At 71.1% G+C, this 55,581-nt stretch carries 50 protein-coding genes and 4 pseudogenes (2 of these 54 cut by a window edge); 23 read left to right on the forward strand and 31 right to left on the reverse strand.

Annotated features, from left to right (window positions below; translation table 11 throughout):
* The 3 genes in view from AC2XR2_RS08970 to AC2XR2_RS08980 are tightly spaced (at most 57 nt apart) and all read left to right on the forward strand, a layout consistent with a single transcriptional unit that may run on beyond the window.
* On the forward strand, nucleotides 1-1,054 hold the 3' portion of the coding sequence (locus tag AC2XR2_RS08970; protein WP_449350067.1) for a tetratricopeptide repeat protein. 401 nt of this gene lie to the left of the window's left edge; the window shows 1,054 of its 1,455 coding nt (coding positions 402-1,455); the start codon falls outside the window, past its left edge; the stop codon is at nucleotides 1,052-1,054.
* Nucleotides 1,051-2,781 (forward strand): urease accessory protein UreH domain-containing protein, encoded by a 1,731-nt coding sequence (locus AC2XR2_RS08975; protein ID WP_491514739.1) that lies wholly within the window; start codon nucleotides 1,051-1,053, stop codon nucleotides 2,779-2,781. The genes AC2XR2_RS08970 and AC2XR2_RS08975 overlap by 4 nt, the downstream gene beginning before the upstream one ends.
* A 57-nt stretch (nucleotides 2,782-2,838) precedes the next feature.
* Nucleotides 2,839-4,419, forward strand: coding sequence for a serine/threonine-protein kinase (locus tag AC2XR2_RS08980; protein ID WP_449350065.1), 1,581 nt, complete (start codon nucleotides 2,839-2,841; stop codon nucleotides 4,417-4,419).
* A 7-nt stretch (nucleotides 4,420-4,426) separates the two neighbouring features.
* Here AC2XR2_RS08980 and AC2XR2_RS08985 read toward each other — a convergent pair whose 3' ends face one another.
* Nucleotides 4,427-5,221 carry an SGNH/GDSL hydrolase family protein gene (locus tag AC2XR2_RS08985; RefSeq protein ID WP_449350064.1) on the reverse strand — a complete coding sequence of 265 codons (795 nt, stop codon included), beginning with the start codon at nucleotides 5,219-5,221 and terminating at the stop codon, nucleotides 4,427-4,429.
* Nucleotides 5,222-5,498: 277 nt separating this feature from the next.
* Here AC2XR2_RS08985 and AC2XR2_RS08990 point away from each other — a divergent pair, with 277 nt between their 5' ends.
* The 7 genes from AC2XR2_RS08990 (at nucleotide 5,499) to AC2XR2_RS09020 (ending at nucleotide 15,187) form a co-directional block, all read left to right on the forward strand.
* Entirely contained in the window at nucleotides 5,499-6,707 is a 1,209-nt protein-coding gene (locus AC2XR2_RS08990) for a S8 family peptidase (protein ID WP_491514740.1), read from the forward strand.
* Nucleotides 6,708-6,869: 162 nt separating this feature from the next.
* The gene (locus tag AC2XR2_RS08995; protein ID WP_491514741.1) at nucleotides 6,870-7,265 is read left to right on the forward strand and encodes a hypothetical protein; all 396 of its coding nucleotides are present in this window, start codon (nucleotides 6,870-6,872) and stop codon (nucleotides 7,263-7,265) included.
* Between the two features lies 1 nt (nucleotide 7,266).
* A complete protein-coding gene (locus AC2XR2_RS09000) occupies nucleotides 7,267-8,388 on the forward strand; it encodes a GNAT family N-acetyltransferase (protein WP_491514742.1) in 1,122 nt (373 codons plus the stop codon).
* 366 nt (nucleotides 8,389-8,754) lie between these two features.
* Nucleotides 8,755-9,576, forward strand: coding sequence for a glycosyltransferase family 2 protein (locus AC2XR2_RS09005; RefSeq protein WP_123759749.1), 822 nt, complete (start codon nucleotides 8,755-8,757; stop codon nucleotides 9,574-9,576).
* Nucleotides 9,573-10,571 (forward strand): glycosyltransferase family 2 protein, encoded by a 999-nt coding sequence (locus tag AC2XR2_RS09010; RefSeq protein ID WP_491514743.1) that lies wholly within the window; start codon nucleotides 9,573-9,575, stop codon nucleotides 10,569-10,571. The genes AC2XR2_RS09005 and AC2XR2_RS09010 overlap by 4 nt, the downstream gene beginning before the upstream one ends.
* Nucleotides 10,564-11,364, forward strand: a complete 801-nt coding sequence (locus tag AC2XR2_RS09015; RefSeq protein ID WP_491514744.1) for a polysaccharide deacetylase family protein — start codon at nucleotides 10,564-10,566, stop codon at nucleotides 11,362-11,364. Before AC2XR2_RS09010 ends, AC2XR2_RS09015 begins: the two co-directional genes overlap by 8 nt.
* A complete protein-coding gene (locus tag AC2XR2_RS09020) occupies nucleotides 11,357-15,187 on the forward strand; it encodes a lipopolysaccharide biosynthesis protein (protein WP_491514745.1) in 3,831 nt (1,276 codons plus the stop codon). Before AC2XR2_RS09015 ends, AC2XR2_RS09020 begins: the two co-directional genes overlap by 8 nt.
* A gap of 33 nt (nucleotides 15,188-15,220) precedes the next feature.
* Here AC2XR2_RS09020 and AC2XR2_RS09025 read toward each other — a convergent pair whose 3' ends face one another.
* Complete coding sequence (locus AC2XR2_RS09025; protein WP_491514746.1) at nucleotides 15,221-16,642, reverse strand: GH39 family glycosyl hydrolase; 1,422 nt, start codon at nucleotides 16,640-16,642, stop codon at nucleotides 15,221-15,223.
* Nucleotides 16,643-16,800: 158 nt separating this feature from the next.
* Here AC2XR2_RS09025 and AC2XR2_RS09030 point away from each other — a divergent pair, with 158 nt between their 5' ends.
* Together AC2XR2_RS09030 and AC2XR2_RS09035 are read left to right on the forward strand one after the other, a co-directional pair.
* Nucleotides 16,801-17,895, forward strand: a complete 1,095-nt coding sequence (locus AC2XR2_RS09030; RefSeq protein ID WP_491514747.1) for a DUF5925 domain-containing protein — start codon at nucleotides 16,801-16,803, stop codon at nucleotides 17,893-17,895.
* A gap of 15 nt (nucleotides 17,896-17,910) precedes the next feature.
* Entirely contained in the window at nucleotides 17,911-18,696 is a 786-nt protein-coding gene (locus AC2XR2_RS09035) for a DUF72 domain-containing protein (protein ID WP_491514748.1), read from the forward strand.
* On the opposite strand, the gene AC2XR2_RS09040 is transcribed toward AC2XR2_RS09035, so the two are convergent.
* Nucleotides 18,681-19,052: a GntR family transcriptional regulator gene (locus AC2XR2_RS09040; protein WP_491514749.1), complete on the reverse strand. Its 372-nt coding sequence runs from the start codon at nucleotides 19,050-19,052 to the stop codon at nucleotides 18,681-18,683. The two genes, AC2XR2_RS09035 and AC2XR2_RS09040, sit on opposite strands and share 16 nt — an antisense overlap.
* Before the next feature lie 71 nt (nucleotides 19,053-19,123).
* Here AC2XR2_RS09040 and AC2XR2_RS09045 point away from each other — a divergent pair, with 71 nt between their 5' ends.
* Together AC2XR2_RS09045 and AC2XR2_RS09050 are read left to right on the forward strand one after the other, a co-directional pair.
* On the forward strand, nucleotides 19,124-20,053 hold the full coding sequence (locus AC2XR2_RS09045; RefSeq protein WP_491514750.1) for a GNAT family N-acetyltransferase: 930 nt from the start codon (nucleotides 19,124-19,126) through the stop codon (nucleotides 20,051-20,053).
* Nucleotides 20,034-20,585, forward strand: a complete 552-nt coding sequence (locus AC2XR2_RS09050; RefSeq protein ID WP_491514751.1) for a ribonuclease FAU-1 family protein — start codon at nucleotides 20,034-20,036, stop codon at nucleotides 20,583-20,585. The genes AC2XR2_RS09045 and AC2XR2_RS09050 overlap by 20 nt, the downstream gene beginning before the upstream one ends.
* On the opposite strand, the gene AC2XR2_RS09055 is transcribed toward AC2XR2_RS09050, so the two are convergent.
* Nucleotides 20,582-21,181, reverse strand: coding sequence for a class I SAM-dependent methyltransferase (locus AC2XR2_RS09055; protein WP_491514752.1), 600 nt, complete (start codon nucleotides 21,179-21,181; stop codon nucleotides 20,582-20,584). The two genes, AC2XR2_RS09050 and AC2XR2_RS09055, sit on opposite strands and share 4 nt — an antisense overlap.
* A gap of 140 nt (nucleotides 21,182-21,321) precedes the next feature.
* On the opposite strand from AC2XR2_RS09055, the gene AC2XR2_RS09060 reads away from it, so the two are divergent.
* Nucleotides 21,322-21,456: a hypothetical protein gene (locus AC2XR2_RS09060; protein WP_123759758.1), complete on the forward strand. Its 135-nt coding sequence runs from the start codon at nucleotides 21,322-21,324 to the stop codon at nucleotides 21,454-21,456.
* A 21-nt stretch (nucleotides 21,457-21,477) separates the two neighbouring features.
* On the opposite strand, the gene AC2XR2_RS09065 is transcribed toward AC2XR2_RS09060, so the two are convergent.
* Nucleotides 21,478-21,927 carry a GNAT family N-acetyltransferase gene (locus AC2XR2_RS09065; protein ID WP_491514753.1) on the reverse strand — a complete coding sequence of 150 codons (450 nt, stop codon included), beginning with the start codon at nucleotides 21,925-21,927 and terminating at the stop codon, nucleotides 21,478-21,480.
* 152 nt (nucleotides 21,928-22,079) lie between these two features.
* On the opposite strand from AC2XR2_RS09065, the gene AC2XR2_RS09070 reads away from it, so the two are divergent.
* Nucleotides 22,080-23,072 carry a lytic polysaccharide monooxygenase auxiliary activity family 9 protein gene (locus AC2XR2_RS09070; protein WP_491518423.1) on the forward strand — a complete coding sequence of 331 codons (993 nt, stop codon included), beginning with the start codon at nucleotides 22,080-22,082 and terminating at the stop codon, nucleotides 23,070-23,072.
* A 56-nt stretch (nucleotides 23,073-23,128) separates the two neighbouring features.
* Here AC2XR2_RS09070 and AC2XR2_RS09075 read toward each other — a convergent pair whose 3' ends face one another.
* Nucleotides 23,129-23,992: an esterase/lipase family protein gene (locus tag AC2XR2_RS09075; protein ID WP_381299382.1), complete on the reverse strand. Its 864-nt coding sequence runs from the start codon at nucleotides 23,990-23,992 to the stop codon at nucleotides 23,129-23,131.
* A gap of 172 nt (nucleotides 23,993-24,164) precedes the next feature.
* A complete protein-coding gene (locus tag AC2XR2_RS09080) occupies nucleotides 24,165-24,611 on the reverse strand; it encodes a MarR family winged helix-turn-helix transcriptional regulator (protein ID WP_491514754.1) in 447 nt (148 codons plus the stop codon).
* 84 nt (nucleotides 24,612-24,695) lie between these two features.
* On the opposite strand from AC2XR2_RS09080, the gene AC2XR2_RS09085 reads away from it, so the two are divergent.
* A complete protein-coding gene (locus AC2XR2_RS09085) occupies nucleotides 24,696-25,070 on the forward strand; it encodes a cupin domain-containing protein (protein WP_330267928.1) in 375 nt (124 codons plus the stop codon).
* Between the two features lie 30 nt (nucleotides 25,071-25,100).
* Here AC2XR2_RS09085 and AC2XR2_RS09090 read toward each other — a convergent pair whose 3' ends face one another.
* The 14 genes from AC2XR2_RS09090 to AC2XR2_RS09155 form a co-directional block, all read right to left on the reverse strand.
* Nucleotides 25,101-26,069: a DNA polymerase Y family protein gene (locus AC2XR2_RS09090; protein WP_381299380.1), complete on the reverse strand. Its 969-nt coding sequence runs from the start codon at nucleotides 26,067-26,069 to the stop codon at nucleotides 25,101-25,103.
* Nucleotides 26,066-29,668, reverse strand: a complete 3,603-nt coding sequence (locus AC2XR2_RS09095; RefSeq protein ID WP_491514755.1) for a DNA polymerase III subunit alpha — start codon at nucleotides 29,666-29,668, stop codon at nucleotides 26,066-26,068. The genes AC2XR2_RS09090 and AC2XR2_RS09095 overlap by 4 nt, the downstream gene beginning before the upstream one ends.
* Before the next feature lie 118 nt (nucleotides 29,669-29,786).
* Nucleotides 29,787-29,978, reverse strand: coding sequence for a hypothetical protein (locus AC2XR2_RS09100; RefSeq protein WP_491514756.1), 192 nt, complete (start codon nucleotides 29,976-29,978; stop codon nucleotides 29,787-29,789).
* Between the two features lie 34 nt (nucleotides 29,979-30,012).
* The gene (locus AC2XR2_RS09105) at nucleotides 30,013-31,134 is read right to left on the reverse strand and encodes a phage tail family protein (RefSeq protein ID WP_491514757.1); all 1,122 of its coding nucleotides are present in this window, start codon (nucleotides 31,132-31,134) and stop codon (nucleotides 30,013-30,015) included.
* On the reverse strand, nucleotides 31,134-32,135 hold the full coding sequence (locus AC2XR2_RS09110) for a hypothetical protein (protein ID WP_491514758.1): 1,002 nt from the start codon (nucleotides 32,133-32,135) through the stop codon (nucleotides 31,134-31,136). The genes AC2XR2_RS09105 and AC2XR2_RS09110 overlap by 1 nt, the downstream gene beginning before the upstream one ends.
* Nucleotides 32,136-32,160: 25 nt before the next feature.
* Nucleotides 32,161-33,258 (reverse strand): hypothetical protein, encoded by a 1,098-nt coding sequence (locus tag AC2XR2_RS09115; protein ID WP_491514759.1) that lies wholly within the window; start codon nucleotides 33,256-33,258, stop codon nucleotides 32,161-32,163.
* A 37-nt stretch (nucleotides 33,259-33,295) separates the two neighbouring features.
* Nucleotides 33,296-34,156 (reverse strand): phage distal tail protein, encoded by an 861-nt coding sequence (locus AC2XR2_RS09120; RefSeq protein WP_491514760.1) that lies wholly within the window; start codon nucleotides 34,154-34,156, stop codon nucleotides 33,296-33,298.
* Nucleotides 34,153-35,352, reverse strand: coding sequence for a phage tail protein (locus AC2XR2_RS09125; protein WP_491514761.1), 1,200 nt, complete (start codon nucleotides 35,350-35,352; stop codon nucleotides 34,153-34,155). The genes AC2XR2_RS09120 and AC2XR2_RS09125 overlap by 4 nt, the downstream gene beginning before the upstream one ends.
* Before the next feature lie 30 nt (nucleotides 35,353-35,382).
* Nucleotides 35,383-36,075, reverse strand: coding sequence for a hypothetical protein (locus tag AC2XR2_RS09130; protein ID WP_491514762.1), 693 nt, complete (start codon nucleotides 36,073-36,075; stop codon nucleotides 35,383-35,385).
* A 435-nt stretch (nucleotides 36,076-36,510) separates the two neighbouring features.
* Nucleotides 36,511-36,801, reverse strand: coding sequence for a hypothetical protein (locus tag AC2XR2_RS09135; protein ID WP_330267918.1), 291 nt, complete (start codon nucleotides 36,799-36,801; stop codon nucleotides 36,511-36,513).
* 37 nt (nucleotides 36,802-36,838) lie between these two features.
* A complete protein-coding gene (locus AC2XR2_RS09140) occupies nucleotides 36,839-37,414 on the reverse strand; it encodes a phage tail tube protein (RefSeq protein ID WP_280852410.1) in 576 nt (191 codons plus the stop codon).
* Nucleotides 37,415-37,490: 76 nt separating this feature from the next.
* Complete coding sequence (locus AC2XR2_RS09145; protein WP_491514763.1) at nucleotides 37,491-37,898, reverse strand: phage tail termination protein; 408 nt, start codon at nucleotides 37,896-37,898, stop codon at nucleotides 37,491-37,493.
* A complete protein-coding gene (locus AC2XR2_RS09150; RefSeq protein WP_330267916.1) occupies nucleotides 37,891-38,046 on the reverse strand; it encodes a hypothetical protein in 156 nt (51 codons plus the stop codon). Before AC2XR2_RS09150 ends, AC2XR2_RS09145 begins: the two co-directional genes overlap by 8 nt.
* Nucleotides 38,047-38,216: 170 nt before the next feature.
* Complete coding sequence (locus AC2XR2_RS09155; RefSeq protein WP_449350043.1) at nucleotides 38,217-39,146, reverse strand: slipin family protein; 930 nt, start codon at nucleotides 39,144-39,146, stop codon at nucleotides 38,217-38,219.
* An 89-nt stretch (nucleotides 39,147-39,235) separates the two neighbouring features.
* Here AC2XR2_RS09155 and AC2XR2_RS09160 point away from each other — a divergent pair, with 89 nt between their 5' ends.
* The gene (locus AC2XR2_RS09160) at nucleotides 39,236-40,120 is read left to right on the forward strand and encodes an alpha/beta fold hydrolase (protein WP_491514764.1); all 885 of its coding nucleotides are present in this window, start codon (nucleotides 39,236-39,238) and stop codon (nucleotides 40,118-40,120) included.
* A gap of 68 nt (nucleotides 40,121-40,188) precedes the next feature.
* On the opposite strand, the gene AC2XR2_RS09165 is transcribed toward AC2XR2_RS09160, so the two are convergent.
* From AC2XR2_RS09165 to AC2XR2_RS09195, 7 genes and pseudogenes are all read right to left on the reverse strand, one after another.
* On the reverse strand, nucleotides 40,189-41,091 hold the full coding sequence (locus AC2XR2_RS09165) for a S1 family peptidase (RefSeq protein WP_381299368.1): 903 nt from the start codon (nucleotides 41,089-41,091) through the stop codon (nucleotides 40,189-40,191).
* Nucleotides 41,092-41,321: 230 nt separating this feature from the next.
* Nucleotides 41,322-41,514 (reverse strand): annotated as a pseudogene (locus tag AC2XR2_RS09170) (DUF1684 domain-containing protein); the annotation flags it as partial.
* Between the two features lie 26 nt (nucleotides 41,515-41,540).
* Nucleotides 41,541-42,833 carry an NtaA/DmoA family FMN-dependent monooxygenase gene (locus AC2XR2_RS09175; RefSeq protein ID WP_491514765.1) on the reverse strand — a complete coding sequence of 431 codons (1,293 nt, stop codon included), beginning with the start codon at nucleotides 42,831-42,833 and terminating at the stop codon, nucleotides 41,541-41,543.
* Complete coding sequence (locus tag AC2XR2_RS09180; RefSeq protein WP_491514766.1) at nucleotides 42,830-43,921, reverse strand: LLM class flavin-dependent oxidoreductase; 1,092 nt, start codon at nucleotides 43,919-43,921, stop codon at nucleotides 42,830-42,832. Before AC2XR2_RS09180 ends, AC2XR2_RS09175 begins: the two co-directional genes overlap by 4 nt.
* Nucleotides 43,922-43,926: 5 nt before the next feature.
* A pseudogene (locus tag AC2XR2_RS09185) lies at nucleotides 43,927-44,076 on the reverse strand (ectoine/hydroxyectoine ABC transporter ATP-binding protein EhuA); the annotation flags it as partial.
* Nucleotides 44,077-44,163: 87 nt separating this feature from the next.
* Nucleotides 44,164-45,942 (reverse strand): FAD/NAD(P)-binding protein, encoded by a 1,779-nt coding sequence (locus AC2XR2_RS09190; RefSeq protein ID WP_491514767.1) that lies wholly within the window; start codon nucleotides 45,940-45,942, stop codon nucleotides 44,164-44,166.
* Between the two features lie 62 nt (nucleotides 45,943-46,004).
* Nucleotides 46,005-46,370: pseudogene (locus tag AC2XR2_RS09195) on the reverse strand (ABC transporter permease subunit); the annotation flags it as partial.
* Between the two features lie 382 nt (nucleotides 46,371-46,752).
* On the opposite strand from AC2XR2_RS09195, the gene AC2XR2_RS09200 reads away from it, so the two are divergent.
* Together AC2XR2_RS09200 and AC2XR2_RS09205 are read left to right on the forward strand one after the other, a co-directional pair.
* Complete coding sequence (locus AC2XR2_RS09200; RefSeq protein ID WP_491514768.1) at nucleotides 46,753-46,878, forward strand: hypothetical protein; 126 nt, start codon at nucleotides 46,753-46,755, stop codon at nucleotides 46,876-46,878.
* Nucleotides 46,879-47,146: 268 nt separating this feature from the next.
* Nucleotides 47,147-47,587 (forward strand): cell division protein SepF, encoded by a 441-nt coding sequence (locus tag AC2XR2_RS09205; protein WP_020139399.1) that lies wholly within the window; start codon nucleotides 47,147-47,149, stop codon nucleotides 47,585-47,587.
* 35 nt (nucleotides 47,588-47,622) lie between these two features.
* Here the strand turns inward: AC2XR2_RS09205 and AC2XR2_RS09210 are convergent, their stop codons facing one another.
* Both AC2XR2_RS09210 and AC2XR2_RS09215 read right to left on the reverse strand, forming a co-directional pair.
* Nucleotides 47,623-48,795, reverse strand: a complete 1,173-nt coding sequence (locus AC2XR2_RS09210) for an acyl-CoA dehydrogenase family protein (RefSeq protein WP_491514769.1) — start codon at nucleotides 48,793-48,795, stop codon at nucleotides 47,623-47,625.
* A gap of 137 nt (nucleotides 48,796-48,932) precedes the next feature.
* On the reverse strand, nucleotides 48,933-50,534 hold the full coding sequence (locus tag AC2XR2_RS09215; protein WP_449350039.1) for an MFS transporter: 1,602 nt from the start codon (nucleotides 50,532-50,534) through the stop codon (nucleotides 48,933-48,935).
* Nucleotides 50,535-50,796: 262 nt separating this feature from the next.
* Here AC2XR2_RS09215 and AC2XR2_RS09220 point away from each other — a divergent pair, with 262 nt between their 5' ends.
* Nucleotides 50,797-52,530: a hypothetical protein gene (locus AC2XR2_RS09220; protein WP_491514770.1), complete on the forward strand. Its 1,734-nt coding sequence runs from the start codon at nucleotides 50,797-50,799 to the stop codon at nucleotides 52,528-52,530.
* Nucleotides 52,531-52,767: 237 nt separating this feature from the next.
* Complete coding sequence (locus AC2XR2_RS09225; protein WP_381299360.1) at nucleotides 52,768-53,799, forward strand: phosphatase PAP2 family protein; 1,032 nt, start codon at nucleotides 52,768-52,770, stop codon at nucleotides 53,797-53,799.
* A 101-nt stretch (nucleotides 53,800-53,900) separates the two neighbouring features.
* Here AC2XR2_RS09225 and AC2XR2_RS09230 read toward each other — a convergent pair whose 3' ends face one another.
* Nucleotides 53,901-54,116: an I78 family peptidase inhibitor gene (locus tag AC2XR2_RS09230; protein ID WP_330267904.1), complete on the reverse strand. Its 216-nt coding sequence runs from the start codon at nucleotides 54,114-54,116 to the stop codon at nucleotides 53,901-53,903.
* A gap of 389 nt (nucleotides 54,117-54,505) precedes the next feature.
* On the opposite strand from AC2XR2_RS09230, the pseudogene ctaD reads away from it, so the two are divergent.
* Nucleotides 54,506-55,581 (forward strand): annotated as a pseudogene (ctaD, locus tag AC2XR2_RS09235) (aa3-type cytochrome oxidase subunit I) (its annotated part continues 475 nt past the right edge of the window); the annotation flags it as partial.

Consider the following 55,581-nt stretch of genomic DNA (forward strand, 5'->3'; position numbering starts at 1 on the left):
CTCGCGGTATCCGCAGGCCGAGCAAGCCCTCAAGAAATCACTGGGGTTGAAGGCGGACAACGAGCAGGGCCTCGCCGGTCTCGGCGCGCTGGCCGCCGCCCGGCACGACTTCAAGGGCGCCCTCGCCTACGCCGACCGGACCCTCAAGCAGAACCCCTACGACGAGCGCGCCCTGTCCTCCCGGATCGACGCCCTCGTCGAACTCGGCCGCTACGACGAGGCGTCGAAGGCCGCCGACCTCGCGGACGAACGGCGGCCCGGCATCCCGGTGTTCACCCGCTACGCGTACGTCCACGAGCTGCGCGGCGACGTCGGTACCGCTCGCGGTGTCCTGGAGCAGGCGCTGTCCACCGCGACCACCCCCGGCGACATCGCCTACGTGGCCACCGCGCTGGGCCAACTCGCCTGGAACCAGGGCGACTACGCCACGGCCCTGACCGACTACGCCCGCGCTCTCGCCGCCGACGACACCTACCTCCCCGCCCTGGAGGGCAGGGCGCGCGCCCAGGCCGCGAGCGGTGACCGGGCCGCCGCGATCAAGGGCATGGAGGCCGTCGTGGCGCGGTATCCGCTGCCCGGGCCGCTCGTCGAACTCGGTGAGCTGTACGAGGACCGGGGCGGCGACGGGGACAGGGCCAGGGCGAGCGACCAGTACGCGCTCGTCGACGCCTGGATCGCCCTCGCCCGGGCCAACGGCGTCAACGCCGACCTCGACACCGCGCTGGCCGCCGCCGACCACGGCGACAAGGCCTCCGCCCTGCGCGCCGCCCGCGCCGAGTGGGCCCGCCGGCACACCGTGCACACCGCGGACGCGCTGGCGTGGGCCCTGCACGTCAACGGCCGGGACGAGGAGGCCCTGCCGTACGCCCGGCAGGCCACCGCCACCGGCTACCGCAACGCCTCCTTCCGCTACCACCGCGGGATCATCGAGCTCGCCACGGGTGACGAGAAGGCGGCCAGGACCCACCTCACCTCCGCCCTGAAGCTGAACCCCGGCTTCTCCCCGCTCGGTGCCCGCGAGGCCCGCAAGGCACTGAAGGAGATGGCCCGTTGAAGCTCCGCCGTCTGTTCGTGTCCCTCCCGGCCGTCCTGACGGCGGCTTGTGCGCTCGCGCTGCTCCCTTCCGGCAGCGCGAGCGCCCACCCTCTCGGCAACTTCACCGTCAACCGCTACGACGGTCTCGTGGCCGCCCCCGGTCAGCTCCGGGTCGACCATGTCGAGGACCTCGCCGAGATCCCGGCCACCCAGGTCAAACCGGACCTCGAGAGGCTCGGCACGGCCGCGTGGGCCGCTCAGCGCTGCCGTACGGCTGCGGAGGGCGCCAAGGTCACCGTCGACGGCCGTACGGTCGCCCTCACCGTGAAGAGCAGCCACGCGCGCGTGCGTCCCGGGCAGGCCGGCCTGAACACCCTGCGCGTGGAGTGCGGGCTGACCGCCCCGCTGCCGAAGGACGCCCCTGTCTCCCTCGGCTTCCACAGCGCGGGCAGCGACTCCGGCCCCGGCTGGCGGGAGATCACCGCGCGCGGCGACCGGACGACGCTGACGGGGTCGGACGTGCCCACCACGTCGATCTCGAAGGAACTGACCACGTATCCGCAGGAGTTGCTGTCCTCCCCCGCCGACACCGTCACCGCCTCCGTGCGCGTACGGCCCGGTGGACCGGCCCTCGCCGAGGAGCGGACGGACGCCCCCGCCGCCTCCGTGCTGCCCCGCGGCGCCGACCGCTGGACCCGCGCCCTGGACTCCCTGGTCGCCCGTCACGACCTCACCGTCGGTTTCGCGGCGCTCGCCCTGCTCATCGCCGTCTTCCTCGGTGCGATGCACGCGCTCGCCCCGGGCCACGGCAAGACCCTGATGGCGGCGGTGGCCGCGGCCCGCGGCGGCCGGGCCCGGATGAAGGACGTCCTGCCGCTGGCCGCGTCCGTGACGGTGACCCACACCCTGGGCGTGGTCGCGCTGGGCCTGCTGGTCGCGGCCGGTTCGACGGCGGCCCCGTCGGTGATCGCCTGGCTGGGCATCGCGAGCGGCCTCATGGTGACCGCGGCGGGCGTGACCCTGCTGCGCCGGGCCCTGCGCAACCGCCACCACGGGCATCCGCACCCGCACAGCCATGGGCCCGACCACGACCACCCGCACCCGCACCCGCACCCGCACGGACCGAGCGACCACACCCACGAGGACGAAGAGGCCGAGGAACGCCCCCTCGTGCTGGTCGCCGCCCACGCGGAACCGGCCCCCGCCAAGGCCCGCGCCCACGCGCACACGCCGGCCCACACCCACGACCACGGCCACCATCACGACCACGGACACAGCCACACCCACGACCACGAGCACCATCACGACCACGGTCACACCCACGAGCACGACCACCCGCACCCCCACAACCACTCCCTCGAACACACCCACGGCGGCTTCACCCACACCCATGCCGTCGCCCCCACCGTCCGCGGCACGATCCTGCTCGGTTTCGCCGGCGGGCTCGTGCCCAGTCCCTCCGCCGTCGTCGTGCTCGTCGGCGCGGCGGCGCTCGGGCAGGCCTGGTTCGGGCTGCTGCTCGTGGTGGCGTACGGCGTCGGACTCGCCCTGACCCTGACCGCGGCCGGATTCGCCGTCGTCAGGCTGGGTAGCGGAGTAACCCGGGTGCTGGACCGGCGCCCCCGCCTGGCGGCGAGCCCGCTGACCGCGCTGGTGCGCAGGACGGCACCGCTGATGTCCGCGTTCGTCGTCGTGGCCCTTGGGGCGGGTTTGGTGCTCAAGGGGGCGGCATCCGCACTCGGCTGAGCTACGTTTGTGAAGAAATCATGCGAAGTCGAGCGGAGTACGAAGTGGGGGACGGCCGTGTCCGAAGAACCGGGCGGTGACCGTGTGATCGCGGGCCGCTATCGCCTGCTGTCCCCGCTCGGCGAGGGCGGCATGGGAACCGTGTGGCGCGCCCGCGACGAGGTGCTGCACCGCGAGGTCGCCGTCAAGGAGGTACGCGCGCCGCACGGGCTGGCGGCCTCCGAGGTCGAGCGGTTGTACGCCCGCCTGGAGCGCGAGGCGTGGGCGGCGGCCCGGGTCGCCAACCGCAATGTGGTGACGGTGTACGACGTGGCCACCGAGGACGGCCGCCCGTGGATCGTGATGGAGCTGGTGCGCGGTGTCTCGCTCGCCGAACTCCTGGACGCGGAGGGCCCGCTCAGCCCGCAGCGGACCGCGCACATCGGCGCCGAGGTGCTCTCCGCGCTGCGTGCCGCGCACGAGGCCGGGGTCCTGCACCGGGACGTGAAGCCGGCCAACGTGCTGCTGTCGAACGACGGCCGGGTGGTGCTCACCGACTTCGGTATCGCCCAGGTCGAGGGCAGTTCGGCGCTGACGATGACCGGCGAGGTCATCGGCTCGCCCGAGTTCCTCGCCCCGGAGCGGGCGCTGGGCCGCACCCCGGGCCCGGAGTCCGACCTGTGGTCGCTGGGCGTGCTGCTGTACGCCGCCGTGGAGGGGAACTCCCCCTTCCGGCAGAACACCCCGCTGAGCACCCTGCGCGCGATCGTGGACGAGGAGCTGCCGCCGCCGTACCGGGCCGGTCCGCTCACCCCGGTCATCGAGGGTCTGCTGGTCAAGGATCCGGCCCAGCGGCTGCCGGCCGAGCGGGCCGAGCAGGAGCTGCGGATCATCGCGGCCGGGGGCACGCCCCGGGCGGACGCCGTGCAGGCGGGGCCGTACGCCCCGACGGTGGCGGCGCCCTTTCCGCAGGAGCCGCCGACGGCCCCGTACCGGCCCGCGCCCACCCCGACCTCCACTCCCACCACCACGGCCACGGCCCCCGAGCGCAACCGTCGCGCGGGGGTGGTCCTGGTCGCGGGTGTGCTGGCGCTCGCGCTGGCGATCGCGGGGCTGACGTACGCGCTGCTGAACCGTGACAACGGCGACAAGGACGGGGAGACCGCCAAGGACACCGCTCCGGCGGTGAGTTCGCCCGCGTCGACCACCCCGGACGAGACGGCTGAGGAGAGCCCGACCCCGAGCGAGAGCGAGAGCACCACCAGCGCGCCCCCGCCGCAGTCGGTGAGCGTCTCCCTGAGCGGTGCGAACACCGACTACACGGGCGCCTGCCCGCCGGACAGGTCGGCGGCCCCCAGCTTCACGGCCACCCTGACGGTCGGCCGCGTCCCGGCGACGGTGACGTACCGCTGGGTGTCGAAGAACGGCTCGGTGAACGGGAACTGGAAGACGCTGACGTTCTCCGCCGGGGGCGGGAAGACCCAGCAGGACCGTCGGTTCGTCACCACGCAGGACGACAGCGGGACGTTCGAGGACACCATCAGCGTGGAGGTCCGCGACCCGGTCGAGAAGACGTCCAACTCGGTCCCCTTCTCCCTCACTTGCGTGACGGAGACCCCGTCCGGCAGCGACGAGGCCTCCTCCACCGCTTCCCCGTGAGGGGTGATCAGGCCGCGCTGTTCAGGACCGGGAGGTAGCCGCCGGACTGGCCGGCCGCGGTCGGGTGGTAGGACTCGCCGATGTTGAGCAGGTTGAGGCTGTGCAGCCAGGCGCTGCCGGAGCAGAGCTCGTGGCCGGTGAAGGGGGAGCGGACGTCACCCCAGGCGAAGCCGTGGTTCGCGGCCCGCTTGGCGATGGCGGTGTCGAGGTAGTCGGCGGCGTCGTTGATCGCCTTCCGCTTGGTCTCGGAGAGGCCGAGGCAGGTGGTGCCGAGCTTGTAGAAGCGGGGGTAGCCGAGGACGACCACGTGGGCGTTGGGGGCCCGGGACGTGATCGCCGAGTAGACGTTGTCCAGTTGGCCCGGGAGCGTGGCGTCGACGTACGCCTTCGCGGTGTTGATCCGGGCCAGGCAGGAGCTGTCGGACTGGAGCACACAGGTCGTCATGACGTCGGAGAAGCCGGCGTCGTTGCCGCCGATGCTGATCGAGACGAGGGCGGTGGCGGCGTTGAGCGGGGTCAGCTGACTCGCCAGAACATCACCCGTACGGGCGCCCGAGCAGGCCGTGAAAGCGAACGACGAGGGTGAGTGCGCGGCCGCCCAGAGGTAGGGGTAGGCCTTCGTGCTGCGCTTGCAGTCACCGCTCGAACTGAGGTAACTGCCCGCGCCCACGCCCGAGGAATAGGAGTCCCCGAGGGCCACGTAGGGGCCTTCGGCGGCGTGGGCGGTGCCTGTCCCGGTGAGGACTGCGGCGAGGGCGAGGAGGAGTGAGCCGACGTATGCGGCAAATCGGGAACGTCTCATGGAACCTCCCTTTAGCAGGATCTCTGCCACATCTGTCGTAGCAAGCAGGTGCAACGACGGGAAGTGTCCATGCCAAAAACGGCTTTGATTTCGTGGACATGACAGCTTTGTTGACTCCTCCTCAACTCCCTTGTTCTGCCCGTGTAGATGACCCAGCCTTTACCTCAGCCGGGAGCGGAACGCGACGCTCCCCGCCGTGTGCGCTTTCCCGCGCGCACCCCCCACGGACCCACGCCCGACCCAGGCGCGGGTCGCCCATGAGGAGGACTCCCTCGTAATGGCACAACTGCGTAGCAAGAAGTTCCGGTTCGCCGCGATAACCACCCTGGCGACCACCGCCCTCGTCGGCGGACTCACCGCCCTGCCCGCCGAGGCCGCCCCGGCCGAGGGCACGGTCCTCGCCGCCGGCTCCCCCACGGCCGTCAAGGACAGCTACATCGTCACGCTCAAGAGGAACGCGGGCTTCAAGGCCTCGTCCAGCGAGGGCAAGGGGCTCGTCAAGGAGTACGGCGGGACCGTCGGGAAGACCTTCGGCTCCGCGCTCAACGGCTACACCGCCACGCTCTCCGCGACCGAGGCGAAGAGACTCGCCGCCGACCCGTCGGTGGCCGCCGTGGAGCAGAACCAGACCGTCCACCTGGCCGACACCACCCAGTCCAGCGCCCCCTGGGGCCTGGACCGCATCGACCAGGCCGCGCTCCCGCTCTCCGGCACCTACACCTACCCGGACACCGCGGGCAGCGGCGTCACGGCGTACGTCATCGACACCGGAGTCCGCATCACCCACACCCAGATCAGCGGACGCGCCTCCTACGGCTACGACGCGGTCGACGGCGACACCACCGCCGCCGACGGCAACGGCCACGGCACCCATGTCGCCACCACCATCGCGGGCTCCACCTACGGCGTCGCCAAGAAGGCGAAGATCGTGGCGGTGCGCGTGCTCGACAACGCCGGCTCCGGCACCACCGCCGGCGTCATCGCCGGCATCGACTGGGTGACGAACAACCACTCCGGTCCCTCGGTCGCCAACCTCTCGCTCGGCGGCGGTGCGTCCACCACCCTGGACACCGCCGTCCGCAACTCCATCGCGAGCGGTGTCACCTACGCCGTCGCGGCGGGCAACAGCAGCGCCAACGCCTCCTCGTACTCCCCGGCGCGCGTCACCGAGGCGATCACCGTCGGTGCCACCACCAGCACCGACGCCCGGGCCGGCTACTCCAACTACGGCTCGGTGCTCGACATCTTCGCCCCCGGCTCCTCCATCACGGCGGGCTGGTACACCAGCGACACCGCCACCAACACCATCTCCGGTACGTCGATGGCGACCCCGCACGTCGCGGGCGCGGCCGCGGTCTACCTCGCCGGACACACCTCGGCCACCCCGGCCCAGGTCGCCACGGCCCTGGTGGGCGGCGCCACGTCCAACGCGGTCACCAGCCCGGGCACCGGCTCGCCCAACAAGCTCCTCAAGCTCGTCCGGTAGGACCCGCACCCCCGTTGGACGTCAACACCCGTTCCCCGGAGGCGCTTTGCGTCTCCGGGGACACCCCTGTCCAAGTCCGTACCAGACGGCCTTGACGGCTCCCAGGGCGCTGCGCGACATTGAAGCCCGGCATCCGACGCTTTCTGGGGGGAAACGTCGCTCATGCAGACCACTCGTGCACAAACTCCTTCGCGAGCGTCCGGCAGAGAACTGACGCCGCTGCTCGCGGGCGCGGCGACCGCCGTGGGGGGATTCGGCGCGCTGCTCGCGCTCACCGGCTCCGACTCACCGTTGCGCGCCCCGCTCGTGCTGTTCTTCCTGCTCGCGGCGCCCGCCGCCGGCATCGCCCTGGCGCTGCGCGGCCTCGATCCGTTCGCCCGCCTGCCGGCCGCGCTGGCCGGCTCGGTCGTCCTGAACATGCTGGTGGCGCAGGGCATGCTGGCCACGCACCGCTGGTCGGCGCGCGGCGGTGTGGTGGCGGTGGGCGTGATCAGCGCCCTGATCCTGCTGCCGGTGCTGCTGCGGCGGCACCGTGCGGCGAAGGGTCAGGACGGCTGACGTGGACATCAGCGTGTACCGCCCCGGCGAGCTCAGCGGCGCCGACCGGGCGGCGTGGACGGCTCTGCAGTCCAAGGCCCATCTCCAGGGCTCGCCCGGCCTGGCCAACCCGTTCCTGTCCCCCGAGTTCGCGCTCGCGGTGGGCCGGTGCAGGCGGGGCGTGCGGATCGCGGTCGTACGGGAGCAGGGCGAGCCCGCCGCGTTCTTCCCGTTCCAGCGGACCGCCGCCGGTGTCGGCCGGGCCGTCGGTCTCGGCATCTCGGACGCCCAGGGGGTGGTCCACCGGCCCGGATTCACCTGGGACGCCCGGGAGTTGTTACGGGCCTGCGGACTCGCCGTCCTCGAGTTCGACCATCTGGTGGAGGGCCAGGGGCCGTTCGAGACGGGGACCGCCAAGGGCTTCCCCTCCCCGGTCATGGACATCGACCAGGGCTACGAGACCTATCTCGCCCAACTGCGGGAGCGCTCACCGAAGTTCACCCGCACCACCCTCGCCAAGGAACGCCGGCTCATACGGGCCGCGAGCGAGGTGCGCTACGTCCACGACGAGCGCGATCCGGCCGTCCTGCGCACCCTGATGGACTGGAAGTCCGCCCAGTACCGCAGGACCGGCCGCAGCGACCGCTTCGCGCACGAGTGGATCGCCGACCTCGTCCAGCAGCTGTTCCACACCCGCTCGGAGCCGTTCGCGGGGATCCTCTCGGTGCTGTACGCCGACGGGAAGCCGGTCGCCGCCCACTTCGGGCTGCGCACCGAGCGCGTCCTCGCCTGCTGGTTCCCGGCGTACGACCCGGAGTACGCAAAGTACTCCCCCGGCCTGATCCTGCATCTGCGCATGGCCGAGGCGGCCGCCGCCGACGGCGTCGCGTACCTCGATCTGGGCCGGGGTCAGAAGGAGTACAAGGACTCCCTGAAGACACGGGAACTGACCGTGTCGGAGGGGTGGGTGACCCGTCGGCACCCGATCGCGGTGGGACACCGCGCCCGCCGGGCTCCGGCGCGTGCACTGCGCAACGCCGTAGTGGCACGGCCGGAGCTGTTCGAACCGGCCGACCGGCTACTGAAGAAAATGGGAAAGATCCGTTCGGGGGCGACTGTAACGGTCAAACCAACAAAAACGTGAGGCCTCGTTCCAGGTCTTGCCATAGGGGTTCAATCGTCAATACCGTCATACATCTCACCCGCATCGTCCCGTCATCGAGCGGCTCTAGGGGAGGGCTCAAGGACCGCGACGGGGAGGCGCGGGGCGCGGTAGGGGGGTGCCGTGCTCGGCGGCCGCACTGGTGGCCGGGCCGTGCCGCGCGACCGGCTGTCGTCTTTTCGCACCAAGCACAGCACGACGGCGGTCGGCCAGCTTTGCCAGCTCACCCGGCGGGTACGGAGATTCCTTCCGGCATGCCGTGAGTGAGAACCCCCCTTTCGAACCGGAGCAAAAAGCCGGACCGCCCACAGGGGCGGGCGGTCCACCGGACGAGAGGGAACCAGACTCATGAGTTCAGTTCTGCGCCCGGCGACTACGGGCCAGGATGCGCCAGTAGCCGGCCAGTACCGACCGATCTCCACTCATCTGGCCATAGCGCCACCGGTGAGCGTGGTCATACCCGCCATGAACGAGGCGGAGAACCTTCCGTACGTCTTCAAGACCCTGCCCGACTGGATCCACGAAGTGGTCCTGGTGGACGGCAACTCCACGGACGACACCGTCGCGGTGGCCCGCGAGCTGTGGCCCGAGGTGAAGGTCGTGAAGCAGCACGGCAAGGGCAAGGGGGACGCCCTGATCACCGGCTTCGAGGCCTGCACCGGTGACATCGTCGTCATGATCGACGCGGACGGCTCCGCCGACGGCAACGAGATCGTCTCCTACGTCTCCGCCCTGGTCTCGGGCGCGGACTTCGCCAAGGGGTCCCGCTTCGCCAACGGCGGCGGCACCGACGACATGACCTTCATCCGCAAGCTCGGCAACTGGGCGCTGTGCACGATCGTCAACCGCAAGTTCGGCGCCCGCTACACGGATCTCTGCTACGGCTACAACGCCTTCTGGCGGCACTGCCTCGACAAGATCGACCTCGACTGCACGGGCTTCGAGGTGGAGACCCTGATGAACATCCGGGTGGTCAAGGCGGGGCTCAAGGTGCAGGAGATCCCGAGCTACGAGTACCTGCGCATCCACGGCGCCAGCAATCTGCGGGCGGTCCGGGACGGCTTCCGGGTGCTCAGGGTGATCCTCGGGGAGCGGTCCAACCGGCGTGCGCTGCGCCGCCGTACCCACCACTCGCCGCTGCTCGACTCGCGCCGGGGAGAGGTGTCTTGAGCGGTCCCGACGTCTCCGTCGTGATCTGCGTGTACACCGAGGACCGCTGGGAGGACATCCTCGCGGCGGTCGCCTCGGTGCGGACGCAGTCGTACCCGGCCCGGGAGACGCTGCTGGTCGTCGACCACAATCCGGCGCTCCTGGACCGGCTGGCCAAGGAGTACAAGGACTTCCTGGAGAGCGGGGAGGTCCGCGTGTTCGCCAACGCGGGCCCCCGCGGCCTGTCCGCGGGCCGCAACACCGGGATCGCCGCCTCCCGCGGCGAGGTGATCGCCTTCCTCGACGACGACGCGGTCGCCGAGCGGGACTGGCTGCGGCACTTCGCCGGGGCCTACGCCGATCCGAAGGTCATGGCGGTCGGCGGCCGTACGGTGCCCATCTGGGCGTCGGGGCGCCGGCCCGCCTGGTTCCCGGAGGAGTTCGACTGGGTGGTGGGCTGCACCTACAAGGGCATCCCGGCCGGCCTGGTCCGGGTGCGCAACGTCCTCGGCGGCAACGCCTCCTTCCGCCGCAGTGCCTTCGACGCGGCGGGCGGCTTCGCCACCGGCATCGGACGGGACGGCGACAAGCGGCCGCTGGGCTGTGAGGAGACCGAGCTGTGCATCCGGCTGAGCCGGGCCAGACCGGACGCGGTGCTGCTGATCGACGACCGGGCGGTGATCCACCACCGGGTGCCCGAGGCGCGCGAGCACTTCGGGTACTTCCGCACGCGCGCGTACGCGGAGGGCCTGTCGAAGGCGCTGGTGGCGCGAAGTGTCGGCGCGGACAAGGGACTTGAGTCGGAGCGCCGGTACGCCACCCGGGTCCTGCCGTCCGGGGTGGTGCGCGGGCTGCGGGACGCGGCGCTGGCCCGGCCGGGCGGCGCGGGCCGGGCGGGCGCGATCGTCGCGGGGGTGCTGACGGCGGCCGGCGGGTATGTCGTCGGCACCGTCCGGGCACGGCGGGGCGGGGCCACGTTCTCGGTCGTGGAGATCGAGGGGGAGAGAGATGGCTGAGCCACCCGTACCGATCCTCATGTACCACGCCGTCTCGACCGACCCGAACGACGCCACCCGGGTGCTGTCGGTGTCCCCGGAGGCCTTCGCCCAGCAGATGGAGCTGATCGGCGCGCTGGGGTGCACACCGCTCAGGACGGCTGATCTGGCGGCCCGTTGGCGGGCCGGCCGCCCGCTGCCCGAGCGGCCCGTCCTGATCACCTTCGACGACGGCTACGAGGGCGTCCACCGCCACGCGCTGCCCGTGCTGGCCAAACACGGCTTCACGGCCACGGTGTTCGTCTCCACGGGCTGGATCCGCGGCGCGCACGACATGGGCGGCGGCCTGGACACCATGCTGGACTGGGACCAGGTCCGCGAACTCGCCGCCGCGGACGTGGAGATCGGCGGCCACACCCACACGCACCCGCAGCTCGACCAGCTGGACGACACCGCGCTGCGCCACGAGCTGATCCACTCCAAGGAGATCGTCAGCGACGAACTCGGCACCGTACCGCTCTCGCTCGCCTACCCGTACGGCTACTCCAGCCGCCGGGTGCGCGAGGCGGTGCGGGAGACGGGGTACGGTCAGGCGCTCGCCGTCAACAACGGCCTCGCGCGCCGCCGTCAGGGGCCGTACGCGCTCACCCGTCTCACGGTGCGCCGCGCCACCACGACCGAGGAGTTCGAGCGGCTCGTCCAGGGCCGTGCGATCGCCCGGGACTTCGCCAGGGACCGTGCCCTCACCAAGGGGTACGCGTTGGTCCGAAGAGCACGACAGGTCCGCCGGAAGGTCTCCCGTTCCCGTGTCTGACACGACGACCACGACCGAGCCCGAGTCGACCGCGGCCAAGGCGCCCGAGCAGCCGGGGCGCCGTTTCCGGCTGCTCGGCCGGGGCAGGGACGCTGGCGGCGGCAACCAGCTGTTCCGCAACGCCTACGCCCTGATGCTCAACACCGGTATCTCCGCGGTGCTCGGCCTCGGCTTCTGGCTGGCGGCGGCCCGCTACTACTCCGAGTCGGCCGTGGGCCAGGGCTCCGCCGCGATCGCCGCGATGAAGCTCCTCGCCGGCTTGACCGCGGTGACCCTGACCGGCGCGCTGGCCCGCTTCATACCGGTCGCGGGCCGCGCCACCGGCCGCCTCATCTTCCGTACGTACGCGGGCAGTTCGGTGGTCGTTGCGGTCGCCGCGGTCGTCTTCCTGCTCACGCTGGACGTGTGGGGGCCGTCGTACCGCTTCCTGCACGGGCCGGTGAACGGGCTCGGCTTCATCGCGGCCGTCGTCGCCTGGAACGTCCTCACGCTCCAGGACGGTGTGCTGACCGGGCTGCGCAGCGCGCTGTGGGTGCCGGTCGGCAACACCGTCTTCTCGGCGGTGAAGCTGGGCCTCCTGGTCGCGTTCGCGGTGGCGATCCCGACCGCCGGTGTCTTCGTGTCGTGGGTCGCGGCGATCGCCGTCTCCGTGCTGCCGCTGGGCTGGCTGGTGTTCCGGCGCCTGGCTCCGCGCCACGTCAAGGCGACCGAGGACCACGCGAAGCCGCCCTCCTTCAGGGAGATCGGGCGTTTCCTCGCGGGCGACTACACCGGCTCGCTGTTCTCGCTCGCCGTGGTCTACCTGGTCCCGGTCATCGTGGCCGCCCAGGTCAGCTCCCAGGACAACGCGTACTTCTACATCACCACGACGATCGGCGGCACCTGCAACCTGCTCGCCATCAACATGGGTGCCTCCCTGACCGTCGAGGGCTCGCACGACCCGGGGCGGCTGGCCGCCAACACCCGTGCCGCGCTGAAGCGGATGGCCCGGATCATGCTGCCGGTGGCCGCGGTCCTGTTCGTCGGGGCGCCCTGGATCCTCGGGGTGTTCGGCTCGGGCTACGCGGACGCGGCCACCCCGCTGCTGCGCTGGTTCGCGGTCGGCGCGGTGCTCAGGGTCGTCATGGAGACGTACTTCGCGGTCCTGCGCGCGCAGAGCCGCACCTCCGGACTCGCCTGGCTCCAGGGCCTGTTGTGCGTGCTGGTGCTCGGTCTGACCCTGCTGCTCCTGCCCCGTATGGGGCTGACCGGGGCGGGGGTCGCCGAGATCTCCTCGCTCGCGGTGATCGTCGCGATCGCCGCGCCCAAGCTGTACCGGACGATCCGGCACGCCCCGCCCGCCGAGGTCCCGGCGGCCGCGGCCCCCGACGGCGACCTCGCCGACCTCGGGGCGCGCGAGGCCCCGGCCGCCGGCCGCACCCGCCGCCCCGGCTGGGCGCTCGACCAGGACACCCTCGCGCTCGGCATCCACGTCGACTTCGACCACCAGGAGCGCCGGCCCGACGTACGGCCGGGTCCCGGCACCCCGCCCACGGGGACACCGGTGGTGCGCCCGACCCGGGACCGGCCCACCTGGGCGCTGAAGAAGCTCCCCGAGTTCGGGCTGCCGGTGGAGGAGAGGGAACCGGGCTCCGAGTCGTCCCTGGGCCCGTCCGAGACCGAGGTGGATGCCCCGTTCGAGGAGGCATTCGACGCGGGCAAGGAGATCGCCGTACGGGAGGAGGTCGCCGTACCGGAGGAGCCAGCCGTACCCGAAGCGGCACCGCGGTCCGGTGAACCGCCGCGGCCCCTCTCCCCGCGGGAGCGGCTCCAGCCCACCTGGCTCGGGGTGTTCCTCGGCGGTCTGCTCGCCGTCGCGCTGCTCCTGTACTGGGTGCCGGTGCTGCGGCTGGGCGAGGCGGACCTGGACCGGATGGGCGGGCTCGGGCTGATCTCGATCCTGCCGCTGCCCACGCTGCTCGGCGCGGCGCTGCTGGTCGTGGTCTTCGCCTCGCTGCTGTGGCTGGGCCGCGAGCACAAGGCGCTGCTGCTGCTCACCCTGGTGGCGACGGTGGTGTCACTGCACGCGCTGCCCGCGGTGATCGAGGCCGAGCCGCGGTTCGCGACGGCCTGGCAGCACCTCGGGTTCATCGACTACATCGACCGGACCGGTTCCGCGGTGCCCGACCTGGACGCCCGCTGGAGCTGGCCGGGCTTCTTCGCGGTGGCCGCGTTCGTCGCGAAGGCCTGCGGGGTCACGGACTTCACCGAGGTCATCCGCTGGTGGCCGACGGCGATCCAACTCGCCTACCTGGTCCCGATGTTCCTTCTCGTACGGCACATGCGGGCGAGCTGGCGGGCCAAGTGGACCGGCATCTGGATCTTCGTCCTCAGCGGCTGGGTCGGCCAGGACTACTTCTCCCCGCAGGGCTTCACCTATCTGCTGTACCTGGTCTTCGTGGCGGTCCTGCTGGTCTGGTTCCGGGCCCCGCGCGTGATCTGGACGAAGCGGCGGCCCGGCGAGGCCGAGGTCGAACCGACGAACCGCCGCCAACGGGCCGTCCTGCTGGCCGTGGTGATCGGCCTGTTCGCGGCGACCGTGCCCGCCCACCAGCTCACCCCGTTCATGATGCTGGGCGTGCTGGCGGCGCTCGTAGTGTTCCGCCGCAGCGAACTGCGCGGCCTGCCCGTCCTGTTCGCCGTGATGGTGACCGCCTGGATCGGGTGGATGGCCGAGCCGTACTGGTCGGGTCACTTCGACGACCTGTTCGGCGGGGTCGGCGGGGTCGGCGGCAATGTGTCCTCGTCGGTGTCCGGCCGTATCGAGGGCGGCAGTTCGACCCACAAGCTGGTCCTGTACGTGCGCGTCCTGCTGGCCGGCGGAGTCATGGCCCTCGCCTGCTACGGCTGGTGGCGCCGCCGCGAGCACAGGTACCGGGAAGCCGCCCTGCTCGTCCTCACCTTCGTGCCGTTCCTCGGCTTCGGCATGCAGTCGTACGGCGGCGAAATGGCGCTGCGCGTCTTCATGTTCGCCCTGCCGGGCGCGGGCCTGCTCGCCGCCCTGGCGCTCTTCCCGCGCACCGGCGTCACCGCGAAGGAGCGCGAGAAGGACCGGGTCAGTCTCGCTCCGGTGGCCGCGCTGATGGCGGGGCTCCTGCTCGTCGGCGGCTTCCTGATCGCCCGTTGGGGCAACGAGCCGTTCGAGCGGATCCGGCCCGGCGAGGTCGCCGCGATGGACTACGTGTACGCCCACGACGATCCGACGGTCCGGGTGCTGTGGTTGTCCAACGACACGGTGAACAACGTGACGCCGGCGATGCCGTGGGGCGCGAAGGACATGGAGAAGGTGTCCTACGTGCCGACGCTCGCGCCGCCCGACCCGGTGCTGGTGTCGGGTCTGGTCAAGTCGCTCAGGGACGCGGGCCCGAACTCGTACCTCATGGTCAACGTCAGCCAGGTCACGTATCTGCGGCTCGACGTGGGCTATTCGAGGACGTGGGAGCCGCGGCTGCTCGACAACCTGGACAACCGCAAGGAGCTCAAGCGGGTCTTCACCAACCCGGACGTGACCATGTACGCGCTGCGGGACCAGCCCGCGGGGAAGGTGCCGAAACCCGATCCGGGACCGATCGGGCCGCAGGTGACCTGGACGCCCTGGTCGGTGGTGGGGGCGCTGGCCGCGCTGGCGCTGATCCTGCTGCTGTCGGCCCGTGAGGTGGTGCGGGTCGCGGTCCGGCCCGGCGTGCGCCAACTGCGGTGGCTCCAGAGCAGTTTCTGGTTCTCGCTGCCGCTGCTGGCGGTGTTCCTGGCGGCGCTGGTGCAGCGGTTCCTGACGATGAAGTGAGGTCTTCCGGAGGTTCTTCGAAGGTCAAGTGGCTCAGCGGGTGAGCCACTTGACCTCGTAAGCCTGCATCGCGAACTTCTTCCCGTCGATGTCGGCGTTGATCTGCCGGTTGAGGGTGTTGACGACCAGGACGGTCTTGTCAGTGGCGAGGACCCGGACGTTGGGGACGTCGTCGGCGGCGACGGAGACGTTCTCGAAGGTGCTGCCCGGCGCGAAGGCCTTGCCGAACCGGCTGACGAGGTCGAACATCGGCAGCTTCCGGCCGCCGCTGCTGCCGTTCGTCGGCGTCCACAGACACCCCGCGCAGTCGGTGCCCTTCTCGTTCTCCGGGTTCCAGTAGAACGCGGACGTGGTGCCGCCCCTGGCCAGCGCGATCATCCCGGCGGCCTGCACGGCGACCCGGCGGTCCTCGGACCAGCCCTCGCGTTCGTCCCTGCTGTCGGCGGGCTCGACGTAGTACTCGGCCCACCACAGCGGCAGGTTCCCGGTCTGCTCCCGCACCCACTTGCTGACCGCGGTGAACTTGTCGGTGGCCGCGAACTCGTCCGGCAGCAGCTCGTCGTCGTTGGTGTAGCTGGAGCCGTCCACGACCACGAAGTCGGCGCCGGCCTTGTTCCTGTTCCAGTAGTCGAAGGCGTCCAGGATCCGCTGGTCCATCGCGCCCCAGGGGCCCTTGAAGGTCGCGGAGGCGTCGGTGGAGCGCGGGTCGACGCTGTCCATGACGAGGTACGGGCCGCCGACCATGATGTCGGGGTTCACCTTCTTGAGCGCCTTGTAGACCAGGTTGTACAGCTGGGTGTAGCCCTCGTAGTCCCAGCGGGCCTTCGTGTTGTTCCAGAAGCCCTTGAACTCGTTCCAGACGATGAAGTGCCGTACGTCCGGGTAGCGCTTGGCGACGGTCGCTGCGAGCGCCGCGTAGTCCTTGAAGTGCGCCGGGTCCGGGGCCTTCTCCAGCGACGCCTGGCTCCAGTCGGTGTTGCCGACGCCGGCCTCGCCGCCCTTCATCCAGTCCGGCGCGCAGCACAGGGTGATGGTCGGTGTGGAGCCGGAGGCGCGGATGAAGTCGACGCGCCGGTCCAGGTCCTCGAAGTCGTAACGCCCCTTGACGGGCTCGGGGTTGTCGGCGCCCCAGCCCATGATGTGCTGGTTCTGCGGGATGCCGCCGACGTCCTTGATCTCCCGCTCGACCCGTTCGGTGGCCGTGGAGCTGCCCTCGTCGGCGCTGAACTGGGTGTGGGTGAAGCCCCAGCCGACGTCCGGGGTGTCGGCGTCCGGTGTGGTCGTGGGAGTGCCATGGACCCGGTCGCCGTTGCGCGAGGTGCCGTCGGTGCCCGCGCCGCTGCCCGGAAGCGTGTTGAGGAGGGTCACGACCAGTGCCAGAGCCGCCGCGCCCACCCCGAGCAGAGCGGTGAGCCGCCACCGCCGCGCCCCCGTATACCACCCATGACGTCCCATTGAGGACAACGGTATCCGCGAACACGCCTGTGCGGGCAGATGCCGGGGATGCACAGACTTGTAACAGCGGTGGGCGGACGGACCGGACGCCGGCGACACGGTCCGGCCGCTGCGGAAACCGGGTGCGTGGGGACCTGCCGTGCCGGATCATGGGCCGCATGTCTGCGAACCCACACGACGCGCTGCCGATCCGGCTCAACGTCGACGACAGCGACTCCCCGTCCGACGTCGTCGACGCGCTGTTCCTCGGCCGCTTCGCGACGGGCGAGCAGCCGTACTCCCACGCGGCCAACATCGACCGGGTCCGCACCGGGGCCACGCTCCTGCCGGCCGGTGCCCGGGTGCTGCGCGTCGCCCGCGACGACGACCGCAGCGCCACGCTCGCCGAGGGCGAGGGCTGGACCCTGCTGGTCTCCCGCTGGAACCGCGGCGCCGACGTCACGGTCACGGCGACCGACGCCGAGCTGGCCAAGAAGATCCTCGACCAGGCCACCGACGGGGCGACCGACGAGCCGGAACCCCAGCCGGAGAACGTGACCATGGGGTTCTGGTACGTCTCCCCCAGGCGCGGTCCGCACCGCACGACCCGGCAGATCTCGGCGGGCACCTGGGACGAGGTCCGGGAGAACTACACGGCGCCGGTCGCGGACGCCATGGACAGCCTGATGAAGACGACCCCGGAGGACATCGCGGGCCGGCTGCTGCTGCTTCACGGTCCGCCGGGCACCGGCAAGACCTCAGCGCTGCGCACCCTGGCCCGCTCCTGGCGGGACTGGTGCCAGGTGGACTGCGTCCTGGACCCCGAGCGGCTGTTCTCCGACGTCGGCTATCTCATGGACATCGCGATCGGCGAGGAGGACTCCACGGGCAAGGGCCGCTGGCGGCTGCTGCTCCTGGAGGACTGCGACGAACTGATCCGCGGCGAGGCCAAGCACACGGCGGGCCAGGCCCTGTCCCGGCTGCTCAACCTCACCGACGGCCTGCTCGGACAGGGCCGCAACGTCCTGGTGGGCGTGACGACCAACGAGGACCTGGAGCGGCTGCACCCCGCCGTGGTCCGGCCCGGCCGCTGTCTGGCCCGGATCGAGGTGGGCCCGCTGACCCGCCGGGAAGCGGTGGGCTGGCTCGGCACCGAGGAGGGCGTGGGCCGCGAGGGCGCGACCCTGGCCGAGCTGTACGCGCTGCGCCGCGGGACGTCACCGACGGCGCTGCCGGAGCCGCGGCCGGGGGCGGACGCGGGGCTGTACCTGTAGTGCTTTGATGGATGTATGACCTTGTTCGTCGGCACTTCCGGGTGGCAGTACAAGGACTGGCGGAACGTCCTCTATCCCGAGGGCGTGCCCGTGCGGCTCTGGCTGGAGGAGTACACCGCGCACTTCCCGACGGTCGAGATCAACAACGCGTTCTACCGGCTGCCGTCCCGGGAGACCTTCGAGGCGTGGCGGGCCCGGGTGCCGGAGGACTTCGTCGTGGCGGTGAAGGCGAGCCGGTACCTGACCCACATCAAACGCCTGAAGGACCCTCAGGAACCGGTCCACCGTCTGATGAGCCACGCGGAGGGCCTGGGCCCGCGCCTGGGACCGGTCCTCCTCCAGCTCCCTCCGACCCTGAAGGCGGACGCGGGCCTGCTGGACGCCTGCCTCGCCTGTTTCCCGTCCTCCACCCGGGTCGCGGTGGAACCCCGCCACGAGTCCTGGTGGACGGACGAGGTCCGCGGGGTCCTGGAGGCCCGCGGCGCGGCGCTGTGCTGGGCCGACGTACGGGCCCGCCCGGTGACCCCGCTGTGGCGGACAGCCAGCTGGGGTTACGTCCGCTTCCACGAGGGCCGCGCGCGGGCGTGGCCGAGCTACGGCAGGCGCTCCCTGGAGACCTGGGCGGACCGCGTCAGCCGGACCTTCTCCGGCGACGAGGACGTGTACGCGTACTTCAACAACGACCCGCACGGCGCGGCCATCCACGACGCACCGATGTTCGAAACACTGCTCCTCCGCAACGGCGCGCGGCCACGGCGACGCATCTCCGCGGTGCCGAACCCCGCTCAGCCCTCCCCGTAAGCCGCCCGCAGGGCATCCCGTACGGCCGCCAGGGCGTCGCCCTCGGTCAACCCCAGCCGTCGCACCCGCTCGACGTAGGCCTGGGCCGCCGACGCCGCCTCCCGTTCCGCGGCCGAGCCCGCCGCGGCGACGAACGTGCCGTTGCGCCCCCGCGTCTCGATCACCCCGTCGCTCTCGAGCGCCCGGTACGCCTTGGCGACGGTGTTCGCTGCCAGCCCGAGCGACTCCGCGAGCCCCCGCACGGTCGGCAGCCGGTACCCCACCGGCAGCACGCCCGCCCGGGCCTGCTCGGAGATCTGCACCCGTACCTGCTCGTACGGCGGTGCGCTGTCGTCGATGTGGATCTTCAAGGTCACGAGCCGATTGTCCCGCACGGGCCGGAAAATGAGAGGCACCCGGCCAAGGCCCCCACGTAACGTGCGCCTTCATGACCGTGATCGTGCGCGACCTGCGCCCCCAGGACCCGGCCGACGTCGAGAACTTCGCCCGTGCCCGCCATCTGGCCCTCCCGCACGTGCTGTGGACGCCGGCCGGCGTCATCCACCGCACGGTCCACACCCACCCGGACGCCCATTACCGTTCCCTCGTCGCGGAGGAGGACGGCGAGGTGATCGGCACGGCGCAGCTGGGCCTCGCCCATGACAGCCCCGAGCCGGGCCAGGGCTATCACAACGTCTACGTACGACCGGACCGCGTCCGGCGCGGTGCCGGTGCCCTCCTCGTGCGCACCGCCGAGGAGCACCTGGCGGCGCACGGGGCGACCAAGCTGTTCTCCTGGGTGCTGGACGAGCCGCACAACCGCGCCTTCGCCGAGCGGTTGGGCTATCGCGCCAGCCGCGCCGCGCACTTTCTGCGCCTGGACCTGGTGAACGCCACGCTGCCCCCGCTCCGGACCCCTCCCCCGGGTGTCGAACTGCGCACCGCAGCCGACTTCGTGGACGATCCGCGGCCCTTCTTCCAGCTGGACGCGGAGACCGTCGGGGACGAACCGAGCGACGTGGACACCGAGTTCACGGACTACAAGGCCTGGATCGAGGAGAACTGGAAGCACCCGCTCCTCGACCACGCCCTGACCACGATCGCCCTGGTCGACGGCCGTCCGGCAGCCTTCAGCGCCGCCCACACCGACGGCACCGGCCGCTACGCCACCGCGATGACCGGCACCGCCCGCGCCTTCCGGGGCCGGGGCCTCGCCAAGCTCGTCAAGAACGCCTCCCTGCACCGCGCCCGCGCCGCCGGCTGCACGGAGGCCCTCACCGGCAACGACGCCGGAAACGAACCGATGCTCGCGATCAACAAGTGGTTCGGGTACGAGATCCGCGCCACGGAGGTACGCCATGTCCGCGAACTCACCTGAACCGCTCCCGCGTGTGGAGGTCGTCCTGGTCAAGGCCGGCCGCACGAAGATCCGCTACGAGGCCGAGCTCCTCACCGACGACGGCACCCGCGTCACGGTCCGGGCCCCCTGGGCCGGGGAGGGCGTCCGCGACTTCGGCTTCGTCCGCTTCGAACCGGGTGACGTGTTCACCGAGCACTACTGGCGGGACCGGTGGTACGCGGTGAAGGAGGTCCGCTCGGCGGACGGCACCCTGAAGGGCTGGTACTGCGACATCACCCGCCCGGCGACACTGCACGGCACCGAGCTGGTCGTAGAAGACCTGGACCTCGACCTGTGGGTCTCGGCCGACTTCAAGGAGATCCTGCGCCTGGACGAGGACGAGTTCGAGGAGAGCGGCCTGACGGAGCGGGACCCGGAAGCGGCGTCAGCGGCATGGACAGCTCTGAACGAGTTGGAGGCGCTGACCCACCTCTTTGGGGGCGCGGGGAACGGCGCGACAAGCCACGACGCACCCGCAGCCGACGAACGACACCGCTTCCCACCCCTCTAGTCGCCCCGCACCACCACCGCATACCGCTCGTCGTCCACGTCCTTCCCCCACAACGCGGAGTCCCCTGAGAGTCGCTCCACGCGTACCCGCCCCCCGAGCGGCTCCGCCAACCCCCTCACCACCTCGGCGGATATCCCGAAGGCCCCCCACACCCCCTCCACCAGCACCAACCGCCCACCCGGCCGCACCAACCCCCACCACCGCCGCAGCACCCGCCCGGGATCCGGCAGCGCCCACAGCACATGCCGTACGAGCACCACGTCGAACCGCTGCTCCCCCACCGGAGGCTGCTCCGCGTCACCGACGAGGAACACCGCGTCACGCCCGGCCAGCTTCGCGCGGGCCCGCTCCACCATGGCCGGCGACAGGTCGACACCGGTCACGTGGTGTCCCTGCTCGGCCGCGAGGAGCGACAGGCTGCCGGTCCCGCAGCCGAGGTCGAGGACGTCGGAAGCCCGCTCCGGGAGCCACTCCCGGAGCCGCCCCGCCCAGGCCCGCCGCACCTCGGGGTCGCGCAGCCCGTGATCCGGTTCCTCGTCGAAGGACGCCGCCTCGGCGTCCCAGTCCACGCCCCCACCACCACTGTTCTCCGTCATGCCCCCCAGAGTGACACCCGCCACTGACACTCGAATCGTGACAGCCGCCACTGACAGACCACTGACCGATGAGGAACTCTCCCCGAAAGGGTCTACCTCCGTGAGAACGCGGAACTCGGTAGGCACTGAAGGAGGCAGCCATGCGCCGTACCACCGTGCAGAAGCCCCTGAAGAGGACGGACGCCCGCCGGATCCGCGAGGAGGCCGACGAGCGCCCCGCGGGACGACCCGAGGTCCGCAAGGACATCGCGCGGACCTGGTGGCCGGACGGCTGACGGCGGCAGGCATGCTCCGTGTCAGACCAGTCGCTTGCGGTAGTGGACGCGGTCATAGGGCCCGTCCACTCGCCGTTCCACGACCTCATAACCGAACTTCGGGTAGATCTCCTGGTTCTCCCACATCATCGCGTTGGTGTAGAGCCTGACCTCGGGCAGGCCCCGCGCACGCGCGTGTGCCTCGACGAACCGCAGCAGCCGTCCTCCCACTCCCTGCCCCTGGGCTTCGGGACGGACGGCGATGTTGTCGAGGTACAGATGGTCCGCGCGTTCCTCCACCACCACAAGCCCCACCACGGGGTCACCGGTGACGTACACCTGCCCCGCGGCCACGTTCGCCGCGTGGTCCCGCTGCATGGGCTGCGGCACCAGCCCGATGCGCTCGATGTAGTGCTCGTACGCGGCGTCGGTCACGGCCTTCACGGCCGGCACGTCGGCTGTCCCGGCGGGCCTGATCTCCTCGTTCGTCATGCCCGCACGCTACCTACCTGATCTCCGTCTCAGCAGTCCCTTAAGACAGCCATAAAGATCGTCAGCGGCCGTCACAAGCTGGGGATTTCACGGTTTCTTTGATCCGGCACCCATCAGTTCCGGTTCCGAGGAGATCCCCCATGCCCGCACGCCTGCCCGCACGCCGCAAGGCCGCCGCAGCCGCCGCCGTCGGACTGGCCCCGCTCGCCCTGACGGCGTTGGCCACCGCGCCCGCGGCCGCGCACGGCTCGCTGGGCGACCCGGTCAGCCGGGTCTCGCAGTGCTACGCGGAGGGCCCGGAGAGCCCGAAGTCCGACGCGTGCCGGGCGGCGGTCGCGGGCGGCGGCACCCAGGCGCTCTACGACTGGAACGGCATCCGCATCGGCGACGCGGGCGGACGGCACCAGGAGCTCATCCCGGACGGCAGGCTGTGCAGCGCGAACAACGACGAGTTCAAGGGGCTGGACCTGGCCCGCGCCGACTGGCCGGCGACGAGCGTGCGCAGCGGGTCGTACACCTTCAAGTACCGCGTGACCGCCCCGCACAAGGGCACCTTCACGATCTACCTCACCAAGCCGGGCTACGACCCCGCGCAGCCGCTGGCCTGGGACGACCTGGACCTGTCGCACCCGGTCGCGACGGCCACGGACCCGGTCGCCTCGGGCGGCTTCTACACGTTCTCGGGCACGCTCCCGGAGCGCTCGGGCAAGCAGCTCCTGTACGCAGTCTGGCAGCGCTCGGACAGCCCGGAGGCGTTCTACTCCTGCTCGGACGTGACGTTCGGGGGCGGCTCCGGGGCCGTGAAGGGCAGTTCGACTCCGGCGCCGAGCGCCTCCGCGCCCTCCGAGGAGCAGATCGAGGGCAGCACCGACAAGTCGACGGTCGAGCATCACGGGCACGGTGACGACGACGCAGGTACGTCGGCCCAGCCGACGGCCCAGGAGACGGCTCAGGAGACGGCGAGTCTGCCGGCCAACGACGTGCAGGCGGCGGGGACTTCGCAGAACCTCGCCGAGACCGGCGGCGACACCAGCACCTCGTACCTCGCGATGGGCGGTGCCGCCACCCTCGCGGCCGGCGCGGCGATCCTGTTCGGCTCGGTGCGCAGGCGTGCGGTGAACCAGGTTGGACGGCGCGGCCGTTGATCCGATGAACTCCGGGGCCTGACCGGCGGCTCAGGCCGGACAGGCCCCGGCGACGCTCAACTCAGCGCCGACGCACAGGTGGTGGCGGTTGCGTGGGCCGGGTCGAGGGCGTTGGCCACCTCGTGGAAGGCGATCCGGTCGAACAGGCCGATGGCCACGTGCTCCGAGAGGTCGAGCGGACACAGGTCCTGGAGCAGGACGTTGTGGACGCCGGATCCGCTGAGGAACTGGCTCTGGTACGGCGTGACGACCTCGTCGTACCTGGTGGCGAGGACGGTGTACTTGACGCCGGGGACGGTGTCGCCGCCCGCGTTGAGCTTGGTGAGGAAGGCGGAGCCGACGACCTGGTCGGCCAGGGCGGGGGTGTTGGTGCTGAGGAAGTCCCCGACACCCGGGAAGTACGGCAGCAGGTTGGTCAGCCCCGACAGGGTGGTGCCGTGGTTGTCGGGGGCGATGCCGACGAGGGCGTTCACCTTGGCGGCGCCACCGAGGAACTTCAGGTAGTAGCGGGGCATGAGACCGCCCTGCGAGTGACCGACCAGGTCGGTCTCGGTGGCGCCGGTGGCGGCGAGCACCTTGTCGACGAAGGTCTTCAGCTGCTCGGCCGACTTGTCGATGGGACCGAGGCCGTAGATCAGGGGCACCCCGGACAACTGGCCGTAGTCGAAGGAGAAGAGGCAGTAGCCGCGGTTCTCCAGGTAGGGGGCGAGGGCCAGCCAGTTGTCGACGGAGTTGGCGAACGTGCCGTGCACGAGGACGACGGGACGGGGATGGGCGGCGGAGGGCTTGCAGGACCAGTCGTTCCAGCCGGCGCTGGGGGCGGTGGCCGCCTGGGCGGTGCCGGCGGCGGGGACGACGGCGACCGCGGCGGTCAGGAGTACGGCGGCGAGGGGTCTGAGCAGTCGTTTCCAGGGCAGCATCGGGTGATCTCCTTGCGGCTCAAGGGAGTTGCGATGGCCTTACGCCCTGTGATCCGGATCACGAAGGATGCTGTTCAATTCGAAAGTTACGGACGAGTAGTTCGCTTGTGAAGTTACGCGTCAGTAAAAACTTCCAGCGATAACCGCGTCGGGTGTATCCGCTGATGAACCGTCACCAGGCTGGCCTGATGGGACCATAGGGGGCAATGCGCCCCAATTGATGGCACAACGCGCGCACTTCACCCTCGCCGATGACATCGACCCACGCCGCGACCGCCTCCGCGGCGGCCTCTTCCGCCGCCCGGGTGCAGGCCCACCCCTGCTCGGTCAGCACGACGAGCCGGGCCCGCGCGTCCTCGGGATACGGTCGCCGCTCGGCGTACCCCTTGCGCACGATCTCGTCGACCAGCTGACTGGCGGCCTGCTTGGTCACCCCGAGATGCCCGGCGAGCTCCGTGACCGTGGCCCCGTCCGGCGCGAGCCGCGTGAACGCGAAGCCGTGGGCGGGGCGCACGCCCTCGAATCCACGAGCGACGACCCCGTCATTGATGCGCCGGGTCAGATCGCTCGCGGCGGAGAGCAGGGCGGAGGTCAGAAAAAGGGCTTCGGAGTTCTGCATGAGGGCACTATAGTCAAGCTACTTGTTCAAGTTGCTTGACCATCTGAGGTCATCCTTCGACCCTCTTCGATCACGGAGGCCCGCATGCCCGTAGTCCACTCGTCCGAAGCCGTCACCCACGAGATCCACGGCGCCCGTTTCGTCTCGTACGCCACTCCCCTCACCGGCAGCAGGGAGCTGTGCGCCTGGCGCGGCGAGATCCCCGCCGGGACGAAGGCACCGGCTCACACCGTCAACCGCGAGGAGATCTTCCATCTGCTCATCGGCGAACTCCTGATCACCCTCGACGGCACCACTCACCGGCTCACCGCGGGCGACACGGCGATCATCAACCCGGGCGCGACCCTGAGCGTCGAGAACCCGACCGACCACACCGCCCTCACCTGGGTCACCACCTCCATCGGCCTGGAGGCGGAACTGGCCGACGGCACCCGCATCACCCCGCCGTGGGCCAACTGACCTCACGCGGGCTCCCAGAGGTGACTGCCCCTACGCCGCCAGGGTCCCCGGCACCACCGCCAGCGGTCCGAACTTCGCCCGGACGCGGTCCGCGGCCTCCTCGATACGGCGGAGCTTCTCGTCGGTGGGGTCGAAGGTGAGCTGGTGGGAGGCCTGTTCGGCGGAGTCCAGGCCCTCGGCCCGGAGGGCGAGGGAGCGGACCCGGGCGCGCTGGAGGCCCAGCGCCTCGTACATGCCGTAGGCCGCCCTGGTCAGGGCCGCCGAGTGGGCGGTGGGCTCGCCGAGGGTGCGGCTGCGGGTGGTCGCGGTGCGGTCGGCGTAGCGGACGGTGAGGGTCAGGGTGCGGCAGACCTTGTCGAGGGCGCGCAGCCTGGTGCCCAGCTCCTCGGCGGCGGAGAGCAGGGCGCGGCGGTGTCGGTCGGGGTCCAACTCGTCGCGGGTGAAGGGGCGTTCGGTGGCGAGGGAGCGCGAGACGCCGTTCGGGACCACCCGGCCGCGGTCCACGCCGTTCGCCTTCTCGTGCAGCTCGCGGCCGGGCTTGGCGCCGACCAGGCGCTGGAGGGTGGACAGGGGTGCGGCGGCGACCCGGTCCAGGGTGTCGAGGCCGTACTCGCACAGCACGCGGGCGGTCGCGGTGCCGACGCCGGGGAGTGCGGCGACGGGCCGGCCGGCGAGGAAGTCCGCCACCGCGCCCTCGGGGACCGTCCGGGTCAGTCCGGGCCGGGCGTCCTTCAGCGCCATGCGGGCCAGCATCGGTCCGGGTCCGGCGCCGATCGCGCAGTCCACTCCGTGCAGGGCGAGGGCGCGGACCCGGATCACCGAGGCCAGTTCGACGGCGTCGCGCTTGAAGTACCGTTCGGCGCCCCGCAGATCGGCCAGGGCCCCGTCCGGTGGCAGCGCCTCGACGACCGGCGTGAACTCCTCGAGGAGGCCGAGCAGTTCGGGCAGGGCCGCCTCCCGCGTCGGCGGCAGCTGGAAACGTACGCAGAGGATGGTCATCCCGCACTCCCCGGACTCTGGTGCCACAACTTCCGTACCTGTGAAGCCTCTTGACCCGCCGGCCGCAGATCGGCCCACGGATGCAGTTCGTATCCCGTCGGCATTTGGATTCGCCGCCCACCGGTCGGATCGCCGACCGGCCTTTCCGCCGGGTCTCCGGCCCGCCTGCCCGGCGGATCTCCGTCCTGCCTTCCCGACGGATCCCCGGCCGGCCCTTCTGCCCGATCGCCGGTGGGCCCTCCCGAGGAATCCCCGGCCCTCCCTCCCGCCCCGACCCCGTTCTCGTCGCCGGCCCCTTCCGAACCCGGCCCTGCCCCCGGCACCGGGACCGGCTCCGCCAGCCGTGCCGCCACCGCGTCGAGGCCCTCCTCGTTCCGCAGTTCGACCAGTTCGGCGAGGTTCCAGGCGGCCGCGCCCACCACGCTGAGGCTGCGCGGTCCGCGCCGCTGCACCACTCCGCGCACCAGCAGCAACCAGGAGTGGAAGACGGTGTGCGCGCAGGCATCGTGCGAGTCGTCGAAGAAGGCGAGGTCGACCAGGCCGGTGCCGTCGTCCAGGGTGGTGAAGATGACCCGCTTGCCGGACCGGATCGGCGGGGTCTGGGTGGCCACCTTGGCCCCCGCGACGAGCACGGTCTCCCCGTGCCGCGCCTCCCGCAGCCGCCGCGCGCCGACCACGCCCAACTCCCGCAGGAAATCATGGTGGTCGTCCATCAGATTGCGTGAGACGTCCATCGCCAGCACCCCCAGCTCGGCACTGAGCCGCTCCACGGAGGACAGGTCCGGCAGCCCGGCCGGGGCGGTCCTGCGCCCGCCGGCCAGCGGGAGCTGCCCACCGCCCGCGCCCCGGCCGCCCCGGTGCAGCTCGGTCAAGTGCAGTTGCAGATCACGCCGGTTGGCGCCGAAGGAGTCCAACGCGCCGACCTGGGCCAGCCTTTGGGCCACCGGCCGGCTCGGCCGTGCCCGCTCCCAGAAGTCCAGCAGCGAGGCGTAAGGCTGCCCCTCCGCGATCCGCGCGGCCTCGGTCTCACTGATGCCGTACACGTCGGAGAGGGCGAGTCGCAGACCCCACACCGAAGGTTTATCAGACACCAGTTCGATCCTGTGTGCGACCCCCGACTCGTTCACGTCGAGGGGCAGGATCGGCACCCCGCGCCGCCGCGCGTCCGCCAGCAGCAGCCGCTTCGGGTACATCCCGGGGTCGTGGGTGAGCAGCCCGGCGTAGAAGGCGGCGGGATGGTGCGCCTTCAGCCACGCCGACTGGTACGTGGGTACGGCGAAGGCGACCGCGTGCGCCTTGCAGAAGCCGTACGACCCGAAGGCCTCGACGATCTCCCAGGTGCGCTGAATCGTTTCCGCGCTGTAGCCGTTCGCCGCCGCGTGCTGGGCGAACCAGAACCGGATCCGCCCCTGCGACTCCGGTTCGGACAGCCCGCGCCGCACCCGGTCCGCCTCGCCGCGCCCGCACCCGGTCATGATGTCGACGATGTCGATGATCTGCTCGTGGAAGACGACGACCCCGTACGTCTCCTTCAGCGGCCCCTCCAGGTCCCGGTGCGGATAGCGGACGGGCGCCCGCCCGTGCCGGGCCTCGATGAACGGCCGCACCATGTCGGCGGCGACCGGCCCGGGCCGGAACAGCGAGATGTCGACGACGAGATCGTGAAAAGTAGCCGGCTGGAGCCGTCCGACCAGGTCCCGCTGCCCCGGCGACTCGATCTGGAAGCACCCCAACGTCTCGGTGGACCGGATGAGTTGGTACGTCGCCGGATCGCCCGGCGCCAGCGCGTCCAGGTCGATCCGCTCGCCCGTGCCCCGCTCCACCTCCGCGACCGCGTGCGCCATCGCCGACTGCATCCGCACGCCGAGCACGTCGAGCTTGAGCAGCCCGAGGTCCTCGACGTCCTCCTTGTCGAACTGCGACATGGGCAGCCCCTCGCCGCTGGTCGGCATGACCGGCGTCCGCCTCAGCAGGGACGCGTCGGAGAGCAGCACCCCGCACGGGTGCATGGCGACTCCGCGCGGCAGGGCGTCGAGGGCCTCGACCAGCTCCCACAGCTTCCCGTACCGGTCCTTCTCCCCCGCGAGCGCCTTGAGTTCGGGCAGCTCCGCCAGTGCCGCACGGGCGTCCCGGGCCCGGATGTGCGGGAAGGACTTGGCGATCCGGTCGATCTCGGCGGGGTCCATGGACAGGGCCGCCCCCACGTCCCGGACGGCGTGCCGCACCCGGTACGTCTCCGGCATGGCGACGGTGGCCACCCGCTCGCTGCCGAACCGCCCGATGATCGCCCGGTAGACCTCCAGCCGGCGCGCGGACTCCACGTCGATGTCGATGTCGGGCAGGACGAGCCGGCGCTTGGACAGGAACCGCTCCATCAGCAGCCCGTGTTCGACGGGGTCGGCGTGCGCGATCCCGAGCAGATGGTTGACCAGCGACCCCGCCCCGGAACCCCGCGCGGCCACCCGGATCCCCATGTCCCGTACGTCGTCCACGACTTGAGCGACCGTCAGGAAGTAGGAGGCGAAGCCGTGGTGGGCGATGATGTCCAGTTCGTCGTGCATCCGCTCCCAGTACGCCCCTCTGCCCGCGTACCCCTTCAGCACCATCCCCGCCGCCGCCCGGGAGGCCAGGGCCCGCTGGGCGGTACGGCGTCCCGCACCGACGAGATGCGGCTCGGGGAAGTGGACGGTGCCGATGCCGAGGTCGTCCTCGGGGTCCACGACGCACTCGGCCGCGGTCGCCTGCGTCTGCTCCAGCAGCCGGTGGGCGGTGTCGCGCCGGAAGCCCGCGGCCTCGACGATCCGCTCGGCGGCCGCCAGCATGGCACCGGCGTCCTTGAGCCAGGCCTCACCGGAGTCCAGTTCCTTGACGGCGCCGACGGGGACGAGCCGGCGGGCGGAGTCCAGCACGTCGGCGACCGGGCCGAGGCCCGCGTCGGCGTACCGTACGGCGTTGCTGAGCACGGGCCGGATCCGCTGTTCGGCGGCGAAGCCGACGGTACGGGCGGCCAGCCGCAGGGAGCCCGGACCGGTGCCCTTCCTCCCGTGCCAGACGGCCTCCAGCCGCAGGGCGTCACCGTAGACCTCCCGCCAGGGGCCCAGCAGCCGGGCGGCCCGGTCCGGACGGCCGGCGGCGAGAGCGCGGCCGACGTCGGAGGCGGGCCCGAGCAGCACGGTCAGCCCGTCCCCCCGGTTCTCCTCCCAGGGAAGCAGGGGCGGGCCCTCCGCCCCCTTCTCGGAGTGCACCGCGGTGACGAGCCGGCACAGGTCGGCCCAGCCGTGGGCGCCGTCCCGGGCTAGGAAGGTGACCCGGGGAGCCGACTCGTCGACGAAGGCGCCTCCGCGCACGGGCGCACGGCGCCGCTCCCGCCGTACGGGCTCGATCTCCTCCACGGCCAGCCCCACCCCGAACAACGGCCGCACCCCCGCCTTCGCACAGGCCTTCGCGAACCGGACCGACCCCGCGAGGGTGTCCCGGTCAGTGAGGGCGAGGGCGTCCATCCCCCGCTCGGAGGCGCGCTCGGCCAGGCGCTCCGGGTGCGAGGCGCCGTAGCGCAGGGAGAACCCGGAGACGGTGTGCAGATGAGTGAACCCGGCCATCCACACCTCCCGCATCGAACATCAGTTCCCTATCGCCTCTCCTCCACCATAAACCAAAACTCGAACATGCGTACGACAGCGGCGGGACCGTCCCCCACCTGCGGAAACGGTTGTCGGCCTAGCTGCCGGGGCGGGGCTGGACGGGTCCGGCGGTGTCCGTCCCGGGGGGCTCCTCGGTGCCGTTCTCGGCCGTGACGGCCGACTGGCGGGAGGTGGCCGTCGTGCGCTGCGCGGTCTCCAGCGCGTGCAGGCGGCGCTTGATGTCGCGCAGCTCGGTCAGCAGGGTGTCGGGGCGGTTGATCCTGGTCACGGGTGCTCCTCTGGTTCAGGGGGTGCCGGTTGGTTCAGGGGGTCCCGGTGGCGGGTGTCACGGTCAGCTGGACCTGTTCCTCGCCCGCGTCGTTGCCCGGAGTGACCTCGATCCCGGTGATGCGCACACCGAACCGGGCACCCTCGGGAAAGAACACGTCCTTGATGACGACGAGGGCGTCGTCGCCGACCTGGTAGGACCCGAGCACCGGATCCAGGTCGGCGCGCACGGTCAGCTCGGGCAGGACGACGGGGGCCGAGACCGCGGCGAGGGCCGACCTGGCCTGGGAGCGCAGCAGGTCCACGTCGGTGAGATGGACGTAGGAGACCTCGGTCTCGGTCAGCGGGCGCCCGGTGCCGGCGTCCTCGGCGACCGCGACGAGCTGGCCGTTCTCGCCCTGCTCCCCGAGGGCGAAGACCCGGGTGGCGGTGGAGGCGCCGTCGGCCGGCCAGGCGTAGCCGATGAGATTGGCGCCGTACTCCCACACGTGCGGAGTGCCCTGCCGGCCGAGCTGCGGGGTGCCGACCCTGAGCCTGCGCACCGGGCGGCCGTCGCTGCCGTACGTCATGTCGATGACGAAGTCGGGGCCGTGCTCCAGGCTGGCCAGCTCACGCAGCGCCTCGCCGGTGCTCTTGAGATCGCTGCCGGGGTAGAGAAGGGTGCGGGTGATGCCAGACGGCGCGGTGGACTCGGGGCGCACCCCGATGTCGCCGTCGGGGTGCTCCTGGGCGAAGGCCACGAGGGCGCGGGCGATGTCGCTCTGGTCGCGGTCGGTGAAGGAGACGTGGGCGGAGGCCAGGTTGGCCGGGTCGAAGTCGGCGGGCAGGACGCGCCGGTGGTCGAAGTAGGAGAGGAAACCGGCCGCGCCGATCTCCAGGTGCTGGTCGGCGGAGGTGTACTTGACGGTCCAGACCACCCCGCCCCACACCAGCACGCCGTCCCGCTCGACGTAGAGGGCCGCGCGTCCCGGTTCGGTGAGTTCGCGGGGGCGGTGGACGGTGATCCGCGGGTCACCGAGGGGCAACCGGGCGCGGAACTCGCCGGCTTCGTTGAGCTCGGTGCTGAACGTGACGTCGTACAGCGGCAGTTCGTCGGTGATGACGCCGGTGGCCAGGTCGGCGGTGTAGTAGGTGTAGCGGGTCGGTCGGGCGGCCACTAGCCCACCAGCCAGGTGGTGTTGATGTAGACCAGCTGGCCGGCGGTCAGAGGGTCGTTCTGCGGGTAGAGGTTCAGGCTGCCGTCGGGGTCGACGATGCCCTCCACGCCCGTCCGGGTACCGCCGAGCACCACGTACCAGTGGTGCCGTACCGCCGGGCGGAAGGCGGCCGGGAGGGTCATGATGGTCGTGGGGTTGGCCGACTGGGCGACACTCGTGCGGATCGCGCCGCGCAGGTAGGCGACGGCACCGACCCTGCGCACGGCCGGTGGCTCGTTGTTGTACACGGTCCAACTGGCGGGAAAGGTGAGCGTGGTCCAGCCGGTGTCGTTGTTGACCGCCCGCCAGCCCGCCGTACTGTCGTACCACTCCAGGTGGTTGGTGTCCCAGCGGTGGATGTACATGCCGGAGTAGGGGTACGTGGGCCGGCCGCCCTCGCCCCAGACCCGCAGGATGCCGCCGGCAGCCGCGGTCCACGGGCGCAGGTCGTCGATGTCGGCGGCGGCGACGGAGGAGGCGTTCTTCGCGACCCTGATCCGGGCGAGCGGGATGAAGTCGCCGGTCACCGCGGGGTCGACGGGGGTGGCGGCGGCGGTTCCCTTCACGAGTTCCACGGTCATGCCGGTGCTGGCGTCGCCGTACTGCGCGTCACGCTGCCGGGCGATCACCAGGTCGTTGCGCGGGTTGCTGGAGTCGGCCGGGTTCGTGCCGAGGACGTCGAGGGTCTTCTGCTGGCCGAGGGTGACGAGGTAGGCGCCGGTCGCGCTGGCCCGGGTGCCCTGGATCACGCCCTGGAAGGGAGCGACGGTGACCTTCCCGGAGACGGTGGCGGTGGCCTGGACCCGGCCGGGGTCCCCGGTGGCGGGCCGGACACCGCTGCGGGCCTGCACCGGGCTCGGACCGGGCGCGGCGAACACGCCCGTGGCCAGCCGGGCGTCCTCGGCGTCGACGACTCCGCCGGAGATCCAGCCGGAGTCGCGTTCTGGGGTCGGCGTGCTCATGAGAATGCCTCTTCCGGTCGGAGTGTCACGGGACGGGGAACGCGATCACACGCAGGCCGGTGTAGAGCGCGGCGTCCGAGCCCACCCTGCAGGCACCGGTCGTCATGCCGCCGCCCCGGGCGACGTACTGCGTCAGCACCAGCTTGGTAGCGGCGGGCAGCAGGTAGTGCCCCTGGGCGACGCTGGTGGTGATCCTCGAGGGACCGCCGTGGAAACAGGCAAGGGACAAGGCCGTCCCGTCCTGCTTGCGCACCACGTGGTCCCACCGCTCGTCGGGGCCCGAGGTCACCGCGTACATCTGCCCTGTGATCAGCAGCATTCGGGGGTACGGCGCCGTGGGCACGGTGACCTGGTTGAAGGTGTAGCCGGTGGCTTCGGCCGAGCCGCCGATCTGCGGCCAGCCCGGGTCCGCCGGCCCGAAGAACTCCACCGCCCCCGTGGCCGCCGGCCGCCAGGCCGTGCCCGTACGGACCAGGTCGAGGCCGGTCCTGACGTCGTACAGCCGCTGTCCGGCGTAGCCGTTCGCCGGGAGCGACTCGTGGGTCTGCACCGGCAGTACTCCGCCCGTGGCCACGGTGAACACCCGCAGGTCCTTGATGTCCGCCTGGGTGATGGACCCCGCGTTGGGCCGCACGGTGATCTCGGCGAGCGGCAGGAAGTCGTCGCTGAGCCTCGGCGCGACCGGCGTCGGCGCGGGCGCCCCGGCCGCCACCTGCACCACCATGCCGTCGCTCGCGTCGCCGTACTGCCGGTCGGTCTGCCGGGCCACGACGAGGACGATCCGGGCGTAGGAGGAGTGGGCCGGGGCCGCGGTGAGCACGTCGAGGGTCTTCATCCGACCGAGCGTGATCAGGTACGCGCCCGCGTACGACGCACGGGTGCCCTGCAGGACCCCCTGGAAGGGCTGGACCTTCACACTGCGCGAGGGGGTCGCCTCCGCCTCGACGCCGCCGGGGTTGCCGGGGCCGGGCTTGATGCCCGTGCGGGCCGCGATCGGGTTGGTGGAGTCGGTCGCCGCCGAAGCGAACACGCCGGTGGCGAGCCGCGCGTCATTGGCGTCGACGACACCGCCGGAGAGCCATCCGGAGTCACGCTCGAGGTCTTCGGGGACAGGGTCAGCCATGCGGGTGCGTTCCTTCTGGTAGCGGAGGGCGGGCGGGTCAGAGCCAGGCGTCGCGCCACTCCGCGGTCAACCGGGCGGCCGGTTCGTAGTCGCGGGCGCGGAAGAGTACGGGCGTCGCGCCCGGCCGGAGCGGGAACCAGTCCGAGTCGGGCAGCAGCGTTGCCCGGCGGGAGGCCGTGCCCTGCAGCAGGACCGAGCGTGCGTCGGTGTCGACGATGAGGAACTCGCCGTTCTGGAGGGTGAGTTCGAAAGCGAGTTCCTCACCGGTCGCGGTGTTGCTGATCACCGGCTGGACGCAGGGCCCGCTGATCCGCCAGACCGGCCAGGTGGGCACGGTGCCCTTGTTCTCCAGCAGCAGCCGGCCACCGGAGGAACCGGACCCGAAGTCCAGCGGGAAGGAGAGCGGGAAGGAGACTCCGCCGCTGGAGGAGGGCAGCGGGCAGGTGCTGGTGTTCAGCCCGTACGAGTACCGCAGCGGGTCCGGCGCGGTCATGGTCAGGGAGAACTCGAAGACACCGGACTTGCGGTCGGCGATCTTCGTCTCGGCGGTGAGGCGGACCAACGCCCGCCGTACGCGGTGCGGTTCGGTGACGACGAGCGGCAACAGCGTGCTGCCGTCGGCGAGTACGGCGGCCAGCCGGTCCTTCGCCGCTTCCCGTACGGCGCGTTCGGGGGCGATGGCCATGCCCTCCAGAGTGACCACGCGAGGGCCCCGGTAGGAGGGCGCGTCGAACGCGCCGTGCCGCTCGGGGCGGTCGGTCAGGGTGAGCCGGACGGGCGGGGTGGCGGCCCAGCCCTGTTCGCTGGTGACCCACCACTCGACGCCGTCGTCGTCGACGGTGTTCCCGGCCCAGCCGTCCACCTCGAACACCGGCTGCTGGAGCTGGCGGCCGCTCATCGCTTGGCCGCCCAGGCGAGTTCGCGGGCGGTGATCCGGCCGATCTCGTACTCGGACTGGCCGGGGCGGGGGTGCACGTTGACGGTGACGGGCCCGCTCGCGGGGGCGGCTCCGGCCCGGGGTGCCGCCCCGGCGGCGACTCCGGCGAGGCTGTAACCGGGGCCGATGACGCTCCGCGCGGTGGCGGTGGCCAGCCGCCCGGCGGCGCCGGCGACCCGGTTCCCGGCGCCCTCCATGCCGAGGGCGAGCCCTTCTCCGACGTCCCCGCCGAAGCCCATCATCACCTTGGACGGGGAGGCGATGCCGAGGATGCTGCGGATGGGTCCGGGGATGGTGTTGACGACGAAGTTCTTCACGGTGTTGAGAAGGGCGGATGCGGAGTTCTTGATGCCGTTGATGAGGCCCTGGATCAGATCGCCGCCCAAGTGCATGAGCTTGTCGGGGAGTTCGGCGAAGAAGCCCCAGATCTTCCCGGGCACCCCCCGCAGGAAGTCGACGACGGCGTTCCACTTGTCGACGATCCAGTCCCGCACCGAGCCGACCGCGTCCTTGATCTTGTCCCAGTGCTTGACGATCGCGAGCACGGCGATGCCGACGGGGCCGGTGAGAATGGCGACGAGCAACGGCCAGTTGGCCTTGAGCCAGTTGACGACATTCTTCCCGGCGTCGATCAGCCAGTTGATGGCGACCGACGCCCCCTTCATGACCGTCCCCACCACCTGCCCGATGATCTTGAACGCCGCCTGCATGACGGCCTGCACGGTCTTCGACTGCATCGCCATGTCGATGAGCTTGGTGATGAGCGGCATGATGAGGGCGAGGATGGCGCCGAGGATGTTGGCCTTCATGGCGGTGTTGAGCCCGCGCTGGGCGGTGGTGGCGGTACGCAGCCCCTGACTGAACCGGGAGAACAGCCCACCACCCGAGGCCGCACTCCGCCCGGCCCGCTGCACGTCGGCGGCGGCCCGGGTGGCGGCGGTCCGCACCTGGTTCAGCCCGGCGCTCGCCTGAGTGGCCCCGGTCCGCAGCCGGCTGGTGGCGGTACTCGCCTGAGTGGCCGAGTTCTTGAGCCGGTCGACCGAACTACCGGCCCCGGTCGCAGCGGTGCGCAGTCGGCTTCCGGCCGCACTCGTCTGGGTCAGTGCGGTCCGGAAGCGGGTGAGCGCGCCAGTGGCTTGTACCAGTGCGGCTCTCATCCTCCGCACCTCCCTTCGGATGGACAGGAATCAGGTGAGACTGCGCCTGATCTCCAACAGCTTTGTCTCGAAGTTACGCATGTCCGGATTCGCCCCCTTGAGGGCAAGGCTCAGCTGCCTCAAAGCCTGGCGCAGATTCCGCTCCTGGTTCTGGAGCTTGTTAGCCTGCGCCTGCAGTGCTCTCGTATCCGCCGCGCCCTTCGCCGCGCTCTCCGTGGTCCTCGTCGCTCGACGTTCGAGTGCCGCTATCCGTACGACGGCCCTACGGACGACTCCTAGAATCCGCTGTCTCCGAGCGGCGTCCTGCCGGATGTCACTCATTCTCGTTTCCGCGGCGGCGGTCATCTGGCGTTTGAGGCCGGCCACGATCCCCTCAGTGGAGCGGATCCGCCCGAGCAGGGCCTCCGGGGCCAGGTCGGCCGATCTGTAGCCAGCCCCCTCCTTTTTCAGCCTCCGGTCCCGCAGGAGATTGTCGTAGGCTTCCTGGATCTTTTTTCCTGGATCCCACAGGTTCAACTCCAGCTTTGCGGCGTTGACCGCGGTGAAAACTCCGAGCGCCTCAGCCTTGGCAGGCCCTGCGGCGATCACCGCCTCTGTTTCAAAGCTTTTTTTGACAGCCGCCCGAGCCAGCTCATTGAGCGTCGCTCTCGCCTTGCCCAGTTCCTGGTCGAAGAGCCTTTTCGCCATTTCGACGGGCCACATTGGGTCAATCGGCACGGTCATGTTCCACTCCCTCTCAACCGGGCGAACTCAAGAACGCCACGATCTCGACCGGGCTCGCGGCGCGTCCCTCTCCGGCAGACGAGAGGTCGGCGAGCGGAGTGTCAGTCGGAGTCGGACCACCCCCCGGACGTGGTAGAGGCTCCGGATACTCCGCCGGTTCCGCGTCCTCGTCCCGATGGACCGTCGCGAACATCCAGTTGGCGACCGCCAGATGGTCGACGACCGCCGCCAGCAGATGGTCCGTCACCGTCCAGTCCGCCTGTTCGCCGTGGACCGCTCGGGCGAAGGACGAGTCCGAGGGAAGGTGTTCGACCAGGACGCGCAGACGGCGGGAGGAGAGCCGGCCCCGGTGCCAGTCGAGGAGGTCGACCCCGTAGTGGCGGAGCAGATCCGCCTCCAGAGCCTCGGCGTGCTCGTCGACCAGCGCGCCGAGGCTCAGCCTTCCCCCAACGACATGCCGGTGTCGTTCCCGTACGCCTCCAGGATCGCGGAGACGTCCTGGACACTCGTGTCGTACTTGCAGAACCGCTCGAACTGCTCCGCTCCGAGCAGCAGCGCCAGCAGCCCGTCGATGTCGTTGTCGTCCAGCGCCGCGATCTGCTTGGCGATACCGCGCGGGAACTCGGTGGGCAGGTGGAACACATCCCCGTCCACCTCGAACTCCCAGTTCTTCCCGACCGCTTCGAGTCGCTGGGCACGGGCGGCGTTGACGTTGAAGGGGGCCATGTCGGTGGAGCTCCTTGCTACGAGAGGTACGAAAGGGTCAGGCCGCGCTGAAGCTCGGGTCCTTCATCAGGAAGGTCGCCAGCGGGGCGCCGTCCACCGTGGCCAGCGCGGTGAAGGTGACGCCGAGCTTCACGGGAGCGGTACGGACGAGAGCGAGCTCCTCCGTCTCGGTCACCTGTCCGCGGGCGACGATCATGCGGTACTTGACTTCGTCGCCGTCCACGAACTCCAGCCCGAGCATCCGCTCGTCGAACTTCGGCTCGGCCGCCAGCTCGTACTTGTAGAGCCCGGACCCGGTCGCCGTCTCCTTCACCTGCCCGCCGCCGAAGAAGAACGGCAGGGTGTCCTCGTTGAGTTGGAGGAGCTGGAACTTGAAGCTGAGGTCGCGGTCGGAGTAGACGAACCTCGCCGAGCTGACGCTCTGCCAGGTGTCCACGGGGTCCAGCTTGTCCTTCTTGGAGATCTTGACCCCGTCGGTGGTGGTGTAGCCGAGGTCCTTCCACCCGGCACCCCACGCCGCGGCGGTGTCGGCGGGCGGTGCGGTGGCGAGCGGGGCGATGAGGACACGGCCACTGCCCGCGACCCGGATCTCCTTGGCGTTCGTTCCGGCCATCACTGCTCCTTGCTGGGAGATGGACATGACGTGCTGATGTGGGAGTACGGCGAAGTCACGCCGGGCGTACGGCCGTTCAGGCCGGGCGGACCACCAGGCGGGTGGTCGAGACATAGCGGTTGGCGCCGGCGTGCCGGTAGTCGGGCAGCCAGCGCGGCCCGTCCTCCTCGACGACGTCCACGACGGTGGCCCCGCCGTGGCGCACGCCTCTGAGCTGGAGCATCAGGGCACGGGCCACGAGGGAGACGGTGTGGGCCGCGGCCTTGGAGGGGCCGTACACCTCCAGGTCGACCAGCGGATTGTCGAGCCGCGGATCCTCCGACCAGGCACCGCCCATCCGGGAGACCAGTACGGCGCGCTGCGAGCCGTCGAAGCCGGAGGGCGGCGCGACGTCGACGACCACGCCGGACAGCTCGCTGCGGTCCTTGAGCAGGTCGACGACCAGCTGCTCCACGTCCGGGAAGGTGATGTACGGCTCACTCATCGGAGTGGGCGGAGTCTGCGGAGTCCTCGATGCCCTCCGCGGGCCGTGCGATGACACCGAGGAGTTCCCGGGCGGCCAGGTCGTCGACGTCCACGACGTCACCGGGCTCGTGCCCGTTCCACCAATAGGTCAACTGGATCTTCTGCACGGCGTTTCCCCCGAAACGATCGGCTGCGAAGCAAGCTGCTGGGTGATCAACTGCCCGTGGTCAGAAGGAAGTTGGCGCCCCAAGGACCGCAAATGTAACGGCCGCCCCAAGCGCGACGTGAGCAACTTGAGGTCTCGAACGGATAACGATGACGAGCGACCGCACGAGGTCTAGTCCTGTCCTGAAACCGACCCTCCTGAAGCGGCATCCCATCGAGGCGGAGGAGACGGAAGTTGCTCCTGCACCGACTGCTGCACCGGCTGTTCAACCGGTTGCGACACCGACTGCTGCACCGGTTGCGGCACCGGCTGCTGCACAACCCCGGACCCCCCACCAACCCCCTGCTGCGCCTTCTCCAAGAACCGCAGCAACTCCACCGGGAACGGCAGCACCAGCGTCGAGTTCTTCTCCGCCGCCACCGCCACCACCGTCTGCAACAGCCGCAGCTGCAGCGCGGCCGGCTGCTCGGACATCTCCTTGGCCGCCTCGGCCAGCTTCTTCGACGCCTGGAGCTCCGCGTCCGCGTTGATGACCCGGGCCCGCCGCTCCCGGTCCGCCTCCGCCTGCCGGGCCATGGACCGCTTCATCGTCTCGGGCAGCGACACGTCCTTGATCTCGACGCGGTCGATGGTCACCCCCCACTCCACCGCGGGACTGTCGATCATCAACTCCAGCCCCTGGTTGAGCTTCTCGCGGTCGGACAGCAGATCGTCCAGCTCGCTCTTGCCGATGATGGACCGCAACGACGTCTGCGCCATCTGCGAGACCGCGAACCGGTAGTCCTCCACCCGCACGATCGCCTCGGCCGGCCCGGTCACCTTGAAGTAGACGACGGCGTCCACCCGCACGGTGACGTTGTCCCGGGTGATGCCCTCCTGCGCGGGCACCGGCATGGTCACGATCTGCATGTTGACCTTCCGGAGCTTGTCGACGCCCGGAACGATCATGGTGAAGCCCGGCCCCCGCACGTCCGGCCGCAGCCTGCCGAGGCGGAAGACCACGCCCCGTTCGTACTGTTTGACGACCCGCGCGGCCGCCATCGCGTACACCGCTCCGGCGGACACGAGTGTCACGCCCGCCGCAACCAGCTCCTCGACCATCGCGACCCCCAGGGTCCGAACCAGGTGCTCAAGGTGTGTACTTCGACGGTAACTCCGGCATGTACACAAAGGGGAGACGGAGGACGCAGGTGGCCCACGGCATACGGACACAGGACGGCCGCAGACTGACCGTCGAGGAGCACGGCGACCCGGACGGCCCCGCGGTGATCCTGCTGCACGGCACCCCGGGCTGCCGCTTCGGGGTCGTACCCGAGGACGTGGTGACCGCGCACCCGGGCACCCGGTTCATCTCCTACGACCGTCCCGGCTACGGCGACTCGGACCGGCAGCCGGGCCGCCGCGTGGCCGACGCCGCCCGGGACGTGCGGGACGTGGCCGACGCGCGCGGGCTCGACCGCTTCTCGGTGCTCGGCCTCTTCGGCGGTGCCCCGCACGCGCTGGCCTGCGCCGCGCTGCTGCCCTCCCGGGTGCGGCGGGCGGCGGCCCTGGCCTCACCGGCGCCCCCGGACGCACGGGACCTGAGCTGGTTCGACGGCATGGCCGACTCCCGCGTCGAGGAGTTCACCCTGGCGCTCACCGACCCGCTCGCCTACGCCGGACGGCTCGCCGCCCGTGCCGCCGACGTCCGCCGCGACCCCGCCCAGCTGCTCGTCTCGCTGCGCGACGGGCTCACCGACTCCGACCGGCGGATCCTGTCCACCCCGGCGGTCGGCGAGCCGCTGCTGCGCGCCTACCGCGAGGCGCTGCGCGGTTCGTCGGACGGCTGGCTCGACGACGACCTGGCGCTGCTCAGCAACTGGGGCTTCGACCCGGCGACCGTCACCCGGCCCGTCCTGCTGTGGCACGGCGCCCGGGACACCCTCTCCCCGGTCGGCCACTTCAAGTGGCTCGCGCACCAGGTCCCGCGCGCCCGCCCCGTCCTGGAGCAGGACGCCGGCCACTTCGGCGCCCTGGAGGCGCTGCCCGCCGTACTGGACTGGCTGCACCCCACCACGGAACCGGCCGCCCCCTGACCACCCCGGACACCGACGACAAGTCCCCGTACGCCAGACGCGTACGGGGACTCGCGCACCGCTGAACCCTAGAAGACGCTGACGCCGTACGCGCTCAGTGCCTCGGTGACCGGCTGGAAGAAGGTCGTGCCGCCGGAGGAGCAGTTGCCGCTGCCGCCGGAGGTCAGGCCGTAGGCGGTGCCGTTGGTGCCGTACAGCGGGCCGCCGGAGTCGCCGGGCTCGGCGCAGACCGTGGTCTGGATCATGCCGTAGACGACGTCACCGCCGCCGTAGTTGACGGTCGCGTTGAGCGCGGTGACCCGTCCGCTGTGGATGCCGGTGGTGGAGCCGCGACGGGTGACCGTGGTGCCCACGGTCGGGGTGGCGGCCCGGGTGATGTCGACGCTGCCGACGGTGCCGGAGATCGACGACACGGGGTAGCTCGTCGAGTACTTGACGAGGCCGTAGTCGTTGGTCGGGAAGCTGGACCCGGCCGTCGAGCCGAGGGTCGAGGTGTGCCCGGAGTTGGACCACCAGGTGCCCGCGCCGTCGGTGCAGTGACCGGCGGTCAGGAAGTAGTAGGTGCTGCCGCTGCGGACGTTGAAGCCGAGGGAGCAGCGCCAGCTACTCGCATAGATGGCGTCGCCGCCGGAGATCAGCTTGTTGAACTTGCCCGGGGTCCGCTTGATCGTGAGCGCGTCGGCGTTGCTGCCGGCCTGCTCCTTGATCTTGGCGATCTCGGCCTGCGAGACCGTGCTGTCGACGGTGACGACGACACGGTTGCCGGTGACGGCCCAGGCGGTGCCCGGGATGTCGGCCTTGAGCACCGAGCTGCTGGCGCTCTTGAGTTCGGCGGTGCTGAACGGGGTCGCAGCGGTCGCGTTCGCGCTGGGGACCGCGATGGCGGCCGCGGCCACGAGGCCGGTGGTACCGGCGATCAGCCGGGTGCGTCTCGTGATGCCACTGCGGGGGGTGGTGCGCTTGATCCTCACGTTTCGTTCCCTCCCAGGGGAATTCGGGGGCCCGCGTGGGGTCGGGGCCCGTGAGGCGCAGTCGGAGGCACGTCCGTCCGGATTGCGGACACGCCGTGCCCCTGACAAGCGCTGAGGGGGAGTATTCGGCCGAACGACCGGTCGCCGCAAGGGCGCCTTTCGGCCGTGAACCTTTGAACCACCTTTGCGATCCGGAGGGAACCGGATGCCTCCGGATTACGTCCGCCTCTCCCTCCGCGACGGCGAACGCCCGGGGTGTTCCCCGGCGGCGGGAACGGGCAGATGAAGTGGTCGGCAACGGCGCACGGCGGCAGCGGCGAGCGGTCGAAGTCGATCGCCGTACAGCCGACGGCGTCCCGCGCGGCCGGGGTACCGGAAGCGGAACCGGTGGCCTCCGTCCGCGCTCACGGCATCGCCGAAAACCGTCGCCCTGTACGGCGGCCTCGGCGTCAGTTCCGTACGGGCTCGGGGAGCCCGAGATGCGAGCGCAGGGTGCTGCCGCGGTACTCCGTGCGGAACGCGCCGCGCTCCTGGAGCAGCGGGACCACCCGGTCCACGAACTCGTCGAGCCCGCCCGGGGTGAGATGGGGTACGAGGATGAAGCCGTCGGCGGCCTCGTGCCGCACGAACCGCTCGAGTTCGGTGGCGACGGCCTCCGGGGTGCCGATGAAGAACTGCCGGCCGCCCGCCTCGATCACGGTCTGCCGGATCGACAGCCCCTTCTCCCGGGACAGGGCCCGCCACTTCTCGGCGATCGCGACCGTGTCACCGCGCCGGGTCCGCCCCTGGGTGAGCGCCGGGTCGACCACCGGGTCGATGTCGGGCAGCGGGCCGTCCGGGTCGTAGGAGGACAGGTCGACGCCCCAGATCTGCTCCAGGGTGAGGAGCGCGGTCTGCGGGGAGGTCTGCTGCCGGCGGATCTCGGCGGCCCGTTCCTTGGCCTCGGCCGCGGTGTCGCCGAGGACGACGCCGACCCCGGGCATGATCTTCAAGTCCCCCGGTGCGCGGCCGTACTTGGCGAGCCGGCGCTTCACATCGGCGTAGAAGGCGCGGCCGTCCTCCAGCGAGCTCTGCCGGGAGAAGACCACGTCGGCCGCGGAGGCGGCGAACTGCCGTCCCTCGTCGGAGTCCCCGGCCTGGATCACGACCGGGTGGCCCTGCGGCGGGCGCGGCAGGGTGAACTCGCCCGCGATGTCGAAGTGCCGCCCTCGGTGCGCGAACGGCCGCGGGATCCCGTCCGGTGTCCAGGAGTCCCACAACTCCCGTGCGGCATCGAGGAATTCGGCGGCCCGGGTATAGCGGTCGGCCCGGTCGAGGTAGCCGCCGCGCCGGAAGTTCTCTCCGGTGAAGGCGTCGGAGGAGGTCACCACGTTCCAGGCGGCCCGGCCGCCGCTGAGATGGTCCAGGGTGGCGAATCTGCGGGCGATTTCGTACGGCTCGTTGAAGGTCGCGTTGACGGTGGCGGCCAGCCCGAGCCGTTCGGTGACGGCGGCCAGGGCGTTGAGGACGGTGATCGACTCGGGTCGGCCGACCACGTCCAAGTCGTGGATACGACCCTTGTGTTCGCGCAGCCGAAGCCCCTCGGCGAGGAAGAAGAAGTCGAACAGACCGCGCTCGGCGGTACGGGCCAGATGCTCGAAGGACGAGAACTCGATCTGGGATTTCGACTCCGGATCGGCCCACACGGTGGTGTTGTTGACGCCCGGGAAGTGGGCCGCCAGATGCATCTGCCTACGGCTCATGAGGTTCCCTTGGTCACGGCGTACTGGTTGGCGGGCCGGGAGAGGCCCAGGTGCTCCCTGAGCGTGCTGCCCGGGTAGAAGGTGCGGAACAGTCCGCGGTGCTGGAGCAGCGCCACCGTGCCGTTGACCAGCCGCTCCAGGTCGCGGAGCGGTTCTGCGGGCGTGACGTGGAAGCCGTCGACGATGCCCTCGCCGTGCCAGGTGGCGATCAACTCCGCGAGGTCGACGGGACCGCCCCGGTACAGCGGCCCCTGCGGACTCGGCCGGGGACCGCCCCCGCCGTGCCCCGGCTCCGCCGCGTGCTCACCGGCGCAGAGATCGACGAGCAGGCTCGCGAGGACCCGCAGCGCATCGGGGTCACGGCCGAACCCAGCTGCCTGGGACCGCAGTTCCTCGCGTACGGCGGCCGCCTGCCCGGCGCTGACGGCCCGCACCAGGGCCACGTCGGCGTACCGCGCCGCCGTTCGCCGGGCTTGGCCGTCGGTGGCGTCGACCACACGGACCGGGTGGCCCTGCGGGGGGCGGGGCACGATCGAGGGGCCCTTGACCGAGAAGGACGTGCTCCGGAAGTCGACGTGGTGCAGCTTGTCCCGGTCGATGAAGCGGCCGGTCGGCACGTCCCGGATCTCGGCGTCGTCCTCCCAGCTGTCCCACAACTTCGCGGCCACGTCGGCCACTTCACCGGCCTCCTGCCACAGGGCGTCGGCCGCTGATGGGGGTCCCCCCGCGCGAGGTTGTTCGAGCGTGGAGGAGTGCCGGCGGCCGAAGAGGCGGGCCTCGCCCTCGGTGGTCGAGACGTCGAGCCGCCAGCCGGCCCGGCCCCGGCTGACCCAGTCGAGGGTGGCGACGGCGGCCTGGACGTGGAAGGGCTCGGTGTGGGTGGTGGTGACGGTGGGCACCAGGCCGATCCGGGTGGTGGCGGGCGCCACCCGGGACAGCACGGCGAGCGCGTCGGGGCCGGGGCGGGCGAAGCTGTCGTCCAGCGTCACGAAGTCGAGCCCGCCGCGTTCGGCGAGCCGGGCGAGGGTCACGTAGGAGGCCGCGTCGTAGGCGGACGGCTGGTCCACGGCGACGGAGAGATGCAGCATCACAGCACCTTCGAGAGGACGACGGTCATCGTGGTGCCCTGGTCGGCCAGGTCCTTGATGACGTCGAGGACTTCACCGACGAGTTCGGGATCGACCGCGGAGGCGGGTTCGTCGCACAGCAGCAGCCGGGGTTCCAGCGCCAACGCCCGGGGGCCCCGTCCACGCCGACGCCGAAGCCCCTGTGGACGGACCTGATGTCGGCCATGACGCTCATCGCTGGACTCCCCTGCTTTCCTGATGACTTAGGCGGCCGCACGGCCGGCGAGTTCGGCGAGGAACAGCAGCGCGGCGCGGGCCGTCGCGTCGTTCTGGCGGAAGGCCGGGCCACCGGTGCGCGGCCTGGTGAAGGCGCCCGGGGTACGGCCGTCGGTGTGCGGTCCGAGCGCGAAGCGCCGTGGGTGCGGCCGGCCGGCCCGGTCGAGGAGCCGTCCGTCGCTGCGGTCCACCCGCAGCAGCCCGTCCGGGGTCTCGGCGACCCCCTCGGCGTGCAGTTCGCGCAGCAGTGGATCGAGGGCCCGCCGGACCGTCGGCTCGGGCAGCCGCGCCTCGACCAGCGCCCGGGCCTCGACAAAGGCTCCCGGCACCGTGGGACTGGACGCCCGGAACACCCCGTCCTCGGCGCGGACCTCCATGTCCGCGCCGACGAACCTGACCACCCCGGCCCGGGACAGCGCGAGCAGCTGCCGCAGCCGGGGCCCGGGCGGCCCGGAGGCGAGATAGCTGAAGAACCCGTGCCACCAGCCGCCGGTGTCCCCGAGTTTCACCAACTGTCCGTAGACGGAGAGCAGTCCGAGGAAGACCGCCAGGTCCGGGCTGTACGCGGAATCATGGCGTCGGTTCAGATCCGCCTCGACGTACTCCCGCAGCCCCTCCTGGAGCTCCTCGTGCGACCCGAACCGCATTCCCGTGAGCGGCCGGTCGAGCTGGGCGAGGTCGAGCCGGTCGCGGGGATCCGGCACGGCGGAGGCGACCAGCACCCCGCGCTCGGCCGGACCGGCCACCGCGTACTTCTCCTCGAAGTCGGCCCAGGACATCGTGGTCCGCTCCGGGTGCACGGTGAACAGCCGGTGGTAGTGGGCGAATCCGAGCTCCTTCTCCACCAGCGGCCACACGTCCGCCCGACTGAGTCCGACAGCGGCGTCGCCGCGGGCGAACCCGCTGGTCCGGGCGAGCAGTTCGTCGATCTGGGCCGGCCCCAGGAAGCGGGGCAGCGGCGGCCGCTCGCCGGTCCAGTCGTAGCCGATCTTCGAGTGGTACGGCACCCCGCGCCGCGATCCGACGTGGAGCACCGGTTCCCGCCCCGAGGGGACGTAGGTGTCCCCGTCGTAGCGCCCGCCCCGGCCCTCGGTGAGCAGCACCATCAGGTCGACGAAGGCGAGGCCGAAGCCGCGGACCAGGACGGGTTCGCCGGGCGCGAGCGCGGACAGGTCGCTGTCGGCGGTGAAGTCGGGCGGCAGGTGGACCAGGCCGTGGGTGCGGGCGTACGCGGCCAGGTCGCTCTGTTCCGGGTCGAGTTCGGCGTCGAGGTGGCCGAGGGCCAGGACGACCAGGTCGGCGAGGAGCGGGCGCGGCCGGCCCTCCAGCCAGACCTGCTGGCGGCCCTCGCGCGATCCGCTCACTCGCAGGGCGCGCAGCGGGTGGTGGTGGACGGTGACGCCGTCCGGGAGGGCGGCCACCGCCCGCTCGTGCACCCAGCGCAGATAGGCGCCCTGGAGCTGCCGGTCGGCGAAGGTGCGGCCGTCGATGCCGGCCCATTCGTGCAGGGTGGGGCCGGGGTTCACCGGGCCTGCCACGTCCACGGTCTCGTCGGTGAACATGGTGACGTCCTCGGCGTGCGAGTTCATCCACAGCAGCGGGGACTGGGCCGCGCGCCAGATGCGTCCGGCGCCGGGCGGATGCGGGTCCACCAGGTGGATGTCCAGGCCCTGGCCGTCGTACAGCTCGGGTGCGTTGGCGGCGAGGCGCTCGATCAGACCGGTCCCCCGCGGCCCGGCACCGACGATCACCAGGGAGCGCCTCATCGGGTGCGCTCCGAACCGCGGGCGTGGTGCTGCTGCACGGCGATGTCGCTGACGATGGAGGTGCGCACCAGGATCGGGATCGACCGGAACAGCCGGATGTATCCCCGGCTGACGCTTCTGAGGACGGGGTCGGCGGACAGTCCGGCGGCCGCGAGCAGGGCGCCCAGCACGAAGCCGAGCACCATGACTCCCGCGGTCAGCCAGAGCGTGAGCCACAGTCCGCGCAGCACCGCGTCGGTGGTGAGGTGGTCCGCGACGACGTCCCACTGGAACGCGGCGTTGCGCAGGACGGAGCTGACGGCGAGGCCGAGCACGGCGACGGCGGCGGTCCACTGGCCGAGACGGCGGCGCGGGACGATCCGCAGGGAATCAGCCTGCTCCGGTATGCCGGGCGGGGCGGGGGCTTTGGCGAGGGTGTCGGAGGACATGCGAGGGCTCCGTGGCTTCGAGTCTCGAACTCGGACGGGTGCCTTCACACGGGTGCGGCCGAGCCCCTCAGCAGGGCCGCCGTTCGAGACTACGGGGCCGTTTCCCCTTGCTGTCAAGGCCGTCCACACTGTGAGCCGTACGTCTCAAGTCGGTTGACGCAAAACCGGATGCCTGTTCCACTTACGTCATGCATCCACAGCAGTGGCTGGTCAAGCGCTCCCACATCGACCTCGGTCGCGTGTGGTCCTCTTCCTGTTGAGCTGACCCACTGCGCGCCCCGGTTCCACGGGGCGCCTTTCGCGTTCTCCTCCTTTCTCGCCTTCACACGCGCGCCCTCCCCTCACCCAGCGCTCTTTCCCGTGCACAGGAGACCGCCCCACCATGCGCACACCCCCGCATGCCCGCAATCGGCTCATCATCCCGTTCGCCCTCATCACCACGGGCACGCTGCCGACCGGGTCCGCGATCACCGAATCCGGGATCTCCCCGCCCGAGCAGAGGAACTGACGACGCCTCAGACGGCGTCTCGGAGGCCCTTCCGGCTCACCCGTATGCCCCACTCCTCACCCATACGCCCCGAAGAATCATATTTCACTCACAGTCAGCAGCCGTATGGGAAACGACCCTTGGGGCACCCGGGCTCTCGACGTATTCCCTGTGCACCAGTACCGTCACAAACCCCCCGCGCGGCGGCTATCCACTTGGCGCGCGATCCGCATCATGGATGACCATAGGGATACAGAAGCAAGAGAGACCGCTGTGAGAGGAGGCGTCCATGGGATCGGTGCGCAAGGCGAGTGCCTGGCTGGGCCTCGTTGACGACAACGATGACGAGCGTTACTACGACGACGACGGCTACTCCGAAGGGACCGAGCCCGGGGATGCCTGGGTCACCGACCCACGGGTCAAGGTGGCCTCGGACGTCGCCGAGGAGAAGGGCCGCCGGATCGGCACGGTGACCCCCGACAGCTTCAGAGACGCCCGGGCCATCGGCGAGATGTTCCGCGACGGCGTCCCCGTCATCATGAACCTCACCGCGATGGAGGCCGGTGACGCCAAGCGCGTCGTCGACTTCGCGGCCGGGCTGATCTTCGGACTGCGCGGTTCCATCGAGCGCGTGTCCACCCGGGTGTTCCTGCTGACCCCCGCCAACACGGAGATCGTGAACGGCGACCCGGCACAGCACCGCACGGACGGCTTCTTCAACCAGAGCTGAGGCAGGGCCGCTCGCCGGCCCTGCCCCCGCGGGCTCTACCGGAAGGCGTCCAGTCCGGTGAGCGCCTTGCCCAGCACCAGCTGGTGCATCTCGACGGTGCCCTCGTACGTCAGCACCGACTCGAGGTTCGTCGCGTGCCGCATCACGGGGTATTCGAGGGAGATCCCGTTGGCACCGAGGATCGTCCGTGCCGTACGGCAGATCTCGATGGCCTCGCGGACGTTGTTGAGCTTGCCGAAGCTGACCTGCTCGGGACGCAGGCGGCCGGCGTCCATGCGGCGCCCCAGATGGTGGGCGAGCAGGATCCCCTTGTGCAGTTCGACCGCCATGTCGGCGAGTTTGGCCTGGGTGAGCTGGAAGCCCCCGATCGGCCGCCCGAACTGCTCGCGCGTCTTCGCGTAGTCGACGGCGGTCTCGAAACAGGACCGCGCCGCGCCCATCGCCCCCCACACGATCCCGTACCGGGCGTGCGAGAGACAGCTCAGCGGCCCCTTGAGCCCGACGACCTCCGGCAGCACCGCGTCGGCGGGCAGCCGTACGTCGTCCAGGACCAGCTCGCTCGTGACGCTGGCCCGCAGCGACCACTTGTGCTTGATCTCCGGCGCCGAGAAACCCGGCGTGTCGGTCGGCACCGCGAACCCGCGGATCCCGTCGTCGGTCTGCGCCCACACCACGGCGACCCCGGCGACCGACCCGTTGGTGATCCACATCTTGCGCCCGTTCAGGACCCAGTCCGTGCCGTCCTTCTTGGCGTACGTCCGCATGGAGCCGGGGTCGGAACCGTGGTCGGGCTCGGTCAGCCCGAAGCAGCCGATGACCTCGCCGGCGGCCATGCGGGGCAGCCAGGTCTGCTTCTGCTCCTCGCTGCCGAAGCGGTGGATGGCGTACATGGCCAGGGAGCCCTGCACGGAGACGAGGGAGCGGATGCCGGAGTCGGCGGCCTCCAGCTCCAGACAGGCGAGCCCGTACTGCACGGCGGAGGCGCCGGCACAGCCGTAGCCGCTGAGTGACATCCCGAGTGCGCCGATCTCCCCGAGCTCGCGGGCCAGTTCCCTGATCTCCGGCAGCTCGCCCTTCTCGTACCAGTCGGCGACATGGGGCAGGACCCGGTCGGCGGCCCAGGTCCGCACGGTCGCGCGGATCGCCAGGTCCTCCGGCTCCAGCAGGTCGTCGATGCCGAGGGGGTCGGCGGGGTCGAACGGGGGCATGGCACATCCTCCGGCGGGCGAGCGACTCGAAACCAAGGCGAAAACCAGCGGGCGAAACTAGCAGCGCTAATTTAGCCTTCGGGGCCGACGTTACAACGCGGGCACCCGCACAGCCAGACGCCCGGCCACAGACACCGTCAGGCCGAGACGCGGGACTCCGTGACTTCCCTGGGCGCCGGGAGCTCCACGGCCGCCGGGGCCTCACCGCACTGCATGGTCCGCGGCAGCCGCAGTGCCATCACCGCGCCCAGCACCAACAACCCCGCGCTGACCAGCAAGGTCACGTGCAGTCCGTGCACGAAGGAGTCGCGGGCGGCGCGGCGCAGGGCCACCCCCGCGGATCCGCCGAGGCGTCCGGCGACCTCGTAGGCCTCGCCGAGGGAGTGCCCGGCCGACTTCGACGCCGGCTCGGGGACCCCGGGCACGCCCGAGAGGCCGGGTGCGTAGGCCGCGTTCATCACGCTGCCGAGCAGGGCGATCCCGATGCCCGCGCCCAGTTGGTACGAGGTCTCACCGATCGCCGCGGCCCCGCCCGCCTGCTCCGGCGGTGCCTCGCTGAGCATCGACTCGTACGCCCCGAAGAGCGTGGTCTCCAGGCCGAACCCGAGCAGGACGAACCCGAACAGCAGCAGCCCGGTGTTGTCGGCGTCCCCCATCGCGGTCAGCAGCAGCACGGCGACGGCGGTGAGGCAGAACCCGGCGCTGACCATCCGGCGCGGACCGAACCGCCGCAGCAGCCGCGCCCCGGCGAGTCCGGCCGCCATCGCGGCGATGGTCAGCGGCAGCAGTCGTAGACCTGTCTCCAGCGGGGAGAGGTCGAGGACCAGCTGGAGATACTGCGCCGCGATCAGTTCGAGGCCGACCAGGGCGAGCATGGCCAGCACGATGCAGCCGACCGAGGTGCTGAACGCCGGGCGCGCGAACATCCGCAGGTCGACCAGGGGATGCGTGAGCCGCCGCTGGCGTCGTACGAACAGGACCAGCAGCACCGCGCCCACGATCAGCGGGATCGCGGTGAAGGCGTCGAACTCGCCGCCGCCGAGCCGTTTCACGCCGAGCACGAGGGCGAAGAGTCCGGCGGCGGCCATCAGGGCGCCGACCACGTCCCAGGGGCCGTCCCCGCTGCCCTTCGACTCGGGCAGCAGCAGCCGGCCCACCGGCAGACTGACCAGCATCAGGGGGATGTTGACGAGGAAGACCGAGCCCCACCAGAAGTGCTCGAGGAGGAAGCCGCCGAGCAGCGGTCCGACCGCCGCGCCGACGGCGGCGACGGCACTCCAGATACCGATCGCGAGCGCGCGCTCGCGCCGGTCGGGGAAGACCTGGCGGAGGATCGAGAGGGTCGCGGGCATGATCATCGCGCCGCCGACGCCGAGCAGGGCCCGCGCCAGGATCAGCACCTGGGCACTGTCCGCGAGGGCGGCCGCTGCGGAGGCGACGCCGAAGAGGGCGTAGCCGAGAAGGAGTACGCGTCTGCGGCCCACGCGGTCGCCGAGCGTGCCGAAGAGGATCAGCAGCGAGGCGCAGACGAGCGGATAGACGTCGACGATCCAGAGCAGTTCTATCGCGCCGGGCTTGAGGTCCTCGGTGACGGCGGGCACCGCCACGTGCAGCACCGTCGCGTCGAGGGCGACCAGGAGCAGGCTGACGCAGAGGACGACGAGGACGACCCAGCGGTTTGCACCGGCCCCGGCCGCCCGACGGCGCAGCAGTGCGGCGGCCGTGGTCGTCCCGGACATGTACGTACCTCCCAGATGTTCCCTCGCGTTCGGCGGGCACATGGGGTGGGGACTCCCCATGATCTCGGCCGGAGAGGAGCGGTGGTCTCCGGCCCGCGCAGCGAACGGCGGGTGACACGTCAGCGTACGCGAGTTCGCGCGTACGCCCAGTGGTGGACCTCTCAGACTTGGGACAGAACTCGTGTGGCGTACACCACTCCGCTTGCCTCTTCCCACGACCCGGCGGGCGGGGCGGTTCGGCGCGCGGTCGATAATCGGACCCGTGACCGATCTTGGAACGCGTACCGAACCGGCCCTGCGCCGGGCCGCTCCGGCGCTGCTCGGCTACGCGGCCGTGCGCGCCCTGGGCCTCCTCACGCTGGCCCTGTGGAGCGCGGCGCGCGACAAGAGCGCGTACACCTTGCTGACGGCCCGCTGGGACGCCCTCTGGTACACGCGGGTCGCGGAACAGGGTTACGGCTACGAGGTGCGCCTCCCGAACGGCGACGTGCACTCGAACCTCGCCTTCTTCCCGCTCCTGCCCTGGCTGGAGCGGGCGCTGTCCGCGCTGACCCCGCTGTCCTACGCCGACGCGGGCTTCGCGGTCTCCCTGCTCGCCTCCCTGGCGGCGGCGTGGGGGATCTTCGCGGTGACGGACCACGTGTACGGCAGCCGCGTCGGCGTGTGCGCGGTGCTGCTGTGGGCCGTGCTGCCGGTCGGGATCGTCCAGTCGATGGCGTACAGCGAGTCGCTGTTCACGGCCCTGGCGGCCTGGTCCCTGTACGCGATCCTGACCGACCGCTGGCTGACGGCGGGCCTCCTGGCCTCCCTTGCGGGCCTGACCCGCCCGGTGGGCCTCGCGGTGGTGGCAGCGGTGTGGGCGACGGGCGCCGCCGCTTCCCTACGGTCCCGACGGAACCGACAGACCGGCGACGAGACCGAGACCGGCACCGGCGAAGGGGGCCGGGGCGGGGATGACACCGGCACGAGCGAGCGGGACCGGGGCGCGGACGAGGACAGCGCCGGCCGGCTGGACCGCGGCGCGTCGGGGGCCGTCGGCGCCGCAGGTGAGCCGCACCCGCCCGGCAGCCGCTCGACCGCACACGAACCGCGCCTGCACGGAGACCACCAGGCCGCAGGCGGAACGGGAACCCCCGCCCCCGGCTCTTTCGTGCGAACCCGAAGCGCGGCGGAGACAGGCGGCGCTCGCGCCGCCGAACACGCCCCCGCGACCGGGACGGCGTCCACGACCGGGCGCGCCCCGGACGCGAACGGCGCGCTCACCCCGACCCGCGCCCCCGGCGCCGACCCCGAGCCCACCCCGGGCACCGATCCCCCGCCCGCCCCCGGCACCGGCCCTGGCCACGCCCCAGGCGCCAGCCCTGAGCGCACCCCCGACACCAGCCCTGGCCACGCCCCCGGCACCAGCCCTGGGCGCACCTCCGGCGTCAGCCCTGAGCGCACCCCCGGTGTCACCCGCCACCCCATCCCCGCCACCGGCCCCCCGCCCCCCGCCCTCCCCCTCCGTCGTCTCCTCGGCATGGCGCTGGCGCCCCTCGGTGCCGCCGGCTACGTCCTCTGGGTGGGGCATCGCACCGGCAAGGGTCCGCTCGGGTATCTCGACGTCCAGGCCGGCTGGCGGAACGGGTTCGACGGGGGGTACGCCTTCGCCCGTTTCGTCGGCGACAAGTTCACGTCGTTCCCGTCGGCCCTCGCCGGAGCGGGGCTGATCGTCGGGGTCGGGCTGATCGTCTGGCTGTACGTCACCTGCGTCCGGCAGGCGCAGCCGCTGCCCCTGCTGGTGTACGCCGGGGTCGTCACCGCGCTCGCCCTGTGCGCGTCGAGCTACTTCGGCTCGAAACCGCGCCTGCTGATGCCCGCCTTCCCCCTGCTGCTCCCCCTCGCCCTGGCCCTCGCCCGCGCGAGGACCCGCAGGTCAGCAGCGGTCGTGGCCGCGATCGCCACCGCGTCCGCCCTGTACGGCGCGTTCTGGCTGAACGGCACCGGTCCACCATGATCGCCCTGCCGCGTCCATGAGCGCCCGGACAATTCCGTCCCATGATTCGGTGAACGAATTCATAAGGGCCATAAAACCGGAACCCGGAATGATCAAAGGAATTGAAGGACGCAGCCACCCGCCTTTGCGGAATCCCTGGAAATAAACCCCCGCCTGAGAGGAATCCCACATCACATCGTCATCACAAAGCCGCTGATTCGACAGGGAACAGAGCTCACTCGCTGTAACGTCGATTGGGTGCGTACCGAACGGAACCCCACCCGTCTGGACCGGGTGTTCGCCAGGCTGGACCGTGAGCCGGAACGGCCGGCCCACCTCAGCGTGCCCAGAGCGAGCCGCCACCGGACCGTCCTGGTGATCGCCGCCCTGGCGTTCTACCTGGCGATCGTGTGGCTGGTGGTGACCACCTCGTGGCTGGTCCGCCTCGACTGGCAGGTCATGTTCTTCCGGCCGTACCAGCAGTGGGCGTCCATCCACTGGTTCGTGGACTACTACGTGGTGCTGGGCCAGCGCGGCCCGACCGCGGTGATGGTCGCGGCCTGGCTGGGCTGGCGTTCCTGGCGGCAGCACACCCTGCGCCCGCTGCTGACCCTCGGCACCTCGCTGCTGCTGCTGAACATCACGGTCGGCGCCGCCAAGTACGGCATGGGAAGGCTGGGACCGCACTACGCCACCGTCATCGGCTCGAACGAGATGGGCCTGGGCGGCGATATATTTCCCAGCGGCCACACCGCCAACGCCGTGGTGACCTGGGGAATCCTGGCGTATCTGGCCTCCACCCCGAGGGCGCAGCGCTGGCTGTCCGCGATCTCCGCGGTGACCTCGCTGGGCGTCGGCATGGCCACCGTCTACCTCGGTACGCACTGGCTGAGCGACGTCCTGCTGGGCTGGGTCGCGGGGCTGCTGATCCTGCTGGCCCTGCCCTGGTTCGAGCCGTGGATCGCCCGTACCGAGGTCTACGCCTTCGACCTGCGCGACCGCTGGCGGGCCCGCGGCGGCGTCAAGGCCCCGGCCCCGGTCACCCCGGTCGCGGCCCCGGCACCGGCCCGGCTCAAGCCGCTCACCGCTCCGCAGAACGAGACGGCGGCCCGCGAGGCCGCCGTACCGCCGCGTGGCCCCAGGTCACCGGTCCACCTGTCCCCCGGCCCGCACACCAGCCGGTCGGAGCGCACTCCGGTCACCCCGGTCGGCAGCCGCCGGCCGCCGCAGTCGGACCGCCTCGTGCGCGGCACCCCGGCCCCGGCCACCCGGCCGCTGACGGGCGGCTGACCTCGCCCTTCACACCAGCGGGGCCGGTACGCACACCACCCCGCCCGAAGCCCCGGGTTCCTCGCGAGGAACCCGGGGCTTCGTCGTGGTACGGGGAGATCTCAGCCCTTCCAGGCCCGCGCGACCAAGCCGTCCTTCACCTCGAAGTTCAGCCGGCCCGCGCGGTACTCCATCGTGATGATCGCCCCCGGTGGCAGCGACCGGACCGTCGACCAGCCCCGCTCACGCGCGATCCGCTCGGCGGCGGCGGAGTCGAGGCCGACGTAGGTGTCCGGGCTGTCGTCGGGTTCGGCGGACGGTGTGGGAATGGGTGCCATGGCGCCACGCTAGGGCCTGCCCGGCAACCACGGAAGTCCGGACCCGGCCGCCCTCCTGTCACGCTTCTGTCACAGGATCACGGCCCGCGTTTCCCTAGCACTGCGTCACACGGACGGGCGTTTCCCTAGCCCTTCCGCGGGTATTCGAACGTGATTTCCGCGTGTCGCCCGACTTCCCCGAAAAGCCTGTGCGAAGGCTTGCCGGACAACGGGCCGCAGTCCCTTTGCCCGCCGATACAGGACAGGTCCGGGGAAGCTGACACCGCATAGGAAATACACGGTTCCGGCACACAACCCCCTTACGCCCCCTGTCGTGCGCACGGGGGCGCGAGCATCATGGCGTGAGCCGAGCGAAGGGGCGAGCGATGGGGACGCAGACCGTGCAGGCGATGGCACGACCCGTGCGGCGGACCAGGCGGCGGGGGCGGCTGGTCGTGGACTGGCTGACCACCACCGACCACAAGAAGATCGGTCACCTCTACCTGATCACGTCGTTCGCGTTCTTCCTGGTCGGCGGGGTCATGGCGCTGCTGATGCGGGCCGAGCTCGCCCGCCCCGGGCTCCAGATCCTGGACAACCAGCAGTTCAACCAGCTGTTCACCATGCACGGCACGATCATGCTGCTGCTGTTCGCGACCCCGAGCTTCGCGGGCTTCGCCAACGAGCTGATGCCGCTCCAGATCGGCGCCCCGGACGTGGCCTTCCCACGGCTGAACATGCTGTCGTACTGGTTCTTCCTGTTCGGCGGTCTGATCGTGCTGGGTTCGCTGCTCGTGCCGACCGGCCCCGCCGCCTTCGGCTGGTTCGCCTACGCGCCGCTCAACGACTCCGCGCACTCCCCCGGCGTCGGCCCCGACCTGTGGATCATGGGCCTGGCGCTGGCCGGCTTCGGCACGATCCTCGGCGCGGTCAACTTCATCACCACGATCATCGGGATGCGGGCGCCCGGCATGACGATGTTCCGGATGCCGATCTTCACCTGGAACACCCTGTTCACGTCGATCCTGATCCTGCTGGCGTTCCCCGTGCTCGCGGCCGCGCTGCTGGTCCTGGAGGCGGACCGGCGCTTCGGCTCGCAGGTCTTCGAGGCGGGCAACGGCGGGGCGCTGCTGTGGCAGCACCTGTTCTGGTTCTTCGGGCACCCCGAGGTGTACATCATCGCGCTGCCGTTCTTCGGCATCATCACGGAGATCATCCCGGTCTTCAGCCGCAAGCCGATCTTCGGCTATCTGACGCTGGTCGCGGCGACGATGTCGATCACCGGTCTGTCGATCGTGGTGTGGGCGCACCACATGTTCGTCACCGGCGCGGTGCTGCTGCCGTTCTTCTCGTTCATGAGCTTCCTGATCGCCGTCCCGACGGGCGTGAAGTTCTTCAACTGGACCGGCACGATGATCAAGGGCTCGCTGTCCTTCGAGACACCGATGCTGTGGGCGACCGGCTTCCTGGTGACGTTCCTGTTCGG

The organism is Streptomyces sp. LS-MS-L19 (assembly GCF_058382285.1).

Bases quoted from the DNA above. Each gene is read 5' to 3' on its own strand.
- AC2XR2_RS08985 (WP_449350064.1), bottom strand. From the start codon at position 5,221: ATGAGACGTTCCCGATTTGCCGCATACGTCGGCTCACTCCTCCTCGCC.
- AC2XR2_RS08990 (WP_491514740.1), top strand. From the start codon at position 5,499: ATGGCACAACTGCGTAGCAAGAAGTTCCGGTTCGCCGCGATAACCACC.
- AC2XR2_RS08995 (WP_491514741.1), top strand. From the start codon at position 6,870: ATGCAGACCACTCGTGCACAAACTCCTTCGCGAGCGTCCGGCAGAGAA.
- AC2XR2_RS09005 (WP_123759749.1), top strand. From the start codon at position 8,755: ATGAGTTCAGTTCTGCGCCCGGCGACTACGGGCCAGGATGCGCCAGTA.
- AC2XR2_RS09015 (WP_491514744.1), top strand. From the start codon at position 10,564: ATGGCTGAGCCACCCGTACCGATCCTCATGTACCACGCCGTCTCGACC.
- AC2XR2_RS09025 (WP_491514746.1), bottom strand. From the start codon at position 16,642: ATGGGACGTCATGGGTGGTATACGGGGGCGCGGCGGTGGCGGCTCACC.
- AC2XR2_RS09030 (WP_491514747.1), top strand. From the start codon at position 16,801: ATGTCTGCGAACCCACACGACGCGCTGCCGATCCGGCTCAACGTCGAC.
- AC2XR2_RS09035 (WP_491514748.1), top strand. From the start codon at position 17,911: ATGACCTTGTTCGTCGGCACTTCCGGGTGGCAGTACAAGGACTGGCGG.
- AC2XR2_RS09045 (WP_491514750.1), top strand. From the start codon at position 19,124: ATGACCGTGATCGTGCGCGACCTGCGCCCCCAGGACCCGGCCGACGTC.
- AC2XR2_RS09050 (WP_491514751.1), top strand. From the start codon at position 20,034: ATGTCCGCGAACTCACCTGAACCGCTCCCGCGTGTGGAGGTCGTCCTG.
- AC2XR2_RS09055 (WP_491514752.1), bottom strand. From the start codon at position 21,181: ATGACGGAGAACAGTGGTGGTGGGGGCGTGGACTGGGACGCCGAGGCG.
- AC2XR2_RS09060 (WP_123759758.1), top strand. From the start codon at position 21,322: ATGCGCCGTACCACCGTGCAGAAGCCCCTGAAGAGGACGGACGCCCGC.
- AC2XR2_RS09065 (WP_491514753.1), bottom strand. From the start codon at position 21,927: ATGACGAACGAGGAGATCAGGCCCGCCGGGACAGCCGACGTGCCGGCC.
- AC2XR2_RS09075 (WP_381299382.1), bottom strand. From the start codon at position 23,992: ATGCTGCCCTGGAAACGACTGCTCAGACCCCTCGCCGCCGTACTCCTG.
- AC2XR2_RS09080 (WP_491514754.1), bottom strand. From the start codon at position 24,611: ATGCAGAACTCCGAAGCCCTTTTTCTGACCTCCGCCCTGCTCTCCGCC.
- AC2XR2_RS09085 (WP_330267928.1), top strand. From the start codon at position 24,696: ATGCCCGTAGTCCACTCGTCCGAAGCCGTCACCCACGAGATCCACGGC.
- AC2XR2_RS09090 (WP_381299380.1), bottom strand. From the start codon at position 26,069: ATGACCATCCTCTGCGTACGTTTCCAGCTGCCGCCGACGCGGGAGGCG.
- AC2XR2_RS09095 (WP_491514755.1), bottom strand. From the start codon at position 29,668: ATGGCCGGGTTCACTCATCTGCACACCGTCTCCGGGTTCTCCCTGCGC.
- AC2XR2_RS09110 (WP_491514758.1), bottom strand. From the start codon at position 32,135: ATGAGCACGCCGACCCCAGAACGCGACTCCGGCTGGATCTCCGGCGGA.
- AC2XR2_RS09115 (WP_491514759.1), bottom strand. From the start codon at position 33,258: ATGGCTGACCCTGTCCCCGAAGACCTCGAGCGTGACTCCGGATGGCTC.
- AC2XR2_RS09120 (WP_491514760.1), bottom strand. From the start codon at position 34,156: ATGAGCGGCCGCCAGCTCCAGCAGCCGGTGTTCGAGGTGGACGGCTGG.
- AC2XR2_RS09125 (WP_491514761.1), bottom strand. From the start codon at position 35,352: ATGAGAGCCGCACTGGTACAAGCCACTGGCGCGCTCACCCGCTTCCGG.
- AC2XR2_RS09130 (WP_491514762.1), bottom strand. From the start codon at position 36,075: ATGACCGTGCCGATTGACCCAATGTGGCCCGTCGAAATGGCGAAAAGG.
- AC2XR2_RS09135 (WP_330267918.1), bottom strand. From the start codon at position 36,801: ATGGCCCCCTTCAACGTCAACGCCGCCCGTGCCCAGCGACTCGAAGCG.
- AC2XR2_RS09140 (WP_280852410.1), bottom strand. From the start codon at position 37,414: ATGGCCGGAACGAACGCCAAGGAGATCCGGGTCGCGGGCAGTGGCCGT.
- AC2XR2_RS09145 (WP_491514763.1), bottom strand. From the start codon at position 37,898: ATGAGTGAGCCGTACATCACCTTCCCGGACGTGGAGCAGCTGGTCGTC.
- AC2XR2_RS09155 (WP_449350043.1), bottom strand. From the start codon at position 39,146: ATGGTCGAGGAGCTGGTTGCGGCGGGCGTGACACTCGTGTCCGCCGGA.
- AC2XR2_RS09175 (WP_491514765.1), bottom strand. From the start codon at position 42,833: ATGAGCCGTAGGCAGATGCATCTGGCGGCCCACTTCCCGGGCGTCAAC.
- AC2XR2_RS09180 (WP_491514766.1), bottom strand. From the start codon at position 43,921: ATGCTGCATCTCTCCGTCGCCGTGGACCAGCCGTCCGCCTACGACGCG.
- AC2XR2_RS09190 (WP_491514767.1), bottom strand. From the start codon at position 45,942: ATGAGGCGCTCCCTGGTGATCGTCGGTGCCGGGCCGCGGGGGACCGGT.
- AC2XR2_RS09200 (WP_491514768.1), top strand. From the start codon at position 46,753: ATGCGCACACCCCCGCATGCCCGCAATCGGCTCATCATCCCGTTCGCC.
- AC2XR2_RS09205 (WP_020139399.1), top strand. From the start codon at position 47,147: ATGGGATCGGTGCGCAAGGCGAGTGCCTGGCTGGGCCTCGTTGACGAC.
- AC2XR2_RS09210 (WP_491514769.1), bottom strand. From the start codon at position 48,795: ATGCCCCCGTTCGACCCCGCCGACCCCCTCGGCATCGACGACCTGCTG.
- AC2XR2_RS09215 (WP_449350039.1), bottom strand. From the start codon at position 50,534: ATGTCCGGGACGACCACGGCCGCCGCACTGCTGCGCCGTCGGGCGGCC.
- AC2XR2_RS09230 (WP_330267904.1), bottom strand. From the start codon at position 54,116: ATGGCACCCATTCCCACACCGTCCGCCGAACCCGACGACAGCCCGGAC.